38 protein-coding genes and 2 pseudogenes (2 of these 40 only partly in view) are annotated in these 57,671 nt (G+C 58.6%); 20 read left to right on the top strand and 20 right to left on the bottom strand.

The genetic code is table 11. The annotated features are described in order from the left end of the window. A protein-coding gene (locus ACXPVS_RS00955) for a multicopper oxidase family protein (protein WP_458508242.1) crosses the window boundary here: on the top strand, nucleotides 1-868 show its 3' portion. It extends 509 nt beyond the left edge of the window; 868 of the gene's 1,377 nt are visible here — the last part of the coding sequence; its start codon lies beyond the left edge, outside the window; it ends in the stop codon at nucleotides 866-868. Beyond that, complete coding sequence (gene tadA, locus ACXPVS_RS00950; protein ID WP_458508241.1) at nucleotides 868-1,362, top strand: tRNA adenosine(34) deaminase TadA; 495 nt, start codon at nucleotides 868-870, stop codon at nucleotides 1,360-1,362. Before ACXPVS_RS00955 ends, tadA begins: the two co-directional genes overlap by 1 nt. Before the next feature lie 38 nt (nucleotides 1,363-1,400). Here the strand turns inward: tadA and cmoB are convergent, their stop codons facing one another. The 6 genes from cmoB to lon form a co-directional block, all read right to left on the bottom strand. Then, entirely contained in the window at nucleotides 1,401-2,357 is a 957-nt protein-coding gene (gene cmoB / locus ACXPVS_RS00945) for a tRNA 5-methoxyuridine(34)/uridine 5-oxyacetic acid(34) synthase CmoB (protein WP_458508240.1), read from the bottom strand. Beyond that, nucleotides 2,354-3,133 (bottom strand): carboxy-S-adenosyl-L-methionine synthase CmoA, encoded by a 780-nt coding sequence (gene cmoA, locus ACXPVS_RS00940; protein ID WP_458508239.1) that lies wholly within the window; start codon nucleotides 3,131-3,133, stop codon nucleotides 2,354-2,356. The genes cmoB and cmoA overlap by 4 nt, the downstream gene beginning before the upstream one ends. A gap of 174 nt (nucleotides 3,134-3,307) precedes the next feature. Beyond that, the gene (locus ACXPVS_RS00935) at nucleotides 3,308-3,796 is read right to left on the bottom strand and encodes a hypothetical protein (RefSeq protein ID WP_458508238.1); all 489 of its coding nucleotides are present in this window, start codon (nucleotides 3,794-3,796) and stop codon (nucleotides 3,308-3,310) included. Nucleotides 3,797-3,951: 155 nt separating this feature from the next. Further along, complete coding sequence (locus ACXPVS_RS00930) at nucleotides 3,952-4,593, bottom strand: lysoplasmalogenase (protein ID WP_458508237.1); 642 nt, start codon at nucleotides 4,591-4,593, stop codon at nucleotides 3,952-3,954. A gap of 2 nt (nucleotides 4,594-4,595) precedes the next feature. Further along, nucleotides 4,596-4,988 (bottom strand): protease inhibitor I42 family protein, encoded by a 393-nt coding sequence (locus tag ACXPVS_RS00925; RefSeq protein WP_458508236.1) that lies wholly within the window; start codon nucleotides 4,986-4,988, stop codon nucleotides 4,596-4,598. Between the two features lie 116 nt (nucleotides 4,989-5,104). Then, nucleotides 5,105-7,522, bottom strand: a complete 2,418-nt coding sequence (gene lon / locus ACXPVS_RS00920) for an endopeptidase La (protein WP_458508235.1) — start codon at nucleotides 7,520-7,522, stop codon at nucleotides 5,105-5,107. 363 nt (nucleotides 7,523-7,885) lie between these two features. Between lon and ACXPVS_RS00915 the strand changes: the two genes are divergently transcribed. Genes ACXPVS_RS00915 through ACXPVS_RS00900 form a run of 4 tightly spaced genes read left to right on the top strand, consistent with a single transcriptional unit; the run spans nucleotide 7,886 to nucleotide 12,190 of the window. Next, on the top strand, nucleotides 7,886-8,563 hold the full coding sequence (locus ACXPVS_RS00915) for a methylamine utilization protein (RefSeq protein ID WP_458508234.1): 678 nt from the start codon (nucleotides 7,886-7,888) through the stop codon (nucleotides 8,561-8,563). Continuing rightward, complete coding sequence (locus ACXPVS_RS00910; protein WP_458508233.1) at nucleotides 8,547-10,904, top strand: putative bifunctional diguanylate cyclase/phosphodiesterase; 2,358 nt, start codon at nucleotides 8,547-8,549, stop codon at nucleotides 10,902-10,904. The genes ACXPVS_RS00915 and ACXPVS_RS00910 overlap by 17 nt, the downstream gene beginning before the upstream one ends. A gap of 3 nt (nucleotides 10,905-10,907) precedes the next feature. Continuing rightward, nucleotides 10,908-11,771: a DUF3034 family protein gene (locus ACXPVS_RS00905; RefSeq protein WP_458508232.1), complete on the top strand. Its 864-nt coding sequence runs from the start codon at nucleotides 10,908-10,910 to the stop codon at nucleotides 11,769-11,771. Beyond that, nucleotides 11,771-12,190: a group I truncated hemoglobin gene (locus ACXPVS_RS00900; RefSeq protein WP_458508231.1), complete on the top strand. Its 420-nt coding sequence runs from the start codon at nucleotides 11,771-11,773 to the stop codon at nucleotides 12,188-12,190. Before ACXPVS_RS00905 ends, ACXPVS_RS00900 begins: the two co-directional genes overlap by 1 nt. A gap of 87 nt (nucleotides 12,191-12,277) precedes the next feature. On the opposite strand, the gene ACXPVS_RS00895 is transcribed toward ACXPVS_RS00900, so the two are convergent. Further along, nucleotides 12,278-14,689, bottom strand: a complete 2,412-nt coding sequence (locus ACXPVS_RS00895) for a glucose/quinate/shikimate family membrane-bound PQQ-dependent dehydrogenase (protein WP_458508230.1) — start codon at nucleotides 14,687-14,689, stop codon at nucleotides 12,278-12,280. 90 nt (nucleotides 14,690-14,779) lie between these two features. Next, entirely contained in the window at nucleotides 14,780-16,162 is a 1,383-nt protein-coding gene (locus ACXPVS_RS00890; protein WP_458508229.1) for a carbohydrate porin, read from the bottom strand. Nucleotides 16,163-16,444: 282 nt separating this feature from the next. On the opposite strand from ACXPVS_RS00890, the gene ACXPVS_RS00885 reads away from it, so the two are divergent. Both ACXPVS_RS00885 and ACXPVS_RS00880 read left to right on the top strand, forming a co-directional pair. Then, nucleotides 16,445-16,675 (top strand): VF530 family protein, encoded by a 231-nt coding sequence (locus ACXPVS_RS00885; protein WP_282375289.1) that lies wholly within the window; start codon nucleotides 16,445-16,447, stop codon nucleotides 16,673-16,675. A gap of 2 nt (nucleotides 16,676-16,677) precedes the next feature. After that, the gene (locus ACXPVS_RS00880) at nucleotides 16,678-17,334 is read left to right on the top strand and encodes a Pr6Pr family membrane protein (RefSeq protein WP_458508228.1); all 657 of its coding nucleotides are present in this window, start codon (nucleotides 16,678-16,680) and stop codon (nucleotides 17,332-17,334) included. A gap of 15 nt (nucleotides 17,335-17,349) precedes the next feature. On the opposite strand, the gene ACXPVS_RS00875 is transcribed toward ACXPVS_RS00880, so the two are convergent. Next, complete coding sequence (locus tag ACXPVS_RS00875) at nucleotides 17,350-18,135, bottom strand: siderophore-interacting protein (RefSeq protein ID WP_458508227.1); 786 nt, start codon at nucleotides 18,133-18,135, stop codon at nucleotides 17,350-17,352. Next, nucleotides 18,132-18,713, bottom strand: a complete 582-nt coding sequence (locus ACXPVS_RS00870; RefSeq protein ID WP_458508226.1) for a PadR family transcriptional regulator — start codon at nucleotides 18,711-18,713, stop codon at nucleotides 18,132-18,134. Before ACXPVS_RS00870 ends, ACXPVS_RS00875 begins: the two co-directional genes overlap by 4 nt. Nucleotides 18,714-19,228: 515 nt before the next feature. Between ACXPVS_RS00870 and ACXPVS_RS00865 the strand changes: the two genes are divergently transcribed. The 5 genes from ACXPVS_RS00865 (at nucleotide 19,229) to ACXPVS_RS00845 (ending at nucleotide 24,875) form a co-directional block, all read left to right on the top strand. Then, nucleotides 19,229-19,723 carry a CS1 type fimbrial major subunit gene (locus ACXPVS_RS00865; RefSeq protein ID WP_458508225.1) on the top strand — a complete coding sequence of 165 codons (495 nt, stop codon included), beginning with the start codon at nucleotides 19,229-19,231 and terminating at the stop codon, nucleotides 19,721-19,723. 85 nt (nucleotides 19,724-19,808) lie between these two features. Further along, nucleotides 19,809-22,334, top strand: coding sequence for a CS1-pili formation C-terminal domain-containing protein (locus tag ACXPVS_RS00860; RefSeq protein ID WP_458508224.1), 2,526 nt, complete (start codon nucleotides 19,809-19,811; stop codon nucleotides 22,332-22,334). Nucleotides 22,335-22,338: 4 nt separating this feature from the next. Beyond that, entirely contained in the window at nucleotides 22,339-23,553 is a 1,215-nt protein-coding gene (locus ACXPVS_RS00855; RefSeq protein ID WP_458508223.1) for a hypothetical protein, read from the top strand. Between the two features lie 44 nt (nucleotides 23,554-23,597). Further along, nucleotides 23,598-24,341, top strand: coding sequence for a molecular chaperone (locus ACXPVS_RS00850; protein ID WP_458508222.1), 744 nt, complete (start codon nucleotides 23,598-23,600; stop codon nucleotides 24,339-24,341). 33 nt (nucleotides 24,342-24,374) lie between these two features. Next, nucleotides 24,375-24,875, top strand: a complete 501-nt coding sequence (locus ACXPVS_RS00845; RefSeq protein ID WP_458508221.1) for a CS1 type fimbrial major subunit — start codon at nucleotides 24,375-24,377, stop codon at nucleotides 24,873-24,875. 145 nt (nucleotides 24,876-25,020) lie between these two features. Here the strand turns inward: ACXPVS_RS00845 and ACXPVS_RS00840 are convergent, their stop codons facing one another. After that, complete coding sequence (locus ACXPVS_RS00840) at nucleotides 25,021-30,150, bottom strand: NEL-type E3 ubiquitin ligase domain-containing protein (protein WP_458508220.1); 5,130 nt, start codon at nucleotides 30,148-30,150, stop codon at nucleotides 25,021-25,023. A gap of 146 nt (nucleotides 30,151-30,296) precedes the next feature. Beyond that, nucleotides 30,297-33,413: a transglycosylase domain-containing protein gene (locus ACXPVS_RS00835; RefSeq protein ID WP_458508219.1), complete on the bottom strand. Its 3,117-nt coding sequence runs from the start codon at nucleotides 33,411-33,413 to the stop codon at nucleotides 30,297-30,299. Between the two features lie 502 nt (nucleotides 33,414-33,915). On the opposite strand from ACXPVS_RS00835, the gene ACXPVS_RS00830 reads away from it, so the two are divergent. Continuing rightward, the gene (locus ACXPVS_RS00830) at nucleotides 33,916-35,334 is read left to right on the top strand and encodes an amino acid permease (protein ID WP_458508218.1); all 1,419 of its coding nucleotides are present in this window, start codon (nucleotides 33,916-33,918) and stop codon (nucleotides 35,332-35,334) included. Nucleotides 35,335-35,390: 56 nt separating this feature from the next. Here ACXPVS_RS00830 and opgC read toward each other — a convergent pair. The 5 genes and pseudogenes from opgC to ACXPVS_RS00805 form a co-directional block, all read right to left on the bottom strand. Beyond that, nucleotides 35,391-35,836: pseudogene (gene opgC / locus ACXPVS_RS00825) on the bottom strand (OpgC domain-containing protein); the annotation flags it as partial. Between the two features lie 148 nt (nucleotides 35,837-35,984). Then, nucleotides 35,985-37,604 (bottom strand): FMN-binding glutamate synthase family protein, encoded by a 1,620-nt coding sequence (locus ACXPVS_RS00820; RefSeq protein ID WP_458508217.1) that lies wholly within the window; start codon nucleotides 37,602-37,604, stop codon nucleotides 35,985-35,987. Between the two features lie 90 nt (nucleotides 37,605-37,694). Next, nucleotides 37,695-39,989, bottom strand: coding sequence for a beta-glucosidase BglX (gene bglX, locus ACXPVS_RS00815; protein WP_458508216.1), 2,295 nt, complete (start codon nucleotides 39,987-39,989; stop codon nucleotides 37,695-37,697). 14 nt (nucleotides 39,990-40,003) lie between these two features. Continuing rightward, complete coding sequence (locus tag ACXPVS_RS00810) at nucleotides 40,004-41,647, bottom strand: glucan biosynthesis protein (protein ID WP_458508215.1); 1,644 nt, start codon at nucleotides 41,645-41,647, stop codon at nucleotides 40,004-40,006. Between the two features lie 302 nt (nucleotides 41,648-41,949). Beyond that, nucleotides 41,950-42,099: pseudogene (locus tag ACXPVS_RS00805) on the bottom strand (helix-turn-helix transcriptional regulator); the annotation flags it as partial. 336 nt (nucleotides 42,100-42,435) lie between these two features. Here ACXPVS_RS00805 and ACXPVS_RS00800 point away from each other — a divergent pair. The 3 genes from ACXPVS_RS00800 to ACXPVS_RS00790 are packed head-to-tail and all read left to right on the top strand — an operon-like array spanning nucleotide 42,436 to nucleotide 44,033. Further along, on the top strand, nucleotides 42,436-42,870 hold the full coding sequence (locus tag ACXPVS_RS00800) for an NUDIX hydrolase (protein WP_458508214.1): 435 nt from the start codon (nucleotides 42,436-42,438) through the stop codon (nucleotides 42,868-42,870). Between the two features lie 24 nt (nucleotides 42,871-42,894). After that, a complete protein-coding gene (locus ACXPVS_RS00795) occupies nucleotides 42,895-43,533 on the top strand; it encodes a LysE family translocator (protein ID WP_458508213.1) in 639 nt (212 codons plus the stop codon). A 2-nt stretch (nucleotides 43,534-43,535) separates the two neighbouring features. After that, nucleotides 43,536-44,033 carry an N-acetyltransferase family protein gene (locus ACXPVS_RS00790; protein WP_458508212.1) on the top strand — a complete coding sequence of 166 codons (498 nt, stop codon included), beginning with the start codon at nucleotides 43,536-43,538 and terminating at the stop codon, nucleotides 44,031-44,033. A gap of 32 nt (nucleotides 44,034-44,065) precedes the next feature. On the opposite strand, the gene metR is transcribed toward ACXPVS_RS00790, so the two are convergent. Continuing rightward, the gene (gene metR, locus ACXPVS_RS00785) at nucleotides 44,066-44,983 is read right to left on the bottom strand and encodes a transcriptional regulator MetR (protein WP_458508211.1); all 918 of its coding nucleotides are present in this window, start codon (nucleotides 44,981-44,983) and stop codon (nucleotides 44,066-44,068) included. Nucleotides 44,984-45,090: 107 nt separating this feature from the next. Here metR and metE point away from each other — a divergent pair, with 107 nt between their 5' ends. Next, complete coding sequence (gene metE / locus ACXPVS_RS00780) at nucleotides 45,091-47,403, top strand: 5-methyltetrahydropteroyltriglutamate--homocysteine S-methyltransferase (RefSeq protein ID WP_458508210.1); 2,313 nt, start codon at nucleotides 45,091-45,093, stop codon at nucleotides 47,401-47,403. Between the two features lie 38 nt (nucleotides 47,404-47,441). Here metE and ACXPVS_RS00775 read toward each other — a convergent pair whose 3' ends face one another. Next, the gene (locus ACXPVS_RS00775; RefSeq protein WP_458508209.1) at nucleotides 47,442-52,655 is read right to left on the bottom strand and encodes a dermonecrotic toxin domain-containing protein; all 5,214 of its coding nucleotides are present in this window, start codon (nucleotides 52,653-52,655) and stop codon (nucleotides 47,442-47,444) included. A gap of 180 nt (nucleotides 52,656-52,835) precedes the next feature. Beyond that, nucleotides 52,836-56,036: a hypothetical protein gene (locus ACXPVS_RS00770; RefSeq protein ID WP_458508208.1), complete on the bottom strand. Its 3,201-nt coding sequence runs from the start codon at nucleotides 56,034-56,036 to the stop codon at nucleotides 52,836-52,838. 257 nt (nucleotides 56,037-56,293) lie between these two features. Here ACXPVS_RS00770 and ACXPVS_RS00765 point away from each other — a divergent pair, with 257 nt between their 5' ends. After that, nucleotides 56,294-57,313 (top strand): alpha/beta fold hydrolase, encoded by a 1,020-nt coding sequence (locus tag ACXPVS_RS00765; protein ID WP_458508207.1) that lies wholly within the window; start codon nucleotides 56,294-56,296, stop codon nucleotides 57,311-57,313. A gap of 87 nt (nucleotides 57,314-57,400) precedes the next feature. Then, nucleotides 57,401-57,671: the start of a DsbA family oxidoreductase gene (locus tag ACXPVS_RS00760; RefSeq protein ID WP_458508206.1), read on the top strand. It continues 395 nt past the right edge of the window; only the first 271 of its 666 coding nucleotides appear in the window; the start codon lies at nucleotides 57,401-57,403; the stop codon falls past the right edge of the window.

The following is a 57,671-nucleotide window of genomic DNA, read 5'->3' as shown; positions in this document are numbered from 1 at the left end:
GTTGAGCCTCAAGAACTGGCACATCGATGAAGAGGGCGGTTTTGTCGCGTTCAGTATTCCTCGCGAAGCGGCCCGTGGTGGCACGGCGGGGCGTCTGTCGACCATCAACGGTGTCTCGCAAGCGGTGATCGAGTTGCCCGCCGGGCAGATCACCCGGGTGCGCCTGCTCAATCTCGATAACACCCTGACCTACCGACTCAACATTCCTGGCGTCGAAGCGCAGATCTATGCGCTGGACGGCAACCCCATCGAACCGCGCCCGTTGGGCAAGGAATACTGGCTCGGCCCGGGCATGCGTATTTGCCTGGCGATCAAGGCACCGCCGGCCGGTGAAGAGCTGTCCCTGCGCAACGGCCCGGTTCGCCTTGGCATGTTCCGTTCGGTGGCGAACGCCGATGCACCGACCGAGTGGCCACCCGCACTGCCCGCCAACCCGGTGGCCGAGCCGGACCTGGCCAATGCCGAGAAACTCAACTTCAATTTCGAATGGGTAGGTTCGGTGTCGGTGAACGTCGACAACGGCAAACCGCCGAGCCTGTGGCAGATCAACGGCAAGGCTTGGGACATCACCGACAAGACTTGCGCTGACCGCCCGATTGCCAAGCTCGAGAAGGGCAAGAGCTACATTTTCGAATTGAAGAACATGACTCAGTATCAACACCCGATTCACCTGCACGGGATGAGCTTCAAGGTCATCGCCTCGAACCGGCACAAGGTCATCCCATACTTCACTGACACCTACTTGCTGGGCAAAAACGAACGCGCGCAAGTCGCGCTGGTGGCGGATAACCCAGGGATCTGGATGTTCCACTGCCACGTGATTGATCACATGGAAACCGGCCTGATGGCCGCCATCGAGGTGGCGTAATGCGTCAGATACGTCCCGCAGTGATTATCGACCGCAGTCGTGATCGTGACTTCATGCGCGAAGCCCTGGCCTTGGCCGCTCAAGGCGCGGCCCTGGGTGAGGTGCCGGTGGGCGCGGTGGTAGTGCAGGACGGTGAAATCATCGGCCGGGGTTTCAATTGCCCGATCAGCGGCAATGACCCGAGCGCCCATGCCGAAATGGTCGCAATCCGCGCAGCGGCGTTGGCAGCCAGCAACTATCGTCTGCCGGGTAGCACGCTGTACGTGACACTTGAGCCATGCAGCATGTGCGCCGGGCTGATCGTGCATTCGCGGATTGCCCGGGTGGTGTACGGCGCGCTGGAACCTAAGGCCGGGATTGTGCAGAGTCAGGGGCAGTTTTTTACCCAGGGATTTTTGAATCACCGGGTGCTCTATGAAGGCGGGGTGTTGGCGGAGGAGTGCAGTGCGGTGTTGAGTGAGTTCTTCAAGGCCCGCAGAGCCAGTAGAGAGTGATCGTTCCCACGCTGTGGGAACGATCATGGGGCGGGTGTTTACTTGCGAGCGACGATCACGGCGCGCATCGGCGCTGGCAGCCCTTCAACTGTCTTGCTGTGATCTTGGGGGTCAAGGAAATCGCTCAGCGACTGAAACTTCATCCACTCCGTCCCGCGCTGTTCCTCGACCGTCGTCACGCTCACGTCCACACAGCGAACATCCGTGAACCCGGCCCGGCGCAGCCACAGCTCCAGCGCTGGTACTGACGGCAGGAACCACACGTTACGCATCTGCGCGTAACGGTCTTCCGGCACCAGTACTTGCTGCTGATCGCCCTCGATCACCAGCGTCTCCAGCACCAATTCGCCGCCCTTGACCAGGCAATCCTTCAGCGCCAGCAAATGCTCGATCGGTGAACGACGGTGATAAAACACGCCCATGGAAAACACGGTGTCGAAGCCTTCCATGTTCGGTGGCAGGTCTTCGAACGGGAACGGCAGGTGCCAGGCATTGGGCTCGGACAGATAACGCTGTACTGCCTGGAATTGACAGAAAAACAGCCAGTTTGGGTCAACGCCGATCACGCTGTCGGCCCCGGCACCGAGCATGCGCCACATGTAGTAGCCGTTGCCGCAGCCGACATCGAGGATGCGTTTACCCTTCAGATCCAAATGTGGTGCAACCCGTGACCACTTCCAGTCCGAACGCCATTCAGTATCGACGTGCACACCAAACAAATCGAACGGCCCTTTGCGCCACGGTGACAGTCCCATCAGCGCGGTGCGCATTTGCGCACGGGTTTCGTCATCGCAATCGGTGTCCAGCGTCAGGCCGTTAAGCAGATCGACTTCGCTCGGCTGAATCTTCGGCAAAGCGTCCAGCGCACTCTGCCAGCGCTTCAGGTCGCCATGACCTTTTTCCATTTTCTTGTCGAGTTGCGCTTGCAGGGTGTTGGCCCAGTCGGCCAGCGGGGAGCCAGCCAGGCGACGGGCGAGGGGAGAGAGATCAATCATGGCAAGGCAATCAACGAGGCAAAGTTAAGACACTGGAACCACGGCACGACTTTGGAGAACCCGGCGGCCAGCAGGCGCTCGCGGTGTTCTTCGAGGCTGTCGGGCTTCATGACGTTTTCGATGGCGCTGCGTTTTTGGGCGATTTCCAGTTCGCTGTAGCCATTGGCGCGCTTGAACGCGACATGCAAGTCAGTGAGCAGCGCATGTTCTTCGAGGTCGTTGAAGCGCAGCTTCTCCGACAGAATCAGCGCGCCACCGGGCAGCAGCGATTGGCGGATACGCGAGAGCAACGCCGTGCGCTGTTGCGGGGCGATGAATTGCAGGGTGAAGTTCAGCGCCACCACCGAGGCTGGCTGGAATTGGAGGGCCAGGATGTCGCCCTCGATCACGTCGACCGGCAGCAGCTCCTGGAACATCGAGTCCTGGCCATTGAGGTACTCGCGGCAGCGCTCAACCATCGCCGCCGAGTTATCCACAGCGATGACGCGGCAGCCGTCGGTGCGTACATGTCGGCGCAAGGCCTGGGTCACGGCACCGAGGGACGAACCCAGGTCATAGAGCACGCTGTTTGGCTGGGCGAACTGCGCGGCAAGTACGCCGAGGTTTTCAACGATGGTTGGATAGCCCGGCACCGAGCGCTTGATCATGTCCGGGAACACCCGCACCACGTCCTCGTTAAAGGCGAAGTCGGGCACCTGGGCCAAAGGTTGGGCGAAAAGGCGATCGGGTTCTTTGCTCACGGCGGTTCCGGCGGCAGAGGTGGAAAAGGCCGGCATTTTAGCCAAATTGACGAGGGGATGCGCGGGTTGTCTGATAAAGCGTGAGAGATGCCCGGCGGGGGATTCTGACCAGTGAAGGTCAGGGCGCAGTATGTAGAGAGGTAACGCTAAACAAAAAATGATTGGCCACGTCCCAAAACAGAGACGTGGCCATTCATTATTTTGATGTGATTACTTCGGTTTCATTATCACGATATAGGTAGATTTACCCGCGATGTTGAGCTCTTCATTCTGATAGGTTACCCCTTTGAAATCAAAGCTGATTTGATAATGCAGTTTCTCAGCACTGCTTTCGATCGTTTCTACCGTGAAAGAGCCGATCGTGGGGTGATATACAAAAGAGGTGGTAAAGCCGGGGATGGTGCCCGTTTCAAAGTAATAGGAACTTTCGAAGGGAAAGTTTTGATCGGTGACTGAATAGGCGCCGGATTTGATATTTTTATCGAATATCAGCACCAAACCTTTTTTGCTTCTATGCGAGTAGTCTTGTGTATTCGCGCGAGTGACCAGCGCAATTAGATTGCTATTGGTATCGGCTTCAAACTCCACAATTTGGCTGTCAAGCTTCACACGATTGGACACCGTGGCTAGCGTTTCCGCGCTAACGGTAATAATCGAATCTGCAGCAGCAATCGTGTTTTTACTTTTAAAAAAACTCATCATATTCTTCCTTGCGAACAGGTGTGGTTGGGTGACGCCACTGAAAGAATAAGTTTGCAGAAAGAACGGGGCTACTGTCAGACCTGACAGGCTTTTATCACGGTTTGCGATAGATGATCATTTTTTAGTTATTAGGAATGCCTGATGATTCGGGTTTATCTATTGTGCATTTTCTTGGGAAAGGCCGACGCCGCAATCCCCCATTGCCCCAACCAATAGCTGAGGATGATTACGTAAGGCGCGGCATGAAACGGCGCGACGAATCGATTGATGCCAATCACGCTGTCCGAAAATACAAACGCCACCGCGCCTGCGGCCGCTAGCAGCGCCGAGCGTTTGGGCACGTCAGTGCCGAGTCGAGCCAGCGCCCGCCAGAGCATGGCGCTGATGGCCAGGCCGTAGACGATCACCGGGATCAGCAGTGGACCCAGTCCATTGGAAATTAATATCCCCAACAACACCGCGCCGACGCCCAAAGCGATGATCAGCGGTAACAACGCCACCCGCCGGCAATCGCTCAAATAGGCCTTCAGATACGCCAAGTGGGCAACCAAAAACGCCGCCAGCCCAAACACAAACAAATCCCCCGGCCACGCCAGCAGCACATCGCCGAGCAGGGAAAAAATCAATCCAAGGCTGATCCAGCGCCGATATTCGCTGGGCGGTGCGTCATGCAACCAACCGAGCAGGGCCAATACCGGTAGCGGTTTGACCAGCAGACAGAGCAACGCCGCATGCACACTGACGCCGTAGAGGAACGTCACCGCGCCCATCAGCGCCAGAATCAGCCAGCCCATGGTCAGTTAACCGAGATCGCGCAGTCGAAGGTGTCCACCGGCAGCACTTCCGGCGCCCAAGGTTGTTGCGATGTCAGGCGCAGGCGCCCGGTGCCGGCGGCAAACGCCTGAAAGCGCCAGGTCGAGAGGCCGGCACTGCCGATGATCCCCGCGTCTTCCGGGTTGCTGTAGACCTCTGGGCTGAGCGCGCGCAATACGCCACCGGCTGAATCCTGGATGGCCCAGCGGTAACCCGTGGTCGGGTTGCTTGGCAAGGTCAGGATAAGGTTTTGCCCGCTTTGCAGTTTTACCGGGCATTCGCTTTGTTTTTCCACGGTCACGTTCTGTTTCGGTTGCGTGGCGCACGCGGCCAGCAAGGAGAGGGCGAGGGGGACAAACAGGCGGGTGGGGGACATAAGGTCAGCGGCTCCGGCATTCACGACGAACGGCGAGCATAACTGAAGATGAGACAAAGTGTGACGAGGAGGCTGATCGTTCCGACGCAGCGCTTGGGAACGATCAGCCTGTGGGGTTAGAACAGGATTTTCGCCACATCCGCAAACCGCTTGGCAAAGTGCACGGTAATCCCTTCCTTCAGATAATCCGGCAGTTCTTCAAAGCTACCGCGGTTAGGCTCCGGCAGAATCAATTCAAAGATTTTTTGCCGCCGCGCCGCAATCACCTTTTCGCGCACTCCGCCAATGGGCAGTACATGCCCGGTCAGCGTCAGTTCGCCGGTCATGGCGATGCCTTTTTTCGGCGCCTGGTTTCGGGCGAGCGAGAGCAGGGCGCTGGCCATGGTCACGCCGGCACTCGGGCCGTCTTTTGGGGTGGCGCCTTCCGGGACATGCACGTGAACGAAGGCTTCGTCGAAGAACTTCGGATCACCGCCGAACGACTTCAGATTGGAGCTGACGTAGCTGTAGGCGATTTCCGCCGACTCCTTCATCACATCGCCCAATTGTCCGGTGAGTTTGAAGCCACGGTTCAATGTGTGAATCCGTGTGGCTTCAATCGGTAATGTCGCGCCGCCCATGCTGGTCCAGGCCAGCCCGGTGATGACGCCGGTGCCGGACAGCACTTGCTCGTTGCGAAAGACGGGATGGCCGAGTGAGGCTTCGAGGTCTTTCGGGCCGAGCTTGATCACCGCTTTGGGCTCGTCGATCAGTTTCACAACGGCTTTGCGCACCAGTTTGCCCAGTTGTTTTTCCAACTGCCGCACGCCGGCTTCACGGGCGTATCCGTCGATCAACGCTTTGAGGGCGCTGTCGCTGATACTCAGGCTGCCTTTGGACACGCCGGCCTTTTTCAGTTGTTTCGGCCACAGGTGACGCTTGGCGATGGCGATTTTTTCTTCGGTGATGTAACCCGACAGGCGAATCACTTCCATCCGGTCCAGCAATGGACCAGGGATCGAATCCAGGGTGTTGGCGGTGCAGATGAACAGCACTTTCGACAGGTCCAGACGCAAGTCCAGGTAGTGGTCGAGGAATTCGACGTTTTGTTCCGGGTCGAGGGTTTCCAGCAGTGCCGAGGCCGGGTCGCCCTGGTAGCTCTGGCCCATCTTGTCGATTTCGTCGAGCATGATTACCGGGTTCATCACTTCGACGTCTTTCAACGCATGGACAAGTTTGCCCGGCTGCGCGCCGATGTAGGTGCGGCGGTGGCCCTTGATCTCGGCTTCGTCGCGCATGCCGCCGAGGCTGAAGCGGTAGAACGGCCGGCCGAGGGATTCGGCAATGGATTTGCCAACGCTGGTTTTACCCACGCCCGGCGGGCCGACCAGCAGCACAATCGAGCCGCTGATCTCACCTTTGTAGGCCCCGACCGCGAGGAACTCGAGGATGCGGTCCTTGATGTCGTCGAGGCCGGCATGGTGTTTGTCCAACACCTTGCGCGCGTGCTTGAGGTCGAGTTTGTCCTCGCCGTACACGCCCCACGGCACCGAGGTCGCCCAGTCGAGGTAGTTGCGGGTGACCGCGTACTCCGGCGAACCGGTCTCGAGGATCGACAGCTTGTTCATTTCCTCTTCGACGCGTTTTTGCGCCTGAGCGGGCAGAACCTTGCCTTTCAGGCGCTGCTCGAACTGCTCGATGTCGGCGCTGCGGTCGTCCTTGGTCAGGCCCAGCTCCTGCTGGATGACCTTGAGTTGTTCCTTGAGGAAGAACTCGCGCTGATGCTCGCCGATCTTGCGGTTAACTTCGGCGGAAATTTCTTTCTGTAACCGTGCGACTTCGACTTCCTTGCGCAGCATCGGCAGGACTTTTTCCATGCGTTTGAGCATGGGTACGCAGTCGAGTACTTCTTGCAGCTCGCTGCCGGTGGCCGACGTCAGTGCGGCGGCGAAGTCGGTCAGCGGCGACGGATCGTTGGGGCTGAAGCGGTTGAGGTAGTTTTTCAGCTCTTCGCTGTACAGCGGGTTGAGCGGCAGCAGTTCCTTGATCGCATTGATCAGCGCCATGCCGTAAGCCTTGACCTCGTCGGTGGGCTCAGAGGGCTGGTGAGGGTATTCGACTTCCACCAGGTACGGCGGGCGATGGTGCTTGAGCCAGGTTTTGATCCGGACGCGGGTCAGGCCCTGGGCGACGAACTGCAATTTGCCGTTTTCACGACTGGCGTGGTGCACCTTGACCAACGTGCCGTACTCCGGCAGTGCGGCGGTATCGAAATGGCGCGGATCTTCCTGGGGTGTGTCCATGTAGAACAGGGCCAGGGAGTGATGATCGGATTTGCTCACCAGGTCCAGTGTTTCAGCCCAGGGTTCTTCATTGACGATGACCGGCAGCACTTGGGCCGGGAAGAACGGGCGGTTGTGGATCGGGATGATGTAGACCTTGTCCGGCAGGTTCTGGCCTGGCAGGGCGAGGCCTTTGCTGGTGGAGTGGTGTTCGGCGTTCTCTGGGTCGGCGTATTCGCTCGGGTCTTCGGGGAATTCTTGCTGGTCGCTCATGGGGCACCTGCGCAATTGGGTATGGCTGTTAGATGGGGCAGGTGGGGGGTGGTTTCAATAGCAGAGGATATTTCTGGGTGTGTGTTCAGGGTTTTGACAGGTCATTGCCCGAATGAGCTTTGCTGCAGAAGGCGGTGTTTACAGGAGGTGCGTCCCGTCTTCAGTTTTTTCGTTCGCGGTCGCTAACCTATACAGAAGCTATCTTTTTGCATAAGTTTTTTTCCGGGCGAGCGGCCATCTGTCATGTGCTATTCAATGATGGCATTTGGCCTTGGTTTGGGCATAATCCGCTTCGTGTCGGGCTTCATACGATCCTATCGCCAAGGCAGGCCATTTCGACTCCCTGACTTTTTTGGAAGCCTCATGGCCCGTTTGATTTCTGCTTTATTCATAGCCGCAGCGCTCTGCCTCAGTGGTTTGGCCAATGCCGCGCCGCTGCAGATCCAGATGCACGATCAAAATGGCAAATCCCTGGCCGATGCGGTCGTCACCCTGCAAGGTCTGGTCGGTCTGCCGCTGGGCGCGCTCAAGGCTGACCTGGACCAGCGCAGCCAGCAATTCGCGCCCCACGTGCTGGCGGTGCACACCGGCACGCCGATCAGATTTCCCAACAGCGACAACATCCGCCATCAGGTCTATTCGTTTTCGCCGGCCAAGCGTTTTGAACTGCGCCTGTATGAAGGCACTCCATCCGCCCCGGTGCTGTTCGACAAACCTGGCGTGGTGGTGCTCGGCTGCAACATTCACGACTGGATGCTCGGCTACGTCTACGTCACCGATGACCCGCGTTTCGGCGTGACCGACGCCCAAGGGCAATTGACCCTCGACGCGCCGGCCGGGGTTTATCGCGTCACTCTCTGGCACCCGCAAGCCTCGGGGATGCAACCGGTGGACGGTGGCGAAGTAAAAATCTCTGCGGCCGGCCTCACGCAGGCCTTCACCCTGACCCTCGACGCCCAGGCCGAGCAGACCCCGACCACGCCGGCACCGAGTGCCTTTGGCGATGCCTTTAAGCGAGCCGCCCATGAATCTACGCAGTAGCTTTCAGGCGCGGGTCGCCTGTGTCTTGATTCTGCTTTTACTGGTGGTGGTCGGCGCGCTGTACTTCAGCGTGAAGGCGGCGACCAACTCGGCGGTGCGCGGCCAGGCCACTGCGCAATTGGAAGTTGGCACACGGGTATTCGAACGGTTACTGGACGTACGGGGCCGACGGCTGGCCGACGGCGCGCAGTTGCTCGCGGCGGATTTCGGTTTTCGCGAAGCGGTGGCCAGCGGCGACGCGGCGACCATGGCCTCGGTGCTGCTCAACCATGGCAAACGCATCAATGCCAGCGACATGATTTTGCTGGGCATGGACGGCAAGGTCCTGGCCAGCACCCTCGATGACGTCGTCGAAGGGACGCCGTTCCGCTACGACCAAGCCATGCAAGAAGCTCGCCGCGCGCAACAGACTATGGTGATCGTGCCGTTGCAGGGCAAACCGCATTTGTTGGTGGAAGCCACGGTGCTGGCGCCGCTGCCGATCGCTCGGGTGGTCATGGGGTTCAGCATGGACGCACATTGGGCGGCTGAATTGCAGTCGCTGACCAACCTTGAAGTGTCGTTCCTCACCGTCGATCGCCAGCACGTCGGCGAGTTGGTCAGCACCCAGCCCAGTACCATGAACGACAGCCTCATGCGTTTGATGCTCGGCAGTCGACAGGGCAGTCAGGTGCAGGTGAGTGAGCTTCACGATCAGAATTTTCTTGGCCAGTCGTTGATGCTGGCGAGTGCGGCGCAAGGCAGCGATAACCAGGTGATTGCGCTGTTGCAAAGTCCACTGGATGCAGCGATGCAAGCCTTCGCGCCGCTGGATGAGAAGATCCTCGGCATTGCCTTGGTGGCGTTGCTCGGCTCGCTGGCCGGCGCCTTGTTACTGGCCCGTGGGGTGTCGCAACCGGTGCGCGCGCTGGCCGAGGCCGCCGAACGGATTGGTCAGGGCGATTACCAGACGCCGGTCAACCTCAAGCGCAGCGATGAACTGGGCCTGCTCGCCACGGCGTTCAATTCCATGCAAAGCGGCATCGCCGAGCGTGAACTGCAACTGGCCCACAACGCTTTGCACGACCCACTCACCGGCCTGCCCAATCGCGCGCTGGCGATGGAACGCTTGGGCAGTGCGATCTCCGCGCAACGACCGATGGCGCTGGTGTACATGGGCATCGATAACCTGCGGGCGATCAACGAAACCGCTGGCCCTGAGTCGGTCGATCAATTACTGCGCCAAACCGGCGAACGCCTGCAAGCCGCGCTGCGCCCCGGCGATACCGTGGCGCATTTGATTGCCGATGAATTCCTGTTGTTACTCGACGGTATGGACAGTGACGCCGCTGTGGCGGTGGCCGATCAGCTTCAACAATTGTTGCTCAAGCCCCAACGCATCAACGGCCATGACCTGATGCTTGAGTGTCGTATGGGCATCGCGGCCTATCTCGTCGATGGCTTGAGCGCGCACACCTTGCTGGAGCGCGCCGCGATTGCGATGAAAGACGCGGCGCAATTGCCCGGTCGCCTGCAAATCTACGAACAGGGCCGTGACCTCGCACATCGCCGTCAGGTCACCCTGATACGTGATTTGCGCCACGCCGCAAGCAATGGCGAATTCCTGCTGCATTACCAGCCCAAACTCGACATCAGCAAAGGCCATGTACGCCAGGCCGAAGCCTTGCTGCGCTGGCAGCATCCGCAATTTGGCATGGTCTCGCCGGCAGAATTCATTCCCTTGGCCGAGCGCACCGGCAGCATTCAAACGTTGACTAACTGGGTGATCGGCGAAGGCATGCGCCAGCTCTCGGAGTGGAATCGCCGGGGCCTGCGTTTGCAGCTGTCGCTGAACATTTCTGCCGAGGACTTGCTCAGTGATGACCTGGCCGAGCGGGTCTCGGCATTGCTGCGGGTTTATCGCTTGCCGGCTGAACAATTGATTTTCGAAATCACCGAAAGCGCGGTCATGCGTGAACCGGAGCGAGCCCTGAAAGTGCTGCATCAGTTGCGTGATTGCGGCATCAGTTTGTCGGTGGATGACTTCGGCACCGGTTACTCATCGCTGGCTCACCTCAAGCGTTTGCCGGTGCAAGAGTTGAAGATCGATCAGTCTTTCGTTCGCGATCTGGATGAAACCAGCGAGGACGCGGTGATCGTTCGTTCGACCATTGAAATGAGCCATAACCTGGGACTCAAAGTGGTGGCCGAGGGCGTTGAATATGCCCACAGCCTGCGTTTGCTTGAACGTTGGCAGTGCGACACGGCGCAGGGTTATCTGATTAGTCGTCCGCTGAGCGCAGCGGCGTTCGAAGCTTGGGTGGCGTTGCCACTGAGTGCTCAATCTTTCATGGTTCATTGACTCATGACTTCACGTTTTCCCCTGTTGCTCGGCTGTCTCGTCGGCCTGACCCTGCAAGCCGCTGTGGCCGATAACGGGCGTCTGATCGCCACCGGCGGGGCCAGCAGCCTTGAAGGTGCGGCGGGCGGTGGCATCACCCCGTGGGCGGTGCTCGCCGGTTATGGCGAAAAGAATGAGTGGGGCGCCACGGCGTTCGCCACCACCGTCAACCTGCCGGACTATCGGCTGGAGGTGGCGGGTCTCGCGTTGGCTTATGACAACCGCGTTGAATTGTCCTTTGCCCGGCAACGCTTTGATCTCGGGTCGTTGGTGAACAAGCTGAACCTGCCGCAAGACAGCCTCGGTCAGGACGTGCTCGGGGTTAAGGTTCGGCTGTTTGGCGACGTGATCTACGACGACTTGCCGCAGGTTTCGTTGGGGCTGGAATACAAACATCAGCGTGATTTTTTGATCCCCAGCCTGGTTGGCGCCAAGCGTGACAGCGATACCGAAGGTTATCTGGCTGCCAGTCGTTTGTTCATGGGCGCAGCGTTTGGCTACAACCTGCTGGTCAATGGCAGCTTGCGTTACAGCCGTGCGAACGAGTTGGGGTTGCTGGGGTTTGGCGGTGATCGTCGCGACACGCGCAGCCTGTTGAAAGAAGGTTCGCTCGCGGTGCTGTTCAATCCGCGCTGGGCGGTGGGCGTTGAGTATCGAGAGAAACCAGACAACCTGTCGTTCTCCGGTGAAAGCGATTGGGCGGACCTGTTTGTCGGCTATTTCCCCAACAAGCATGTCTCGGTGGTGTTGGCCTACGCCCGGCTCGGCGAAATCGCCACGCTGGATAACCAGAACGGCACGTATCTGTCGATCCAGGGGAGTTTTTGATGCGGGTTTTCCCTCTGATTCTGGCGCTGCTGTTGAGTGCCTGCGTACAGCAACCGCCCAAGGACGACAGCCTCTACCGCGACCTCGGCGAGCGTCCGGGGATCACTCGGATTGTTGAAGGCATGTTGCTGAAAATCGCCAAGGATGAACGCATCGTCGAGCGTTTTCGCAAGATTGATATCCAGCGCCTGCGGGACAAACTGATCGAACAGTTCTGCGTCGAAGCGGGCGGCCCTTGTGTGTACACCGGCGACAGCATGGCCGAGAGTCACAAGGGTCAGAACGTCAGCCGCAGCGACTTCAATGCACTGGTCGAAGACCTTATCGCCGCGATGGATGAGCAGGGCGTCAGCGTCCCCGTACAAAACCGCTTGATCGCCCGACTGGCACCCATGCGCCCGGACGTGATTGAGAAATAACACCGTCCGATTGCGTTTATGCCCGCTGCGTACAAAAAAAGGCGACCCCCTCACAGGCGTCGCCTTTCCTTTAACCGCCGCTACAACTTACTCGGACAGTTTGTACGCGATCACATAGTCACCTTGCTTGGTGCCCAGCGACCCATGACCGCCGGCAACAACCAGCACATATTGCTCGCCGTCCTTGCCGGTGTAGGTCATTGGCGTGGTTTGCGCGCCGGCTGGCAGGCGGCCTTCCCACAGTTGCTTGCCGTTTTTCACGTCGTAGGCGCGCAGGTATTGGTCAAGGGTGCCGCTCAGGAAGGCGACGCCACCGGCGGTGGTGAATGTGCCGCCCAGGCTTGGAACGCCCATGCTCAATGGGATCGGAACCGGCGAGCTGTCGCGCACGGTGCCGTTTTTGTGTTTCCAGATGATTTTGCTGGTGGTCAGATCGACCGCTGCCACGTAACCCCAGGCCGGTGCCTGGCACGGCAAGCCCAGTGGCGAGAGCAGGGGTTCGAGGATGACGCCGTATGGCGCACCTTTGTTCGGCTGCACGCCTTCGGTTTCGCTTTTACGCGGGCCTTGGGCAGCGATTTCGGCGGCCGGGATCAGTTTCGATTTGAACGCCATGTAGTCCGGGTTCATGAAAGCAATCTGACGCACCGGGTCAACCGAAATGCCGCCCCAGTCGAACACACCGAAGTTGCCTGGATACACGATCGAACCTTGCAGCGATGGCGGCGTGAACGGGCCGTCGTAGCGCATGGATTTGAAGTCGATCCGGCAGATCAGTTGGTCGAACGGCGTCACGCCCCACATGTCGCGTTCTTTCAGCGGCGGTGGCATCAGGTTCAGGTCGGATTTCGGTTGGGTCGGCGAGGTGTGATCACCTTCGACAGCGCCTTGTGGCACCGGCACTTCGTTGATCGGCACGATCGCTTTGCCGGTGCTGCGGTCCAGCACGTAGATGCTGCCTTGCTTGGTGGACGCGAGTACTGCTGGCTTCACGCCGTCAGCGGTTTTCAGGTCCATCAGGGTGGGCTGGCCGCCGACGTCCATGTCCCACAGGTCATGGTGGGTGAACTGGAAGTGCCAGCGCACCTTACCGGTGGCGATGTCGAGGGCGGTCAGGCCGGCGGCGTGCAGTTCCGATTCAGGGGTGCGTGCGCCACCGAACTGGTCCGGGGTCTGGTTGCCCATCGGCAGGTAAAGCATGCCGAGTTTTTCGTCGACCGCGAACATGGACCACATGTTCGGCGAGTTGCGGGTGTAGACCTTGCCTTCGGCAATCGGCGTGGTGTCGTCTGGGTTGCCGCTGTCCCAGTTCCACACCAGTTTGCCGGTGTGCACGTCGAACGCGCGGATCACGCCGCTAGGCTCGTCGGTGGAGACGTTATCGGTGACGTGGCCGCCAATCACCACCAGGTCTTTAGTGACCGCTGGAGGTGAGGTGGAGTAGTAGCCGCCGGCGTTGAAGCCGCCGATGTTGGCCCGCAGATCAACCTGGCCCTTGTCGCCAAAGTCTTCGCACATTTTGCCGGTGTCGGCGTCGAGGGCGATCAAACGGGTGTCGGCCGTCGGCAGGAAGATCCGGCGTGGGCAGATGTTGCTGACCGGCGCAGGGGTGGCGGTGCCGGTAGGGCTTTGCTCGGACGCATAAACGGCGTCATCGTGATACGTCACACCACGGCAGGTCATGTGCGCCCAACCCTTGAAGTTCGCCGCGTTTTGCGTGGAGAGCTTCGGATCGAAACGCCAGATTTCCTTGCCGGTGTCCGGGTCCAGCGCGATCACCTGGCTGTGCGGCGTGCACACATAAAGCATGCCGTTGACTTTCAGCGGGGTGTTTTCGGCGGTGGTTTCGCCCGGGTCGTTCGGCCCTGGCAGGTCGCCAGTGCGGAAGGTCCAGGCCGGAACGAGTTTGTTCGCGTTCTGCGGCGTGATCTGCGTCAGTGGCGAGTAACGATCGCCGTAAGCGCTGCGGCCGTAGGAATTCCAGTCCCCGTCGGGCATGGACGGAGCGGTGTTGGTCATGCCTGGCACGCTGTCGCGGTCCAGTTGGCCTTTGATTTCACCGGGGTTGGTGAACTGGCTGGCCAGTGCAGCGACGCCAGCGATGACCACGGCCACGCTCAGGGCGCCGGTGCCCATCGGCGCCGCGCCGTTAAGCAACAGTGGACGGCGTAACCACGGCAGCAACATGACGATGCCCAGCGCAAACAGCATGGCCAGACGCGGCACCAGTTGCCACCAATCAAGGCCGACTTCCCACAAGGCCCAAACGGTGCTGGCGAACAGCACCAGCGCGTAGAGGCCCAGTGCCGCGCGACGAGCGGCAATCAGTAACACGCCGGTCAGCGCCAGGCCAATACCGGCCAGCAGGTAATACAGCGAGCCGCCGAGCGTGCTCAGCTTGATTCCCCCGGCCAGCATGGCCAGGCCCATTAGCAGAAGCAGGATACCGAGCAGGCTCGGCAGCAGACGGCTTCGACTCAAAGCACCATCAGTGCTCATAGTGTGGTTCTCCGTGATGTTTTAAGTAGTCCCGCGCAAGTTCACTGTAGATGACGATCCTGTGCGGGCAGGGTTCATTAAGAAACCGGGCTAGAAGGACGATTGCACTTTGATCCCGCCAATCAGCGCATCATCGACCTTGTCCACGCCACCGGGGTGGCGGATGTATTGCAGGTTCGGGCGCACGGTCAGCCAGTTCGTGACGTGTACGCCGTAATAGAGTTCGGCGCTGTATTCGGTGTCCTGCGGTGGCAGGAAGGACGGGTCGTTGTCGTCGAACACGGCGCGGGCCTGATTGGTCGCCTCGGCGTTCTTGCGGTAAGCCGGGTTGACGTGGACGCGAGCCAGGGCGAAACCGATATCGTCCTTGGCGCGTGCATCGAACAAGCCTTTGTAGACGAGGCCTGCCTGGACATAGTTGTCGATGGCGTTGGTCTTCTTGTCGTGCATCGTGCCGTTGGCGAACACGCTCAGGCCGCGGGAGTTGTCGCTGGCGCGGCGGGTGATCTGCTGCTGCACACCGAGCCACACACCGTGTTTGCTCGACGCGCTGCGGTAAGCCTCGCCACTCAGGGCGGCCGGCTGACCGTTGCGGTCCTTGTAAGCGTCGGTGGCGTTAGCATTGCTGTAGTAATACCCGGCGCGGTATTCACCCGGCAGGCCGTTGAGCTTCGGCGACCAGACCAGTTCCACCGGCAGGATCGCACCCTGGGTACCGCTGCCGCTGAGCTTGAAGCCATTGTCTCGATCAAGGTTCGACGGGTTTTGCTCGTAGGCGCCGACCTGCACGTACAGTTGCGGCGTCAGGTGATATTTGACCCGTATCGCCCATTGGCTGACCGGCCAGTTGTACCAGATGCCACCGACCCAGTTACCGACCTGCGAGCCGCAGAACGCCAGGTTCTGGAAGTCGCAGGGGAAGCTGTTGAAGTCTTCGCCTTCGCCGAAACGGCCGACCTTGATGTCGAGCTTTTGATCGAAGAATTTCTGCTGATACCACATCTGCGTCAGGCGCCAGGTTTGCCCGCGCCCCCAGACTTCCTGAGCCGAGGTGAACCCGCCCACGCGCGGATCATTGATGCGGTCGTTGCTGATGTTATTGCCGTTGCGCTCGGTGATGGTCAGTTGAAATTCGGCGTCGTCCCAGCCCAGAATCTTCTGCAGGTCCAGGTGCGTGCCGAGGCCAAACTGGTCGCTGTAGCGAGCGGTACGGTCATGGTTGTAACCGCCGTGCAGATTGCTGGACATTTCGCCGGTGTAATCGACGTTGAAGTCGTAGCCTTTTTTCGAAAGTTCGGTGCGCGTGCCGTTCCAGTCGCCGAGCATCCACGGCGACTCACTGTCGAAAGCCGGAGCGGCCTGGGTGCAAGTGGCGAGGCCCAATGCGGTGAATCCGCCAATCAGGTTCAGGGCTTTTCGGCGAGCAATAGCGGCGCAGACAGCGCTGTCTCGTTGCGTTTGAAGATAAGGCATAGGGGAAGTGATTCGGGGTCTTTTCTGAGAAGTGAACTGAGGCAGCGGTGTGTCGCGGGCAGCGGAAGCGTTTCAGCATGGCGGGCGCAAGGATAATGTCCTGTTACAAATAGAGAAAGCGCTTTTAACGACATGAGTTCTTTCGTATTCGGTAACAGTGCCGGGAGGCGATCTTTGAGGGTTCACCTACATTGAACAGATAGCGCACAGAGCGCTTCCACCTGGCCGCACCCTCGGCTAAGGTGCGCGGCTTCCCATTCTTTCACTGCTCGAAGGCCCGGCATGACCGAACAGAACAACAACCCGCTGCACGGCGTGACGCTGGAGCAAATCCTCAACGCGCTGGTTGAACACTACGAATGGTCGGGGCTGGCCGAGCGCATCGATATCCGCTGTTTCAAGAGTGATCCGAGCATCAAGTCGAGCCTGACTTTTCTGCGCAAAACCCCGTGGGCGCGGGAGAAGGTCGAGCACCTGTACGTGAAGTTGATGCGCACCAAACGCCCGGTCTGAGCATGGTCAACCCACCGATGCCAGGTTCTGCCGCGAGGCGTCGTTTTGTCGCGGTGGCGGCGCTGCTCGGTTGGGCGGGACTGGGCATTCAGCTGTACCTGATTTTCTACTCACGCTGGACGCTGGCGGCCAGTCTGCTCGGTGGGCTGGTCAGCTTCTTCAGCTATTTCACCGTGCTGAGCAATACGTGGGTGGCGACCGTACTGACGTGTGAGCTGACGTCCCGCGAGTCGGCGGCGCGACGCTGGTTTTTGCAACCGTGGGTCAGTAGCGGCATTGCCGTGAGCATCGCGGTGGTCGGCCTGGGGTACAACGTGTTGTTGCGCCATTTATGGCATCCGCAAGGCTGGCAATGGCTGGCCGATGAGCTGATGCATGACGTCATGCCGCTGCTGTTTCTGGCGTATTGGTGGTGGTGCGTGCCGAAAGGCACGTTACGACTGCGCCATATCGCGGCGTGGGTGATCTATCCCGTGACGTACTTCGCGTATGCATTGTGGCGCGGGCATCTGCTGGCGGTTTATCCCTATCCTTTCGTTGATGTCGGCAAGCTGGGTTATCCACAGGTGTTTTTGAATGCCGGGGGGTTACTGGTAGGTTTTGTGGTGATTGCTTTGCTATTGATGGCGATCGACCGCCAGCTTGGGCGGCGCCGATAGCGCCGCCAGCCTCCATCAATCTTCGTCGCTATCATCCCGTCGCCAGTAGCCCGCGGCTTTGACGGACGGCTCGTTCAGCCCGTGTTCATCCAGCAACACCCGGCGTATCTGCCGCGATGTTTTGCTCTCGGTCGCCACCCATGCGTACAGATTGCCGCTAGGCACTTGCAGTTGCTTCACCGTCGTCAGCAAGGTGTTCTGGCCACCCTCGCGCAATACCCAGATCACATTGACTTGCGCGGCGCTTTCCAGTCGTTGCTGTTCGGCACCGCTCTCCACTTCCACGATCACCAATGCCTGGCGATTGGCCGCCAGGCCTTCCAGCCGTCGAGCGATCGCGGGCAGGGCGGTTTCGTCACCGATCAGCAAGTAGCTGTCGAAGATGTCCGGCACGATCATCGAGTTCCGTGGACCGCCGGTGTGCAGGAATTGGCCGGGTTTGGCTTGCTCGGCCCAAGTCGCGGCAGGGCCGTCGCCGTGCAGCACGAAGTCGATGTCCAGTTCCAGCATGTCGAGGTTGTAGCGGCGTGGCGTGTAGTCGCGCATCGCCGGCATCGGCCCGTTGTCCTTGTCTGCACCGATCACCAGGGTTTCCAGGGCGGCCTGTTCCGCCGCGTTTTGAGGGAACAACAGTTTGATGTGGTCGTCCGTGCCGAGACTGACGAAGCCCGCCAACTCCGGTCCACCCAGCGTGATGCGGCGCATGCGCGGCGTCAGGTCGACCACCCGCAACACTTCCAGACGACGGCGTTTGATCTCGTGGCTGACACGGTGAATGGTTTGCACGATCACTTCAGTCATTCGGCTTGCTCCTGAGCAGGTTGAACAACGGAGCCATCGACGATGGCTTTGGCGGTGTTGTTAAGCAGGTCGCGCACCCGCAGGATTTCTTCCGGGCTCCAGCGGCCGTGATGCATCTGCAAGGCATGACGCAAGTTATGCACCGCTTCGTGGATCTCGGCCGGGCGGTCATGGCCGCGCAATGAGCGCTTGCTGACCTCGATGCGCATCCGTACGCCGTCCAGTGCGATCGCCTGATCGCTTAATGACAATCGTCCGGCATCGGTGATGGTGTAGCGTTTTTTTCCGCCCTCGGCGTCGCCCAGGATCATCTCGCTTTCTTCAAGGAAGGTCAGGGTCGGGTAGATCACACCGGGGCTGGGGCTGTAGGCGCCGTCGAACATGCTTTCGATCTGGCGGATCAGGTCATAACCGTGGCAAGGCTGCTCGGCGATCAGCGCCAGCAGCAGCAGTTTCAGATCGCCTGGGGCGAACACCCGCGGGCCTCGGCCACCCCGTTCTCGGCCGGGGCCTGGGCGCTTTTCAAAGCCGTCGCGCCCGTCGTTATGGTCGCGGTGTGGGGAATGATGGTCTCTCATTTTTTCGTTGCTCTCGTCGTATTTAGATACAACGTAAGATATATCTTAAGATAAAGGCAAGACGTTTTTTGCAGGGGCCGATCAGTGCCGACGGACGGTTGGCGCGGTCAATGACCCAATTCACCAGGAAATATCACCGCACATAAGCTGATTTTTCCGCCGATAGAGAGATTGTTTAATGGTTAAAGCTGTTGCTCTAATGCGGGTTGAGTTTATGCTCTAAAAATCCTGCAAGTCCATTGTTGTCTAGGCGAAGCCGCTGTATGGTTTTTTGGATAAAACTGTATGTAGGCGATAGCTTACAGTCGCTGTTTGGTATTTGAGTTATTTGCTTGTTTTTCCTTCTGGTCATGAGGTTGTTTAACTACGCGCTCATGGGAAGTTGCCTGCTTACTTTCCGGAACAAGAAGTTGAAGATGTTTCGGCGTTGGAGGTTCAAATAAAGCGACCCATTACGGGTCAGCGGTTTTTAACTTTCAATGAACCGACTCCATAAAGAAAACAGGGACTTAACAATGTTCAAGAAAATCGCAATCGCTGCCCCATTGGCTTTTTTGGCGCTGGGTTCCTCCGGGGCATTTGCCATAGGTGAAGCGGCTCACTCCATCAGCATCGTCGCCCACGTGCCGACCAACGGTTTCTACGTGGTGCCTACCAATCCTGACCTCGTCAACAAGGATCAGGACATGAGCTTCCAGCCTGCCAGCGGCAAAATGGGAGAAGTAAACGGGTTCTTCGATGTGCGTAACAACAGCGGTTCGGTTCACTCCAGCCTGGACAGCCTGCCAAAACTGATCTCTGGCTCCGATGCCATTGATTTGAAAGTGGAACTCAACAACAAACAACTCAACATGGACCCGCAACTGGTTGTGGGTGAAGCCGAGTCTGACGTGAACTTCCGTGCGCCGCTGAAAATCAGTGCGGTAGGTACGACCTTCCCGGCGGGTGACTACACCGGTGTCGTGGCAATGACCTTCGACGCGGTCCCACCCGTGGGCGGCACGCGCTAACTTTCAACGTCGCGCAAACCGACAGGGCAAACAGCATTGTTTGTCCCGTCGGACTTTAACTTGATCGTAATCAGAGTAAGAGTTCATGTTCCCGATGACCCTCATCGCGGCTGCGCTTGCGCTGTTGTTTTGCGCCAGTGCAGCGGCGGCTCCCGTTTCTTCGGCCGGTACGACACCGCGAAGTCTCTTGGCGCAGGCCAAAGGTCTTCCGGCGGATTTTGAGGAGCATTTCTTTGATGTGCCTCTGGCTGTGCGGGTAGAGCTCGATCAACAGCCTCTGGGAGAGGCCATGGTGGTGTTGTCTCGCGATGATCGCGTCACCCTGATCGAATTTACCGACACCAGCGAAAACCGTTTCAGCCCCGCTGAACGGGAAAAATGGGCCAGTTATCTCAAACCGGGTGTGCCGCTGGGCAATTGCACGGGATCCTGCCCGGATCAGGTGCTGGCCGTGTACTACAACCTGGAAAGCTCGTTGGTTTCGATCCTCACCGAAAACGCCGAGCGCGATCTGGAGGCCAAGCGTTATTACGAGCAGCCGGATGGCGGCAGTAGCGGCCTGATGGTGCGTAACCAGCTCAACCTCAATGGCGGCCAGGATCAGGACCTGGGGGGGCGCTATGGCCTTGAGGCCAGCGCGAGCCTGGGCAACTGGAGCCAGACGTTCAACATGCAATTGGCCCGCCTCGGCGGTCCCGACGATAAGCTTTATCACGCGGTTCACGAGCTCTACACCCAGCGCGAACTGCAGGGCAGCTTCCTGCGCCTGGGCTATTTCACCCCCAGTTCCGAAGGGCTGACCCGCCAACCTCGTACGTTTGGCACCAGCCCCGATACCGCTGTCGGCGTCATGCTCGGCAGCTCTGACAGCCTGGCGATCAACAGTCCGATGCCCAGCGTCTACCCGATTTATGTCACGGCCAATCGCCAAGGGTCGGTGGAGATCTATCGCGACGGTTTGTTGATCAACACACAGTCAGTGCCTGCGGGATTGCAAACCCTCGATACCCGGCCGCTGCCAGGCGGGATCTACGAAGTGGAAGTGCGTCTGGTTGAAGATGGCCAGATCACCTCCACTACTCAGGAGCTGGTCTACAAACCCAATAACTGGCGCAACCTCGATGAGCGCTGGCGTTACAACCTGTTTGCCGGCGAAGAAAACAAACTGCTCAGTAACTGGGAGCAGCAGTCCAGCGGCAGCCCGACGGCAGGGGCCTCGGCCAATTACCTGATGCACCCACGAGTGATTCTCGGGCTATCGGCGCGGCAGATTCGCGAAAAACTGCAATACGGCAGTTCCATCGACTGGACCCTGGCCAATCACATCAGCCTGTATGCCAACGTGTATCAGACCCAGGATCATGGCACCGGTCTCGACCTGCAAAGTCTTTACAGCTATAGCGCCGGTAGCCTGGTCATCAGCCACAACCGCAGCTGGCTGGACACCACCCACCTGTACGAAACCCTGCCGGACGGTACACGGGTGCGCCAACGCAACGTGTTCACTGGCGAAACCAGCCATTCATCCCTGGCGATCAACCATCGGTTCAGCAGTAAAAGTTCGTTCAACGCACGGGTGTCCCACAGCGAAGGCAACATCGATGGCATCGGTATGGATATGGGTTGGACCCAACGCGCTACGTTGTTCGGCAGCGATGCGAGTTGGCGTCTGTCGTTATTTGATCGCCCCGGCAGTTTCAGCAGTGGCGAGGCCCGCAACCGCGGGATCGACCTGAGCCTTAACCTGGCCTTGGGCGCGCCGGGCCAGCAGATCACCGGCAGCATCGGTTCGCGCACGGCCCGTGACGGCAGCCGCGACAACAATGCTTCCCTCGGCTGGCGCCAGGACTTCAAAGATCACGTGCTGCAAAACGTCTCGGTGACGGCACTCACTGACACCTACGGCGTGGGAGTGTCGAGCCTTGCCAACTTTCGTACCGACGCAGTCAATGGCGACGGCTTCATCCAGCGTTCGTCCTACAACGGCAACTTCACCGGCGGTCTTAACCTGGACAGCACCCTGGTCGTTGGCGGCGAGCAAATGCTCATGACCAGCCAGTACGAAATGCGAGGCGCGGGCATGATCGTCGACGTGGAATCAGACATCGACGACATCATCCTGCGCGCCGACGATTACAGCGGCGGCAGCGCGGCGTTAAAACCGGGGCGCAATTTCATCCCGATTACCGCGTACCAGGACAGTTCGGTGAGCTTCGACTTTGAAGGCAATCACGTGCCGGCAGCGACCATAGAACCGCCGCGCACGCGCTATCACCTGAACAAGGGCGGGGTGGAATACCGCAAGGTCCGCGTGATGAAGACCCTGACCGTGCTCGGCCGGCTGGTCGATGCACAGGGGCAACCGCTCAAGGGCCATCACGTGATCAACCATGCCAGCCGCGGGGTGACGGAAGTCGACGGGTTCTTCTCGATGGAAATGAACGCCGGCTCGCCGACGCTTGAAGTGCGCCAGGGCAATCAGCTGCTGTGCCAGTTCCGTCTCGATGCGAGTCGTCACCGCAGTGAAAACAATGTGTTGATGATCGGTGATCTGCGCTGCACGCCGGACACCCTGGCGGACGTCGCCTCCAACGAGCAAAAGGCGGGGTGAATATATGAAAAAATCTACCGGTTATCTGGGGTTATTAATGGCGCTGGCGGCGCCTTCGACTGAGGCGGCGAATCAGGAAATCAGAGCGCTGTTTCAGCCGGATCCTTCTCAGCCACACAAAAATGTATTTCTCAACAAAACACCGAACAGTGGTTACTGCGCGAACTATCCGGGTGAATGCGCTGACAACACTATGTTCAGTATTCAGCTGCCGATCCGGTTCAACGCCAGCCGTTTCATCAGGCCCGGCGAAGGTATCCCATTGAAGGTCCCGGCCAACTGGCGACAACTGACGGTGACCAATGCCGAGACCCATGAAATGGAGACTGTTGAAGTGCGCATCACCGGTGTTGGCTCCAACTTTATTTTGAGCGCATCAGCGGCCAGTCTGGTGGGGGTGACCGACTTACTCGAAGGTCATCAAAAGCTATGGACCACCAGCAGTTGGGTCAACACACCGCCACCCTGTCAATACAGCGGTGTTGGGGCTTACACCGCTACGGATTATCGGTTTTTCTGGAAAACGCCCGTGGAAGCCTCTTGTGTCAAGGTGGCGGCTTACTTCATTCCCTCGATGTACTTTGACACGCTCGATATCGCGTATGAACTGCGCACCCCCAATCCTTTAGGCATGTCGAGCGGGCTGTACACCGGCTCGATTTTCTACACCCTGGGCCCCGGCGCCGATTTCGATCTGGGGCCAGTGATGCAACCGGACGACGCCAACCTGGCCCTGGATTTCGTCCTCGACGTACAACACACCCTGAAGGTTGACCTGCCACCGGGCGGCAACAAAGTTTCGCTGGAGCCCGAGGGCGGGTGGCAACGCTGGATTGAAGGTGGTCGCAAACCGAGCAAGATCTACCGCGACCAGTTGTTTTATCTGTCGGCGTCGTCGCGCTTCAAAGTCATGATGCTATGCAGCTCGACCGGCGGCACCCGCTGCAAGCTGTACAGCCCCAAAGGCAATACCACCGAAGTGGAAACCTACCTCACCTTGCCCGACGGAATCATCGGACCGGGAGGGGGGCCGGTCAAGCTTCTCAAGCTGAGTTACAACACTTGGTCATCCGTCTTTCAACCAGGCAACTACGTGAATCGCAAGGCCGGCTCGCTACGTTTCGAGATGCCCAAGGACTCCATCGATTTTCTGTTGAAGCCCGGCTTGAGCGACACGCTCAGCGGCAACATCACCATTATCTGGGACTCGGAAGTTTGACCGTCCCGGCCTGGCCACTTTTTATTCTGATGGGATTGAAGATGATGAAGCGTGTGTTTTTTCTGTGGGTGCTCAGTGTGTTTTGCGTGACGGCACAGGCGGGACCGCAGATCAATGTCGGCACCGTGTATGACTATCTGGATGCGGATAAAAGTACCTACCTCAAACGGGTGTTCAACAGCGGCGATACCACTGCTTTCGTCAAGGTCAACGTACTGGAAATCGTCTATGAGGCCGACGGCACGCCGAAGGAAATACCGGTCGAAGCCGCCGCCGACGGCGCCTCGCGCAACGGCGTCATGGCCAGCCCGGCTCGACTGATCGTACCGGCCCAGGGCATGCAGGGTACACGCCTGTTGTACATGGGCGAGCGGGACCGAGAACGCTATTTTCGCGTGCGTTTTGTCCCGGTGGTGCCAGAAAAGGAAGATGAATTTCTGGTCAGCAGCGAAGAGCGCGAGGACTACAAACAAAACCTGTCGGCGGGGGTCAACGTGATGACCGGGTTTGGCACGGTCTTCTTCGTTCGCCCTAAAAATGCCCGTTTCGAGAGCACCATCAATGACACCGACGATCACTATGAGTTGCGCAATAACGGCAACACCGTGGTCATCGTCGACGAGTTCAAAAGCTGTGCAATAAGTAATGAAAACGAATGCGGAGCGACCACCAAACACCACGTAATGGCCGGCAAGGCATTTGGCTTCGACAAGGAAAAGGGGCGTGAATACCGTTTCATCCTGATCGAAGGCAACAGTAAAAAAGTCCTGAAGATTGCCAGCCGATAGGCCGGCTTTCCATTGACACAACGGGTATCGAACATGATCAAGCAATGCGCCGCCGTCGCGCTGACGGCAATGACCGTACTGATGGGCTCTTTGACATGGGCTGCCCGGGAAGAGCACACCTTCGAGGTGTCCGTGAGCATTCCGTCACGCTCGTTCTACCTGATCCCGGCCGAACCGGGCTGGATTCACCGGCCGCAGCGGTTGAACTGGAACCCCTCGACATCGACCCTGAGCACTGTGCGCAAGCACTTCGATGTACGGCATGACACCAGCGCCATTGAAGCGCGCCTGGAGGCCGCCCCCTACCTGTCGAACGGCAGGTCGGTTGACGACATTACGTTGCGGGTCAGTTTCAACGGGGTGACGTTGAGCCCGGACCTTTCTCCACGGCTGGTGGTGTCGGCGGCTGACGCGGCGGCAGGCAAGCGGGTGTTGCTGGAAATCGCACCGGTGATGCCGTCCGAGGGATACCGCCCGGGGGATTACAGCGGCAACGTACTGTTGTTGTTCAGCGCCAGGGCGCCGGGGGAGTGAGCTGAAACAGGCGCCTCGATGTTCAAGGCAATCACGTGTCATTCGCAAGTGGGTTGAGCCCTGTGTCGATCGAGAAGCAGCGCCGGGTGATAAGACTCGGCGCTGGCGCAGGGTCAATCAATAGACCCCCAGGCGTGTCACATTTTTAGATCCCGGCCCGTGCCATCGCTGCACGAGTCAGGTCTCTGGCCAATTCGTTACGTGCATAACCCATGTCTCGAACCCGTCCGTTGTAAAGCGAGGTGCTCATGTCTTCACCACTGAACACGTCTTTCTCTGGAACGTTCAGTTCTCGGGCTAACGTTTCCAGTTTTTTCTGAAGCGGTGTTGTCTGAGCCATATCCTGATTATTTGCCCACGTGTGTTGAGCCTCGCGCAGCTCTTCGAGCAGCCCTTGTTTCTCCTCGAAAAGTTGATCGTTCGACTCGAACTGTTCAGGGTAGGTTTTACGCAAATGTTGCTCCCAGAACGGGTTCTCGAATGAATCGACCATCCCATTGACCAGTCCGTCGCCTTTCTCCCGTTCGATGATCGTGTCATAGGCTGTTTCGATTTTTGCCCGATCTACGCCGGATCTCGGTTCAAACAGCATGCCCTCGGACTGCCACGGCAACTCCAGGCGCTTCGCCAGCCCTGTTTCAAATGCCAGGTGCACTTCCACATCATCTGGAGCGGTGTTGTGTGCCGGATTGATCAGAAACTTTTGCTGCTGGCTGCTGATTTCGGCTCTGGCGACATCACCGACTTTTTCCAGGCGAGCAGCGCTACGGGCCAGCCTCACCAGCCTGTCGTCAAGCACCGTGGCGGACGCCGACTCGGTGTACGCTTGCGACACCAGCACCTTGAGCCCCATGTTGTTGAACAGTTGCGACCCGGCATCCGCGCAGGTTTCGGGCTGACTGGCCTGTTTAAACAGTTCTTCGCGCAATTGGGAGTCCAGCGCCATGGCATCGATCATTTGCCAGACGCGCGTGGTCAACTGCTTGCGAGCTCCTAGGTCCCGATAGTCCTGGCTGTCTCTCTGCTTTCGGATGACCCTGAAAAAATCGGTGGCGCCGGGTTCGGCCATGACATCGTGCCAGGACTCCTCCCGGTGTACGTTGTAACCCTCGGACAAATCGAAAACCGAGGGTGCGGTCGAGGACGGCTTCCAATGGCTCAGTTCATCCTCCACCGCGCCTGAATAGGCCTGCTGACGGGCAAAGCCCACGGATTCGCGGTAGTCGCCAAAACGGATCCGGTCGGCATCGGAAAGCCGCAGGGTGCCGAATCGCGCACGTGCCAGGATAAACGCTTGATCTGACCCTGGTGCGACCTGCGGTACGGTCTTGATCGGGCATTGGCGCATGTCGAGAGCAAAGCCACGGGGGCGGTTTCTCTCGCCGGCCGCGTCGCTGAAAAGACCTTGCGGCCAGTCTTCGATACCGGTATTTGCCAGACCTAATACTTTCAAGTCGCGCATGCCACCGACATTCGGGGGCTGGCGCAGCGGATTGCCGTCCAGCCTCAGCGTTTCCAGGTGGGTGAGGTTACTCAACTGCTCGAGCGAATGGGCATTCAGGCTGATTCGATTGTCAGCCAGATCCAGGGTTGTTAGCTGACCCAACTTGCCGATATCGGATGGCACCGTGGTCAATCCTGTGTTGCGGGCGCTCAGTTGATGAAGGTTCGGGAAGTCGTTCAATAGGCCGTTCCTGTCGACCGAAAAACGCGCTTTGTCCAGGTTCAGCACGGAGATCTGGTCAAGGTATTTTTTGATGTCGGTCAGCTGGCGTACTTGCTTCCACCAACTCTCGAGATCCGGCCCCCTGATTTCGGAGGAAAGGTCCAGTGTATAGCCCCCGTGCGCAAGAATGCTGCGCTCGCCAAACGCTTCGCTCTTGCGTTCGAAGCACTCAAGCAGCCGTTCCTCGATATGCCGCCCACCGTTTTGCAGGAAGAGCCTGTTAATCCCGGCGATGGGATCCCCGGCACTGTCGAATTGAGTCGGTTGGTTGTCCCGCCACGCCTGTAAAGTGCTGCGCAATTGCTTGAGGTCATCCCTGATGCGGTCGATGGCCTGGTTGGGATCACCCTTGGCACGCAATGCCTGCAGAAACCTGGTGACTTGCTGATCGCTCAATTGCGGATAGAGCTCCTTGAGCCTCTGCTCCGGTTTTTTTTCGCCAAAGAACCAGAATGGACTACGCACCAGATTGACGGTTTCAGTCGTGGCAACGGCGCGAATGGGCGGCTCCGCCAGCAATGTTCGGCGTTCGCCCGTTGGCGCGGATACGTCCATGATCCATTGTTTGAGCAGGCGACCGCGACTGCGCGCGTAACCCAATGCCGTGCGCTTGTCGTCGGGCAGGGCATTGAGTATCGCTTCGTAGAAGTCGTCGGCTTTGTGCAGCTGCCGGTTGTCCCGGTTGAGCACTTCGTAGCGGCCCTGTTGATCGCGGATCAGTAGGCGCACCATCGAGGCATCATCGGGGCCGACGCTACAGCGTAGCGGGCCGTCAAATACGCCATCTCGCACCTCAATGCGCAAATCGTTCAGGCTCTCGGTATGAAGTGCCAGGGTTCTTAACGCTAGCCTCTCGGTGTTCGGCACCCTCATCTCGTCGTGATAAAAACCGTCGTAGGCGCGGGCGGTGGACGCTTCGAAATTCACTTCGCGCGCCAGGGTTTTGATCCTTAGAGGCAGGCGCCTTTCATCGGCTATTCGCTGCAGTTCAGCTGGCTTTGCTTGAGTCAGGACTTTTTCCGCAAGCGTGAGCGGCATGTCCGGGAACGTCCGTTTCAGCACGCGGGTTTTCGCCCTGTTCGATCGTTCACCCGCCTGGTACACACGTTTTGAAATTTCCCTCTGTTGCTGATCGACGGCCTCCGCCAGTCGGTCACGCACTGCTTGGACGCGTTTGTCGCGTGGTACTTTACGACCCAGCAGGGCGGTGATTTCGCTGTCGTTCAAAAAGACAGAAACGCGTTCGGACAGCCGGCCGGACAGGAGTTCTGGCAGGCCGATGCTCAGGGTATTGGCGTCAGTCGCGTGGAGGGTGCCGTAGGTGCGTGACTGACCACTCAAGTCAGACCGTTCATAAACCTTCAGCGCCCGTTCGGCGGGCCAGCCCTGGAGCCTTGTCAGCAGTGGTTCGAACCACACGTACGATGGGTCGAGCGGTCGTCCGGCACGGATGTTCGCACTGGCGATCTGCACATCGTCAAACGCGCCGAAGCGCTTGATCGCGTCGACCAGCAGTGGCGGCGGTGGTGCATGCTCGGCATGCATGCGCCGCAGTTCCCCTTCGTCGGTTCCGCTGCTGATGCGGATCTGTTCGCGCTCGGTTGGCGTAAAGCGCTCGACGCTATGGCCGAGGCGGCGCATCAGGGTTTCACCTTTCCAGTCGAGCGGATTTTCGCCCTCATGCCCCCAGGCGCCGTTGCCGTTGTGTTCAAGTTTCGGAGGGTAGGCATTCGGTCGGGAGGGGTGTTTGATGCGGTGCGTGGCGCTCGGACCGTGCGAAGTGGTTTCAACGGCGTAGAGCTTGCCTTCAAGCGGCAGGATGTCCTGATTGAGGTGTCGATGCAGGCCGAGGGCGTCGGGTTTCGAATCAATGGGCAGGTTCAGGCTGGTTTGTTCATAAGGCTTGAGATCGAAATGCCACAGCGACTGTTTGCCGTTGGGCAGCGTGACCGGGTTCATGCCCTCGACCAGCGCCGACAATTTGAGTCCAAGCGTGCTGCCAATCGCTGCACCCGCCCCAAACGCCGCCAGTTGAATGACGTCGGTCACCACACTGATCACATGTTCGGCTGCTTCAACTGCCAGACCTTCGGCCAGATCGACAATGCCTTCAATGACGTCATTCGTCAGTTGATAGGCGGTGTAGGCCATCATCAGTTCGCCCAGCCCCGGCACGAATGGCGTGGCGATCAACAGGGCGACATTGAAAAGGTCTGATACGACTTTCTTGAAATTGTCCCACCAGGCCCAGCGCGCCCTGGTGTCTGTGTCGGCAGTGGACACGGCGATTTCACGTGAGTCATTGAGCACCTTGTTGAGTTTCTGCTGGTAGGCATATGTCCAGTAATTCCGAGGAATCGGCAGGGACTGGAGCTGCAAGCGAAGGTGAGGTACAGGTTCTTCGCGCCATGCTGGACGCTGATCTGTCCGATCTTCTTTGTCATGCCATTTGATGGTAGTGAGGCCTTGATCCAGATAGGCAAAAAAATACCCGCGCTGCTGTTGATCGACAAACTGGCTGAAAAATTGTCGGTAATTGTGCCTTGATGATGCGCCGACGTTGTTTTCGCGCAATTGGCGCGCCAGTTCAGTCATGAAGGCGTCTGTTGATTTGTATTCCTTGAGTGGGTGATCCGGGTCATGGGGAACATAAGCAATGAGCCTTTGAATACCTCGGCTGTCTCGAATGACAGGAAGCAAAAGAACAATGCCGGTCATGCGCGTCCCCATCATGGAGAAATCGCAACACAGCATTTGTTTCCCATTGAGGCGCGGTAGGGGTTCGTCCTTTGCCAGCGCCAACATCAGTTTGTAGGCGTCGTATTGGATATCCCCGGTCATCAGCGCCAGTTGCGCGGCGACGGCGAGCGCGTCTTTCTGGCTTTCAGTCACCGTCTGTTGAAGGAAGGCTTTGGCCACGGGGTCGCCGGGGAGCAGGTAGCTTTCAAGGTATGTTTTATATCGGGCGCCAATGTCCAGTTCCCGGCACAGCGCCTGGAACTGGCTGATGGTCACTTTCTGCTTGATCGACAGGACATCGAAGTGCCCGCGATGGTCGGGTTCGGTAATGAAGTCCGAGCCGGTATCAACCTGTTCATGCGTTGCAAAGTTGTGCAGCGCCGCATCCAGCATGGACACGGTTCGGGCTGTGACACCGTCCCACAGGTCAATCACATACCAGGGCAAATCCTTGGGAAGGTACAGGCGCAAGTAGGTGGTCTTGACGTCATGCTCGACTCCGTAACGCTTTTTGAGCGCTGCCTGGAGCAGGGGTGTGGCGAACGAATGGAGGTCCAGTTTTTCGAACAGTTTGTCGACCGTGTTCTGCGAACGCCATGCCTTGAGGTTGGCCGCTTTGAGCTTGTCATGATGGGTGGTGGGCGATGTGGTGTACCACGGTTCAATCTTCAGTCCAGTCGCCGCCAGTGCCCGACCTCTGCCGACAGTGGCGTCTTTGAAGTTGTCGCTGATGGTGTTTTTGATGAACGCGTAGTGCCGGCCCTTGTTCATGTTTTGGCCGAGCGTGTGAGCGTCAGACATGGCAATCATCCTTGATCGTTTTAAGAATGATCAGCCTATCGGTCGGGGCTAAAAACAACAGTCTAAAGATCTGTGCTTATCCGGCACTTTCAGCCGGTAAACAGGTAAGTATTCAGATCTGAAAAATAATTAAATACCACCGGCTGCGCAAAAGCTCACAGTCGCGATGTCGGAACCGGCTGACACGCAACATTGCTACCCGGTTGCAGGTACGACGTCAGAATCGGCGCCATCCCCTTGAGCACTTGCACTGGCAAGGCCGAGGTGAACTTGAACGCTTCGGCCGATTGCCCGGGCACAAACGCTGTCATCGTGCCGAAGTGACGATCGCCGATGTAGAACACGAAGGTCGCGGTGCGGTTAATGGATTTTGAACTCAGAATTCGCCCACCCGAACCGACGGCTTCGATGCGGTTATCGCCCGTACCGGTTTTGCCACCCATGGCCAACGGTTTGCCATCAGGCGTTATGAAACTGCCGGAGATGCGTTTGGCTGTGCCGGCATCCACCACCTGCGACAACGCTTCGCGCATGGCTGCCGCTACCTCGGAAGGCATCACCCGTTTACCGGCACCCGGGTCATTGATCAGTTTGGTTTCGTACGGCGTGTTCGCTGCAAAATGCAGGCTGTCGATGCGCAGTGTCGGCATGCGCACGCCGTCGTTGAGGAGGGTGCCGATCAGCTCGGCCAATGCTGCCGGACGGTCGCCGGAACTGCCGATGGCGGTGGCGAGCGACGGCACCAGGTGATCGAATGGATAGCCGACTTTCTGCCAGCGCTGGTGAATGCCGAGGAACGCCTCGATCTCCAGCATGGTGCGAATGCGGCTGTCGCGGGCCCCCTTGTGACGGCTTTTGAACAGCCAGCTGTAGACTTCCTGGCGTTCGAACTGGCTGGCTTTGACGATCTGGCTGAACTTGGCGTCGGGGTTGTTCAACAAGTAGCCGATCAGCCATAGATCCAGCGGGTGAACCTTGGCGATGAAGCCCTGGTCGGGTAGGTCGTAGGCGCCAGGGCCGTAGCTTTCGTAGAGGCGTTGGAGGCGTTCGTCGGTCAGTTTTTCGGTGAGTTTGGTGCCGCTCAGGTGCGAGCGCACGAACATGTTGAAGCTTTCCTGACTGGCCTGTGGCAACAGGTAACGATGCACCGCGGCCATGCGGATCGGGGTCGGGCGCATGCTGTCGAGGAAGGTCTCGAGCCGCGCCTGGGTGTTCTTGTTCTTGTATTTCTTCCAGAACCTCAGCAGGAACGACGTGCCTTCGCGGTCGGCGAACGAGGCCAGGTATTCCTGGCGGCGAGGGTCGCGGTCGTCCTTGAGCAATTCGGCGCTGTTGTTGGGGCCTGAATACGTGGTGTAACGCACCAGGTCACGCATCAGCCGAATGAATGGCAGGTTGATCGACTCGCGCAGGGCATCACGCAGGGTCGGGAGGCGGCCGTTGTCTTCTTTGCGAAAGTTAACGAATGTGTGCCGCCCGCCACCGGTGAAAAAAGCTTCGCCGGGGCTGGCCGAGTATTTGCGATCCAGCGCAGCGCCGAGCATGCCTGGCAAATTGCGGTCTTTGTTCTGGATCAGGTAATCGACGGCCCAGCGACTCAGGCGGTCCTGATCAGGGACGTCGACCTTCTTCAGTTCCGGGACGGTCATCGTTGCGTACTTATCGTGCAGCTCGGCGATGATTTGCAAATAGGTGGTCAGCACACGCATCTTGGCGGTGGAGCCCAGTTCCAGCTTGCTGCCTTCATTAATATCGAACGGCTGGTCGGTGCTGTCGGTCTGCACCCGCACCCGCGAGCCGTCCGGGGTCAGTTCGAACAGCGTGAAGCTGTAGCGCACTTGGGCGGTGCTGGTGGGGGTCAGCAGGCGTTCGCCCATCAAACCGATCTGCGCCGCAAACACCGGGTCGGCCAGATGCTTCAGGTACTCGGTAGTCTGGGTTTGCAACTCGCCGTGCAGGGTGCTGGTGGCGGAAAGATCAAGGCGGTCGAGGTCGTACAGCGGACGGTTGAGCAACCCGCCCAGACGACTGCGCGCCACGCTGATGCCCTTGTTGGTTTCGATCAACTGAATGGTTGGCTGTGTCTGCCAGTCGCGATAAGTCACTTTGCTGGCCAATGCCGCTGCCGCGAGAGGCGCATCGATCACGGTATTCAGTGCCAGCAGACGAATGTGGCTGTCGGTGAGGTCGGCCAGTTCATCGTGGCCCTTGGTCAGGTAGTAGGAAGGGCGGCGCTGGGCAATCATTAAGGACAACATCTCACGCAGGGCCAGACCTTTTTCCGACATGCTTTTCGGATCTGTCTCCTTGCTGGCCAGCCGCTCGTTAGCCTGGTTGAAATCGGCGCCGTACCAGACGCGCAAACCTTCGGCCATGCCATGCACTTCACCGTGGCCCGGTACTGCCGACAGGGGCACGCTGTTGAGGTAATCGCGAATCACGTTCTGCCGGGCTTCGAGGGTCTGCGGTCCGGCCTGATAGGCGCGCACACTGGCAGAGATCATCTGACGAATTTTTTCCGCGCCCGACACGGTCAGGCCTGCGGGCGAATGCCGGTACTTCTCAAGTTGCGTTGCCAGGGTACTGCCCCCCGCCGACTGGCCCGGCAAGTGCAATAACTTGGCGACCTGGGACCACGCCGCCAGGCCGAACCGAGGCCAATCCACGGCAGGGTTGGCCCGGGGCTGAGCGGGATCGAGCAGAAAGCGGTTTTCGATGAACAGCAAACTGTTGACCACCGCGGGGGGGATTGCCGCAAAGCTTGAATACAGTTGTTGTGGGTATTTGTACTGGTAAAGGGGGGCCGCACGGCAATCGGTGATCGACAATCCCGCCTGGATTTTCTCCGCGTAGGGCACGAAAAAGCCATTGTCGGTGTAGTCCATCAACTTTTGGGAAAACCGGGTCTGGGACGTCACGACGTAGTTACGCTTGATCAGGCGCGGCAGGAACTCATCCAGGGCGCTATAGCCCAGACGCAGGTCGAAAGGACCGGCGCCGGGATAGTGAATGGCATCGCTGGGGCCGGGTTTTAGCTCGTAGCTCAGGGTGGCGGCTAATTGGCTGAGTTCCCGGGATTGAAACTTCGACGTGCGCATTTCCTTGGCCGTGGCCAGCCCCAGGACAATCAGTAGTATCAGCAACAATAACCAGAACGCTCCCCAACCGTGCTTTGTACGGCGGCGAGCGGGTTTTTCAGGTACAGGCGCTTCATCCACACGTTCAGTCGGAACCCCATTTTTTCTCGAATCGGTTTGCCACAAAGCGCCCATAGTCGACTGATCCATTCACGCAGATTGAGAGGACTTGTCTGAAGCTTAGACGGTGGTTGGCCTTGGTGAAAAAATTGTGAACACGCAAATCTTGAATTCTCATCGTTAAGTCGCTGTGGAAAGGCGCTTTTGTGGCGAGTCGTCTTAAAGGTTTGCGCTAGAGCCCTCGCCGTGCGAATGCTGGCTCGATAGGGGCATGACGATGCACCAATACCGTGCAATACTCCGCGCCGTTTCATTGGCGAATAATCCGGCTTTAGGCAGGTAATGCCCCTCCGTAAAGCCGGCTTTTGCCGAGAGTTCTCGCTAAATGTTGTGGTTTATAGAGTGAAAAACCCTGCAAGAAGCTTTTTATACTGCACGCCCCGCTGATCTTGCAGGTTTTGTCCTACAAGACGGGTCTGCCCACGAAGCAGGTCCGGTTTCAGAAAAGCATTGGCTTACCGGTCAGCGCTTCGACACTCGGTGGTCATCTCCAATAACAAGACGAGGTTGTACCCCTATGCCAGGCAATCACCTGCCCAATGGCGAGACCGCTCAAGGCGGCCCGCTCAAACGCGAACTCGGCGAACGGCATATTCGCTTGATGGCGCTCGGTGCCTGTATCGGCGTTGGCCTGTTCCTCGGTTCGGCCAAGGCCATCGAGATGGCTGGCCCGGCAATCATGCTTTCTTACATCATCGGCGGTCTGGCGATCCTGGTGATCATGCGCGCCCTCGGCGAAATGGCAGTTCACAACCCGGTCGCCGGCTCCTTCAGTCGCTATGCTCAAGACTATCTCGGCCCATTGGCGGGCTTCCTGACCGGTTGGAATTACTGGTTCCTGTGGCTGGTGACCTGCGTTGCGGAAATCACCGCGGTGGCGGTGTACATGGGCGTCTGGTTCCCCGATGTGCCGCGCTGGATCTGGGCACTCGCCGCGTTGCTCAGCATGGGCTCGATCAACCTGATCGCGGTGAAAGCCTTTGGTGAGTTCGAGTTCTGGTTCGCCCTGATCAAGATCGTCACCATCATTGCGATGGTGATCGGCGGTATCGGTGTGATCGCGTTCGGCTTCGGCAACGACGGCGTGGCGCTGGGGATTTCTAATCTCTGGGTGCACGGCGGCTTCCTGCCCAACGGCGTGCAGGGCGTGTTGATGTCCCTGCAAATGGTGATGTTCGCCTACCTCGGCGTCGAGATGATCGGCCTGACCGCCGGTGAAGCGAAGAACCCACAGAAGACCATTCCCAATGCGATCGGCTCGGTGTTCTGGCGGATTCTGCTGTTCTACGTCGGCGCGCTGTTCGTGATCCTGTCGATCTACCCGTGGAACGAAATCGGCACGCAGGGCAGCCCGTTCGTGATGACTTTCGAGCGCCTGGGCATCAAGACCGCTGCCGGCATCATCAACTTCGTGGTGATCACCGCGGCACTGTCGTCCTGCAACGGCGGCATCTTCAGCACCGGGCGCATGCTCTACAGCCTGGCGCAGAACGGTCAGGCCCCGGCCGGCTTCGCCACGACGTCGAACAACGGCGTACCGCGTCGCGCCTTGCTGCTGTCGATCGGTGTCTTGTTGATGGGCGTGCTGCTCAACTACCTGGTGCCTGAGAAAGTGTTCGTCTGGGTGACGGCGATTGCCACCTTCGGCGCGATCTGGACCTGGGTGATGATCTTGCTGGCCCAACTCAAGTTCCGCAAAGGCTTGAGCGCCAGCGAACGTGCCGGCCTGAAATACAAGATGTGGTTGTACCCGGTCAGCTCGTATCTGGCGCTGGCATTTTTGGTGCTGGTGGTCGGCCTGATGGCGTACTTCCCGGACACTCGCGTCGCACTCTATGTGGGCCCGGCATTCCTGATCCTGCTGACGGTATTGTTCTACGTGTTCAAGCTGCAACCGACCAATGTGTCGCAGGGTGCGGTGCGTTCGGCTTCGTAAGGTGTAACGCCTGAAATGAAAAAGCCCCGGCCTTTTAGACCGGGGCTTTTTGCATTTCAGGCTGTCGCGGTTTGCACTGATCGATTCAGGCGTTTATTGAAGTCCAGCCACGCCCCCAGCAACGCCATCACCCCGGCACCCACCTCAGGGCGTTGAGCATGTCCGCCAACGGCGCCAACAGCACGCTGAGGCCGAACACTTCCAGTGAATAGCGCCCCATGCGGCAGCATTGCTGCGCCAGCCAGTTTTGCGTCCAGCCGTTGCCGGGCAAGAGCCTGGCGGTGACATACGCCAGTGCCAGGAAGTGCAGCAGACGGACCGGCGACAGATCGGTCTTGCTGATCGGGTACAGCAGGTTGCTCAGGCTGGCGGGCATCACGGCATCGTGTATTTGCGGCCAGCGCCAGCAGACAGTAATCACGCCGGTAACCACCACGTATACCGCTGCGCTGACAAACAAGGGCTGGCGCAACAGCGGGCGAGTGTCGGGCAGCCGTGGCCGTCACACCTGTGATTTCTGACATATGCCACCGGCGATGCGGTGATTGCCATGGATGTGGATTTGCAGGACCCGATCAGCGTCATCCCTCATGCATTGTTCATTGGCTGGGCGCTTCACTGGTGAAGCGCGATGACAGGGCCCGACGGGTTCATGCCGCTACGACCTCATTGGGCTCAAAACTGTCCGCCCGCGCCATCTGCCACATCCGCGAGTAAAACTCTCCGTTCACTTCACCGGTCAGTAACTCCCCCGGTTTCAAGAACACATGCAGTTGCGAGAACAGTTTGATCTCGGTTGCCGACATGCGCCGCACCAAATGCTTGGCCGACAATTGCGCAGGATGTTCCAACCCGGCAGCGGCGAGCATTTCGGCCAGGGCCTTGAGGGTGTTGCGGTGGAAGTTGAAGACGCGTTGGGCCTTGTCCGGAACCACTAACGCGCGTTGGCGCAGGGTGTCCTGGGTGGCGACGCCGGTCGGGCACTTGTTGGTGTGGCAGCTTTGCGACTGGATGCAGCCGATGGCGAACATGAAGCCGCGAGCGGAGTTGGCCCAGTCGGCGCCGATGGCCAGGACGCTGGCGATGTCGAAGGCGCTGACGATCTTGCCGCTGGCGCCGAGTTTGATTTTTTCCCGCAGGTTCAGGCCGACGAGTGTGTTGTGTACGAACAGCAGGCCTTCGCGCATCGGCACGCCGATGTGGTCGGTGAATTCCACAGGCGCGGCACCGGTGCCGCCTTCCTTGCCATCAACCACGATGAAGTCCGGGAGGATGCCGGTTTCCAGCATGGCCTTGGCGATGCCCATGAATTCCCACGGGTGGCCGAGACAGAACTTGAAGCCCACCGGTTTGCCACCGGACAGTTCACGCAGTTGAGCGATGAAGTGCATCAGTTCGATCGGCGTGGAAAACGCGCTGTGCCGCGACGGCGAGATGCAGTCTTCGCCCATCAGAATGCCGCGTGTTTCGGCGATTTCTTGGGTGACCTTGTGCTTGGGCAAAATTCCGCCATGACCGGGCTTGGCGCCTTGGCTCATCTTGATTTCGATCATCCGCACTTGGGGCGTCTGCGCTTGTGCCGCGAAGCGTTCAGGGTCAAAGCGTCCGTCAGCGGTGCGGCAGCCGAAGTAGCCGCTGCCGAGTTCCCAGGTCAGGTCGCCGCCGTTTTCCCGGTGATAGGCGCTGATGCTGCCTTCGCCGGTGTCGTGGGCGAAGTTGCCGAGTTTCGCCCCTTGGTTCAACGCGCGAATGGCGTTGGCGCTGAGGGAGCCGAAGCTCATGGCCGAGATGTTGAACACCGACGCCGAGTACGGCTGCGAGCACTGCGGGCCGCCGACCGTTACCCGGAAACTGCTCGGGTCACTCAACGGCGCCGGGCGCATGGAGTGGCCGATGAATTCGAAACCCGACTGATACACATCGATCAACGTGCCGAAGGGTTTGTCGGCGCTTTGATTCTTGGCACGTGAATAGACCAGCGAACGCTGGGCCCGGGAGAAGGGCAGGGCGTCGCTGTCGGATTCGAGCAGGTACTGGCGGATTTCCGGGCGAATACCCTCCACCAGATAACGGATGTTGCCGAGGATCGGGTAATTACGACGCACCGCGTGAGGGCTTTGCAGCAGATCGAACAGACCCACGAGGCTGAGAATGCCGGTGACGACGGTGATCGGCCAGAGCCAGTCGTGCTCCAGGAAGGGCAGGCTGGCGAGGGTAAACATCACACAGACGGCAAAGAAGGCGTAGCGGCTCAGGAGTGACAGGCTCATACGGTTTCCTTGGGGGCGGACTTGGTGGGGCAGTCCGGCATTCTGCGCCTGTAGAGAACCTGTGAAAAGAGAGTGTCACCGCCCCGGCATTCACATTACTGAAGCCTCGCGCAGCATCCGCGGTATGGCTGAACCGAGCCCAGGCACTCGTTTACCGGTGGTTACCTCGAAGCTCACCTGATTGTCCGTGGCGGAACTGCCGCCGACAAACACCGTGAACGTCCCGGGTTCAACCACTCTCAGGAAGTATTTATCCAGCAGCGCAAAGTCCTCCTGATCCAGCAGGAAGCTCACTGTTCGTGATTCTCCCGGAGCGAGCCTGACCCGCATAAATCCACGCAAACTGCGCACCGGACGAGTCACGCTCGCGACATCGTCGCGCAAGTACAACTGGATGACTTCCTCTCCCTCTCGCCTGCCGGTATTACGGACTGTCACCTGCACCGACAGTTTTTCATTGGCTGTCAGTGTCGTTGTACTGAGGCTAGGGGTGTCATATGTAAAGGTCGTGTAACTCAGGCCATGGCCGAAGGGATAGAGTGGCGTCCAGGGCTGGTCAACGTACTTCGAGGTGTAAACCGCCGCTTTGCTCGGCGGGCGGCCGGTATTTTTGTGCTCAAAGTAAATGGGCACCTGCCCGACCGAACGCGCAAAAGTGATGGGGAGCTTGCCACTTGGATTCACGTCACCGAACAACACATCGGCCACGCCGTGACCCATCTCAGAACCGAGAAACCAGGATTCGAGAATAGCGGGCACCTTCTCGGCCATTCTCGGAATGGCCAAGGGACGACCGTTCATGAGAATGACCACCAAGGGTTTGCCGGATTCGATCAACCGTGACAACAGTGCATCTTGAGCACCGGGCAAGCCCAGGGATGCACGGCTGCGCGCTTCGCCACTCATGTCCGCACTTTCGCCAAGAACGGCAATCACCACATCGGCATCCGCGGCTGCGCGTTGTGCCTCGTCGACTCCTGAGAGTTCAGCGCTGTCGGGCGAGGCTCCGGCCTTGTAGATGACCTGTGTCGCGGGCGATACCGCGCGTTTGATACCCTCAAGAACCGTAATCGATTCCTCGGGGCGGCCGTCCCCTGGCCAAGAGCCCAATGTGGCGTGGGCGTCAGTAGCGAGCGCGCCTACCACCACGAGTTTGTGCATATCCTTGGGCAGCGGCAACAGTTGGTTGTCGTTCTTCAGCAACACAATGGATTTTTGCGCCGCCTCCCGTGCCAGCGCGCGCGTGTGCGGCGTGAGGGTCAGCAGACGTTCGCGGGCCGGGTCGCTGTAGCGATAAGGATCGTTGAACAAACCCAATCGTTGTTTGGCCTGGAGTACACGCCGCACCGCGTCGTCCAGCAAACGCTGCGGAATTTTCCCACTGCGCACCAGTGCCGGTAATTCCTTTGCGTAGAGACCGCTGGCCATGTCGATATCCATCGTGGCCTCGACTGCGAGATTGCCCGCTGTCGGGGGGATCGCAGCCACGCCGTGCTTCATCAATTCGGGTATGCCGCAGTAGTCGCTGACAATGATCCCGTCGAAGCCCCATTGATCGCGTAGTCTTTCTTTCAGCAGCGAGTGATTGGCGTGCATCGGTGTGCCCGCGATCTCGTTGAACCCAGGCATGATCGAATCTGTCCCAGCCTCCACCGCGGCACGAAACGGTGGCAGATAGACCTCTCGCAAGGTGCGTTCCGAGATATCAGCAGTGTTGTAGTCGCGCCCGCCCTCGGCTGCCCCGTACGCCACAAAGTGCTTGGCGGTGGACAGCATCATGGAAGTGTTTTTCTCGTCGGCACCACGAAAACCTCTTACACGTGCAACCGCCAGCGAGGAACCGAGAAACGGGTCTTCACCTGCACCCTCGACCACCCGGCCCCAACGTGGGTCACGCGTGATATCGACCATGGGCGCGAAGGTCCAGTGCAATCCGCTGGCGGTTGCTTCGACGGCGGCGGCACGGGCAGTGCGTTGCGACAGTTCAGGTTCCCAGGCCGCGGCCTCGGCAAGAGGAACCGGAAAAATGGTGCGAAAACCATGAACCACGTCAAATGAGAACAGCAACGGGATATGCAGGCGTGATCCTTCGACCGCTCTGCGTTGCAGTTGACGTGTGGTTTCGGCGCCAAAGACCCCAATCAGAGAACCGGCGTCTTCTACGCGAAGAATGTTCTCGCCTTTGTTATCCACAATGGGCCCGGTGGGCGTCGTTTGCATGCCCAGTTGCGTGAGCTGGCCGGCCTTTTCTTCGAGCGTCATCTGCGCGAGCAGTGTTTTAATCACATCGTCGTTACCGGGCGGCGAATCCGCATAGGCGTGAACCCAAGTCCCCGCAACAAGCGTAGTTAGGATGGCGTTTCTGATGACGCGTCGGACATCCATGACCGGTAATCCTCTCAGGAGACGTTAAAAATTCCGGAGCGGTGTTGCAATGCAATCGCCCCGGATTGTGAGTCGAATGGGTGATATTGATAGAGCCATGTTTCCGACAACGTCTTGTCATCCAGGCGCAAGAACAGGCGCAATTCCACTGGCGCTTTCCCATCGACGCTTAAATCGAACTGAGCACGCCAGTGGCCGGGCACGCCATCTGGCACAGCCTCTGTAAATACATTCGAGAAAGTCCCTCGGGATGAGGTGAGTACGGCTTGCGGTTTAATGCCGAAGGCGAGTTTCTCCAGCGGTGTGCCTTTGAACTCCACGACGAACTTGCGCACGCCTTTGGGCCGCGGTTGGCCGGGTTGGCCGCCATTGCCCAAGCGAGTTGCCACGCAACGAGCCAATTCAGAAGGGTAGGGTTCATCCGCCAACCAATGAAGGAGATAACGTAGCCGATAGGAATTGCCTGCCTCGGCAGGTTCGGCAGGGACCCACATGGCGACGATATTGTCGTGAATTTCATCGTCAGTGGGGATCTCCACCAACTGAACGCTGCCTGCCCCCCAATCGCCAAGAGGTTCTACCCACAGGCTGGGGCGACGTTCGTAATGCACGCCGTCCTCAAAATTGTTGAAGTCCCGATCCCGCTGCAATAAACCAAAACCCCGTGGATGGTTGTCGCTGAAAGCCGATGCCATGGTGCGTGCAGGGTTGTTCAAGGGTCGCCAGATGCGCTCGCCGTTTCCGGTCCAAAGCGCCAGGCCATCAGAATCGTGTACCTCGGGGCGCCAGTCGGCGGCGGTGCGCTTGGCTGTTTCGCTGAACCAATGCATGGACGTCAGCGGGGCGATGCCGAAACGTCCAACATCCTGGCGCAGGAACAGCGCACACTCGATGTCCATGACCACGCCTTTGGTCCGGTGAATGGTGAAGCGATAGGCGCCACAGATGCTGGGGCCGTCAAGCAATGCGTATAGCGTTACGCTCTCATTACGATCGTCTTTGGGGGTTTCAAACCAGATGTGCGTGAAATTCGGGAACTCTTCAGCCGTATCGGGTTGTGCTACGTCCAGCGCGATGCCGCGCGCTGAAAGCCCATATTGGTACAACTCGCCAATGGCACGAAAATATGAGGCCCCGAGAAAGGCCACCCAGTCATTGTGCTTCCAGTCGCGTTCTTTCTGGTCACCCCGGCGACTTTCCTGAAGACGAAAGCCAGAAAAACCACTGTCCGGGGGGAGTGCACGAGCCGGACTGTCGGCCGGCATAGTGAAGTAGTTCGGGTCGTAAAGTATCTCTTGAGCACTGCCTTCTTTAATCAAATGCAAGCGGACCGGTATACGAAAGTAGGTGCCCAAGTGAAAAAAAGTGACAGGGTATTGTCCGGGGCCTTTTGAAAAAAGCGCCTGTTGCGGATCGAACTTTATTTTTCCATGGGCTTCGTAGTCGATCTTTGACAGGCGTTGTGCAGAAGCTGTTGCTGGAGCGATATAGGGCTTCAACATTAAGGCTTGCGCACGTTCAATCAAGCTGTCGAAGGAAAACACCGCCGACGTACCCAGCTTCAGATGTTCATCTGCGATGGCTGCTGACTTGATGTTCAGGGCGCACAAAGCCGTTGAGAGAGAGGCGAATGTCAAAAAGGAGCGGCGTGTAAACATAAGGAGGCCTGTCCATGGCGGATGAGTGAAAACGGTTAACTGCCTAAAGCGCCCAATTGCATCGTATTGGTTACGCAAGAGCATGCTTAGGTCAACGAAGTGAGTTTGTTAGTCAGTTGAATCCAAGGCAGGCGCGCGGGCATAACCGCATGGATTGAATATCAACGTCAGAGGGATTGTTTAACGGAAAAGTGGGCCAAGTCTACTGTCAGAAATAACAGGTATTTACTGTTTCTGATAAGTGGTAGCAATCAATGAAGGGACGGGTACTCAGGCATTTTGCGCCATGTGTTTCTTATGGCGGGAGTGCCGTCCGTGCCCGGGCATTCGGCGAACACTTGCGGGTGCTGATCGGCGCTGAAAAGCAGCGCCACCCAGCTGTAGAAGGTCACGTACTGATCCAGCAACCGCACCAGTTGCGTCCAGAAATTGGGCTTGTCGAGGACGTCGATCCGTTGCCCGAACGGGCAATCTTTCTGCCCGCCTGGTTAAGAACGAGGAATACCATGAACGTCGAACTCGCCCAGTTGGTGGGCCGTGACAACGACACGGCTTACAACCTCGAACGCACTCTGTCATTGGGTTCGGTGGTGCTGTTTGGCATCGCCTTCGAGGCCATGGAAGGCGCGAAATACAGCATTTTCGTGAAGGTGCCGGAAAAAGAGGCGGCCGCGCTACTGGAACGCGCCACTGCATAGACGCGGGTGCAGGGTGTGGTTTTTGGGGGGGTGACGAAGCGGCAGCGATCATGTGATTCTTGCGCCTTTTGCCAAGGACGATCCTGATCCATGACGCTGTCATCCGCTTCTGCCCCCCGCCTTATCCGCATCGCCGCGGCCCTGTTGCTCGGCCCGGACGGTCGCACGCTGTTGGTCCGCAAGCGCGGCACCGAGGCGTTCATGCAGCCGGGGGGCAAGATCGAAGCCCATGAGCAACCGGTCCACGCGCTGGCCCGTGAACTGGAAGAAGAATTGGGCCTGGTCATTGATCCGGCACACGCCATTTATCTCGGGCAATTCTCGGCACCGGCCGCCAATGAGCCGGGTTTTACCGTCCAGGCCGAACTCTTTCAACTGACCATCGAGTCAGACGTATCGCCTGCGGCGGAGATCGAAGAGGTGTGCTGGATCGACCCGGCCACTGACGGCAATGTCACGCTGGCGCCATTGACACGGGACTTGATCCTGCCGTTTTATCGTGCATTGTTATCCGAAACTGCCTGATTATTACCGGACAAAGGACTGCCCATGATCCCGCTTCAAGACTTGCTGATCTTCGCCGCTGCCGCGTTGCTGATGGTGCTGACGCCGGGGCCGAACATGATTTACCTGATCTCCCGTTCGATCTGCCAGGGGCGCAAGGCCGGTGTGACCTCGTTGCTCGGTGTAGTCGCGGGGTTTTTCGTGCACCTGTTCGCGGCCGCGGCCGGTTTGACCGCGGTGTTTCTGGCGGTGCCGATGGCCTACGAAGTGCTGAAGTGGGCCGGCGCGCTGTACCTGATGTGGTTGGCCTGGCAAGCCGTGAAACCGGGGGCGCGTTCGGCGTTCGAGGCACAGCAGTTGCCGCCGGACTCGTCGCGCAAACTGATCACCATGGGTTTTCTGACCAGCGCTCTGAACCCGAAGATCGCCGTGTTTTATTTGTCGGTGTTTCCGCAGTTCATCACGCCTGAGCATGGCTCGGTGTTCACCCAAAGCATCACGCTGGGTCTGACTCAGATCAGCGTCAGTTTCAGCGTCAATCTGTTGATCGCGCTGTTCGCCGGGGGCATCGCCTCCTGGTTCGTCAACAACCCGTCCTGGCTGGCGGTGCAACGCTATTTCATGGGGTTCGTGCTGTCGGCGCTGGCGGTGCGACTGATGCTGGAACAACGACGGATGGCTTGACTATGCGGATTGAACGGCTTGATGCCAGTCATGCGCTGGATTATCGGGCGCTGATGCTCGAAGCCTATGACCTGCATCCCCAGGCGTTTACCTCCAGCGTGCGCGAACGCGCCGTGATGCCGTTGAGTTGGTGGGCGTCACGCCTGAGCAGCACGCTGGACGTGGTGTTCGGCGCGTTCGAAAACGCTGAGTTGGCGGGCATCGTCGGCCTGGCCTTCGAGCCTCGGGAGAAGGCCCGGCACAAGGTGACATTGTTTGGCATGTACGTGTCGGGCAAGGTCCGGCAACGTGGGTTCGGTTATCACCTGGTACAGGCTGCCCTGGCTGAAGCGCAGAACCATAACGGTCTGAGGCTGATCCAGCTGACCGTCACCGCCGGCAATGACGCCGCGTTCAACCTGTACCAGCGTTGCGGCTTCATCCCGTTCGGTCTCGAACCTTTGGCGGTACGGGTGGGCGAAGACTACTTCGACAAAATCCACATGTGGCGCGAGCTCTAAATCCACCGCAGTCCCGCAGGAGAGGTCTGTTCCTAGCGAACTGCGCTGACGCCGTCGAGTGTCGAGAACGACGTGTCCTTGGCCGTCAGCAAGAAGTCGCGCATGTACGGCGCGTCCAGCATGTCGGCGCGAATCCCGGCGTACAGCGTCGCAAACAATCCCTTCTCGCCCAGCCGCTTGGCCTTCACGTAACCCCGTGAGCTGTATTCATGCAGCGCCCAATGGGGTACGCCGCACACGCCGCGTCCGCTGGCCACCAATTGCATCATCATCACCGTCAGTTCCGACGTGCGGACCTGCGCCGGCTCGATATCGGCCGGCTCCAGGAAACGGGTGAAGATGTCCAGACGATCACGCTCCACCGGGTAGGTAATCAGCGTTTCCGTGAGTAAATCTTCCGGGACGATGTAGGCCTTGCTCGCCAAACGGTGCTGGTTGGCCACCGCGAGCATCGCTTCGTAGGTGAACAACGGCACGTAAGTGATCCCGGCCAGTTCCAGCGGATCGGAAGTCACTACCAAATCCAGATCGCCACGGGCCAGCGCCGGCAGCGGGGCGAAGGAGAACCCTGAGGCCAGGTCCAGTTCGACTTCCGGCCAGGCATCGCGGAACTGGTCGATGGTCGGCATCAACCACTGAAAGCAACTGTGGCACTCGATCGCCATGTGCAAACGCCCGGCAGTGCCACCGGCCAGCCGCGCGATATCGCGCTCGGCACCCCGCAACAACGGCAGAGTGGCGTCGGCCAGTTGCAGCAGACGCAAACCGGCGCTGGTGAAGCGCACCGGTTTGGTCTTGCGCACGAACAGCGGCATCCCCAGCCGTTCCTCAAGCTCCTTGAACTGATGGGACAGGGCCGACTGCGTCAGGTGCAAGCGGTCGGCCGCATCCACCAGGCTTTCGGCTTCGCGCAAGGCGTGCAGGGTCTTCAGGTGACGGATTTCAAGCACCGGGGGCTCCATGAGTAAAACTTGTGATCAACACGAAAAGGTTGAGTTTGTCTCATGTTGGGTTGGGTGTCGACAATAGCGCCATCTTTTACAGGGAGAAATTCACCATGGCTCTGGCCCATACACTTGGTTTTCCGCGTATCGGCGCTGACCGCGAACTGAAAAAAGCCCTCGAATCCTACTGGAAAGGCGGCCTCGATCAGGACGCGCTGAAAAGCGTCGGCCGCCAATTGCGCGCCACCCATTGGCAGTTGCAGAAAGACGCCGGCATCGACCTGCTGCCCGTGGGCGACTTCGCCTGGTACGACCAGGTCCTGACCCATTCCCTGACCTTCGGTGTGATCCCCGAGCGTTTTGACAGCGCCAAGGACTCGCGCGGCCTGCCGACCCTTGACACCTTGTTCGCCATGGCCCGTGGCGCCACGGCCGCCTGCTGCGGCGGCGAACACAGCAAAGGGCAATACGCCCAGGAACTGACCAAGTGGTTCGACACCAACTACCACTACCTGGTCCCGGAATTCACCGCTGACCAGCAATTCAAACTGAGCTGGGAACAGCTGTTCGACGAAGTTGATGAGGCGAAGGCGCTGGGCCACAACGTCAAACCCGTCATCATCGGTCCGCTGACTTACCTGTGGCTGGGCAAAGCCAAGGGCAACGACTTCGACAAGCTCGAACTGCTGGAACGCCTGCTGCCGATCTACGGCGAGATACTCAGCCGCCTCGCCGCTCAAGGCGTGGAGTGGGTGCAGATCGACGAACCGATCCTGACCCTTGACCTGCCACAGGCCTGGAAAAACGCCTTCGAGCGCGCCTATCACATCCTTCAATACTCTCCGCTGAAAAAACTCGTGGCGACCTACTTCAGCGGTCTGGAAGACAACCTTGGCCTGGCCGTCAACCTGCCCGTGCAAGGCTTGCACATTGATGCCGTGCGTGCCCCGGATCAACTCGGCCAAGTGCTGGACCGTCTGCCGCCCTACAAGATTCTCTCGGTGGGCCTGGTCAACGGTCGTAACGTCTGGCGCTGCGAGCTGGAGCAAGTCCTCGCGCAACTGCAGCCGGCCCAGGAACGCTTTGGCGACAACCTGTGGGTCAGCAGTTCCTGCTCGTTGCTGCATAGCCCGGTGGATCTGGATCGCGAAGACAAACTCGACCCGGAACTGAAAAGCTGGCTGGCGTTTGCCGTGCAGAAGTGCGGCGAAATCGCCGTGCTGCGCGATGCCCTGAACGACCCGCAATCACCCAAGGTGCAAGCCGCACTCGCCCAAAGCCGTGCCATTCAAGCCAGCCGTGCCGAGTCGCCGCGTATCCATAAAGCCCTGGTGCAGGCGCGCCTCAACGCCATCGGTGCGGCGGACAGCCAACGTCACTCGCCGTTCGCCAAACGCATTGAGCAGCAACGTGCGCGGTTGAAACTGCCGACATTCCCGACCACCACCATCGGTTCGTTCCCGCAGACCGGTTCGATTCGTCTGGCACGCCAGGCGTTCAAGCAAGGCAAGCTGTCGGCCAACGATTACACCGACGCCATGCACAGCGAAATCCGCCAGGCCGTGCAAGTTCAGGAACGCCTGGGTCTGGACGTGCTGGTTCACGGGGAAGCCGAACGCAACGACATGGTCGAGTACTTCGCCGAGCAACTGGACGGCTATGTGTTCACCCGTTTTGGCTGGGTGCAAAGCTACGGTTCGCGCTGCGTGAAACCGGCGATCATCTACGGCGACCTGAGCCGTCCGAAGGCCATGACCGTCGATTGGATCACCTATGCTCAGGGCCTGACCGACAAGGTCATGAAAGGCATGCTCACCGGACCCGTCACCATGCTGATGTGGTCGTTCCCGCGTGAAGACGTCTCGCGCAAAATCCAGGCACAGCAACTGGCGCTGGCTTTGCGTGACGAAGTGGTGGACCTGGAAAGCGCCGGCATCAAGATCGTGCAGATCGACGAAGCCGCCTTTCGTGAAGGCTTGCCGCTGCGTCGGGCGCAATGGCAGGAATACCTCGATTGGGCGGTGCAAGCGTTCCGCTTGAGCGCCTCCGGTGTGCGTGACGAAACCCAGATCCACACCCACATGTGCTACAGCGAATTCAACGACGTGATTCAGTCCATCGCGGCGATGGACGCCGATGTGATCACTATCGAAACCTCGCGTTCGGGCATGGAGTTGCTGGAGGCTTTCGAAGCGTTTGATTACCCGAACGACATTGGCCCGGGCGTCTATGACATCCACTCACCACGGGTGCCGGACACCGCCGAGATAGTGAAATTGATGAGCAAAGCGGTGAAGCGGATTCCGGCCGAGCGGTTGTGGGTGAACCCGGATTGCGGATTGAAAACCCGGGCGTGGCCTGAGACTGAGGCGGCGTTGGTGAACATGGTGGCTGCGGCGCGGCAGTTGCGGAGTCAATTGGCTTAGCCAAAACGGGAGCGGACAAACCGCTCCCGCTTTACGTTCTAAACCTGATCGAAATGTTTGAGTGCCGCTGATTTTTTGCCGATATCGGCGTAGGGAAGCGCGGCGTTATCGGCGTGGGTCAGAAAGCGGTGTTCCGGCAGTTTTAGATGAGCCTTCTCGAATTCGCCGAAGGCCGGTGCGGCCTTGGTGTAGTGAAAGTGGGCATACCACAGCACCTTGGGCGGCATTGCAGTCAAATCCCACACTTCGTATTCCTGCAGGTAATCGATTCGACCGTCAGGCTGTTTGCCCAGGTTTTTCAGTGGGCTCGTTTTGCGTATTTCCAATGCCTTGTGGCGGACCAGGTCGTCGAGCATTCCATCGGTAGGTTTTTTTGTACTCAACGATTGTCGCGTGCGCATCTCACGCCCGCTGGTGGTGAGTTCTGCGGCGTTGTCGCGCAGTTGCTGGATGATGGCGTTCTGCGGAGCGATGTCTTCGATGTTAAGGGCGCGTCGGGTCAGTTCGCCCGCTTCGCTGACCATCATGTGCTCCAGATCAACCGGGAGCATGTCTTGAACCGCATAGGATTGAACCTTGGCCTTATAAGACGGCTGTGATTGCAGACGGCGCTGAGCATCCTCGACCAAAGACCCAAGGTCCCTTTGCACAGGGCCAATGGCCTGTTCCGGCGGGTTCAGCAGGCGAAACTTACCATTTGAACCTTGTTCCCAAACCTCCTCAAATCCGCCCTGGGCTGTCAGGGAGTATTGCCGCCTTTGGGTCGTCGGCTCCCAGCGTTCCACTCCAATCAGCAATTGATCGTCTTCGGTCGTGAACACCTTTTTGCTGTGTTGCCCGGCAGGGCGCGCGGGAGCCGACTGATTGATGGCCTTGCGTGCTCGTTCGGCCATTTTCTCGATACCCTCCAGCAACGGCGCCACGGCGTCCAGATGGAAATGCTGCGGATAGCTGGCGGTCCAGGCGTTCATGTTGCGGCGAAACTCGCTGTAAAGATCGAGGCACTCCTGCAATATCTGGTTGCGCTGGGCTCTGGTGGCGGTGACTTCCGGCAGGCTGTAATGGGTGAACAAGGCTCGATCGACTTTGGTCCGCAGACTCTCTGCCTGACCTTGCAGATAGAACCAGGAGATATCCCAGGTGGTGTCAACGCGTTTGACGATTTCCAGCAGGTGGCCGGTTCTCAGGTAGAGCAGATTGGCCTCACTGAGCCTCCCGTTCAGCATCATGACTTCGGAGGTCAGTCGCGTCTTGTGGCTGCTGACTGTTACGCGTTCGTACCACAGGTTGAGGTCGCGCATCGCGGCATCGATTTGCTCCAGTTCGTGCATGAAGGCTACACGCACCTTTCTGACGTCTTGCAGCATACGGACGCGTTCGCCGAGCGCAGTGTCCGGCAGTGCATCCAGGCGGTCGATGAGATCGTCGATCCTGTAGATCAGCGGATCTGCCCGATGATTGGCAAAGAATACCCGATGCTTGTACCGATCCGCGATCAGCAGGGCGTCATGGCTCTGCATGTCCCTGAGTACGCGCCTTTTGTTGCCATGGGTCAGGGGCAACAGATCAACCAGTGTCTGGTAGTGTCTGCTGGCCAGTTCAATGTCGCCTGTACACGCAGCTTCGGTAGCCGGCATCAGCGTCGGACGGTGCTCTAGGGTGCTGGCGTTGTACTGTTCGATGGCGGCGTTGGTACGCGCAACCCGGGTATCGAGTTGCGGGGCAACGTCGTCGGCCGCTTCGGTCAATGCGTTCTGCCGGCGCAAAGCCTGATCGACCCACCATCGCGGCAGACGTTGGCGAATGACGGCCGGCCAGAGCGGATCAAGAGCATCCGCCAGGTGCCCTTGCACACCGCCACCGCCAAGCCCGCCGCCCTCGAAGGTCACCCCGTAGACGCCGAAGTAAGTGTCCCAACGCCCTGCTTCATCAAGGCCGATGGGTTGTTTATAGGTTTTTTGACGAGTGCCGCTCAGTCGCCAGTTTCGTGAGTCGGTGCTGCGCTCAACCTGAAAGATGCGTCCCTGGCGAACGATAAAGTCGCCGTCTGCGTGCCTGTAGATGTTGCGGTACATTCCTTGGGTCGCCGGTTGCAGGCCGGTGAGAGACATCGGTTTTTCGTAATCGTACCCGGCGAAGCGATTGAAACTATGCCGCGCTTGACGCCTTGAACTCTCTTGCAACGCGCCCGCGCTTTTGCCCAATGCGTCAGTTTGACGAAGACGCGTCAGTGATCGAGCGCCCCTGGCTGACCTGGCCCCCACCGCAGTGCCGGGAAGAATGTCCATGGCGGCATCGATCAGTGACAGCAGCACCGATTCAATTTCCGTCAGACCATCGCCAATGTCGCCGCGCAACAGGGTCGCAACGGCTCGGTTGGCACTGGTCCAGGCATCGTAGAGGGCAATGGCCGAACCGACAAAGGGCACCACGCCCAACGCCATCTTCATGTAATTGAACGCCCTCGGACCACTGAGCGCGTAACGTTCCAGGTACAAGGCCTCGTTGGAACGTGAGGTTCCGCGATGCGCTTCGATCAGGCGCCCCATATGGGCATTGAGCAGGTGCTCCGCCAGTGACGTTGTTTTGGGCCACGGTACCCCCACCCCGATCATGGCGTCGAAATGTTTGAGCACGGCCTGATCGATACGACTGACATGGGCCTGCACATTACCCTGCAAGGCCCGGCCTGCCAGGTAACTGACCATTTCGCTACGCAGACACAGGTTGAACAACGCCTTGCGCGCCGATTCCAGGGTGGCGTAGCGCCGCAGGAACTGGCCGTCGGGACTGTCGGGCAGATAGAGCAACGTCATTCCGCTGATTTGCTCTTCAATGAAGGTCACCCCGGACAACGTGGTGGGGCCTTGATTGTGGGTGTCTTTTCCACCTGCACTCAGGTAGGCCGGCAGAATCGCGATGCGCTTGCGATCAGCGCGCCAGGCTTCCTGGGTGTTGGCGTCGATGGCGATGATCAACACCTGCAAATCGTCGTGTCTGATTTGTTTTTGCAGTCGCGCGGATTCCCCTTGCAACTTGAGCATCAAGCGCCAGGGCTCGATCAGGCGTTCGCGCAGGTGTTCCCTGGCGAAGGCCGATTCGGTTGCCGAGCCGGTGAAGGCGTCGCGGATCAACTGTTCATAGGCTTTGGGCAGGTCAAGCTCGGGCAGGGTCTTGCGCAAGTAGCGCTTTGTGATGCCATTGGCAAGCGCCTGACGCTCGGCAGTGTTTGCGGCGCTGACTTCGACGCGCATGGCGCCCAGTCGCAGTGACAGGGGCTCAAGCTGCATCGACGGAGTGTTGTCGATATTGGTTTGGGCCAGTTCTTCGAGTGACATCTTGCTGCGCGCCTTGCTGGGTACCGCGACGAGTTTCTGCGGGGTTCCCGGGGCGGCACCGTCGGTCAGTTGCTTTTGCAGAGTGACGGAGTCCGGCAGGTCAAGTTGCACGTCAAAATGCCCCTGGATCGAAAAGTCCTTTCGCAGGCGGGCCTGTAAGTGTTGCCGGGTGAAGTCATCGCGAGGTGTCAGGGCGAGTTCCAGCTGTGTGTGGCTGCGATGCATCGCCACAATGTACGACTCGAACAGGGCCTTGAGTTCAACGCGGTCGGCCACAGGCAATTGGGTGAGCCATTCGGGCCGGCGGGTGTACAGCGCGGCACTGCGGTGTTGGTCCAACAGGTGCGAGAACGCCAGGCTTCGGGCCGCATGCACCGGGACCTGTAGGCCGGCGAGGGCGTGCTTGCGCAGTGCTTCCAGTTGATGGGTTGTGTCGGTTTGGCGCTGACGTATTTTTCCTGCGTTCTCTTCAAAGTCGCGGGTCTGTTTGTGGAGACTATAAAGCAGGGGGTCGGTCCTTATTTTGTTTAGCCGCAAGGCCAGCACATTGTCCCGGTCCTGGATCTTGAACACCTGCCGCTCCAGCGCTGTGCGGTTGGCGAACCGTTGCAAGCCGCCGCCAGCGCCGGGCCAGTACAGCAAAAGGCTGTGTGGCGATGCAGCGTCGAGCGAGCCCCGGGTGATGACGAGAGGACCGTTGAGCGCATGGGTGGTGACGTTGCCGGTCTGCTCGGTCATTGACAGCATCAGGCTGGCAGCGGTGATAGAGGCATCACGATCGGCTGCCTCCGGTGTGTCCAACACTGCTTTGAGCAAGCTGAATTCGTCGCTGCTGATCTGTTTGAGGGCCAATTGGAGCTGGGCCTCGGCGCGCAGACCATCCTTGTGCGCCAGATAGAGCGCGCTGAACTCACGGTTGATCGTCGTAAAGTCGAAGGTGCGCGACCTGTAAAGCAGGGCGGTTGCGGCCTTGTCGGCGACTTGCTCTGCCGCCTCCAGCGCCTGCATTGCCGCTTTGAATGGCTGTTGACGGTCGCTTTCGAACTCATCCCCCAATAGCGTTTCGAGCGCATCGCGCTGCCTGTTCAGCGAGACCTGCCGCAGCGACCACGGAATATCGGCATACAGGCTGCCGAACGGTGGTGGTTCGTCTTCATCGACAATGCTTTCGATTGATATCGGGTTATCAAGACCGGGTGGCACGGCGAAAAAGCGTGCGCTCGTGTGCGGTGGGTTTGAAAGCAGATCGCTGATGCCCGTCTTCAGCGGTTGAGTGTTGGCCGTGTATTCAACGCGGATTTTATCGTCGGACAGGCCTTGGGGGATGAGCGATTGTCGCGACAGCCAATCTGCCATGTCGCTGCGTTGAGTGAAGACCTGAATGGGAACAGGTCGGCAAGGTAGATACAGCAACTGCGTGGTGGGTTGCCGATCACCCACACTGATAACCCAGGCGGCGTGGAGTTTCAGGGTGCCGCTGTCGCTCAACACCAGGGTCAACTGCTCGGTCTGGATAGGCTGATTGTCCAGGAACAGGCCTGAGGCGGGAGGGTCCAGGATCAACATCAGCGGCTTCAACTGCTCGGCGCTGAGGGTTCTGCGAGCGAACGCTACGTGAGCGGCGGCCTCAAAATGACTGCGGTACAACTGGCCCGCCCGCTCGCGCCGTGACACCGGCGTGCCGGGTGCTCGGGCGCCCCAATAGGCATTCCAGCGCTCGTTGAGCGATGGTTCAGTGCGGTGGCTTCTCAACGGTGCGGCGGCGAACAAGGCTTGCAGATCCTGGCTGCAGTCGCGCCAGCGCGCCGAAGCGCTTAACAACAGGCTTTCATCGGGGTTTTCTTTCAGGGGCGGATGGGCCGGTATCACGGTCGGCGGGGAGGCAGGGAGTACAGGAAAAGGTCTATCGGTCATGGCTAACGGGCTCTGTGTCCTGGAGCGGTGAATCCACTCCTTGCAAAGCAGCCATTAGAAAAGAACGGTCAGCGATCCAGGCACTACATAGTTATCGCCTCGATCACTGAGCGTTGCATCATCAAGATGTTACGTCACGGTGGCAGCTAGGCGGGTAAACCCGCCTCCTGGTGACAGGTTTCAAAGGTGAACGATCTGGAAGTTCTCTCCTTCCCAGTCGTTACCGTTACCGGTGGCCAAATGACTGTAAAGTTGCACCGTCATTGTTGAAGACGTGGCGTAGAAGTTACCCCAGACCGAGGTCCAGCTATGGCTCGTGATACTAATCGGGGAGGTTATCGCGACTCCATCCACCATCAACGACAGAATCGGATAGGCATAACGACCGTCGAAGCGAGCCAGGAATGTTGAGAAGCGATAGAGACCGTTCACTTCAAGATTGGTGAACGTTTTGTGCATGATGACCCCGGCAGAATGGTGGGAATACGTGTAGTTGTTGAGTCGCCAGTTACCCTGTTCCAGACGCAGGGTCAGGTCATGAGGGACCCCGGCCGGCCCTTTGACCCAACCATTCCAGTGGTCGAATGTGGTGAGATCATTGACGAGCCATTGCAGCAAACTGAAGCGCCATGGCACGGCGTCTTGTCCACCATAAACCGGTCTGGCAGTAACACTGTGTAGGCCGACGTTGAGCCCTGTCAGCGTGGTGTTCCAGGTGCCATTGGCGGCAACGTCAACGGTGCGTATCACCAGGGCATTGACGAGTATCTGAACCTGCTGGTCGGCCGTGGCGCTGCCGCTCACTATGGCGGTTCTACTATAGGTGTCGGCACCGCGCCCGATCGGGCGACCTTTGATGTCCACGACGGACAAGATGACGGGCGTCAGTGCGTCTACGACACGGACTGTCCGGGTGGGAGAAATCAATCCGGTTCCGTAAAGCGCTTTGGCGGTGAAATGATGGATGGCCAGGCCCAGGCCGCTGACAACCAGCGTCCAGATACCGTTGGCGTCGACCCGCACCGGACCTTTGGAAACATTGCCCTGCCAGATTTCTACCTGCTGATCTTCGTTGGCGCTGCCGGTCAACGTCAGCGTGTTGGCGATAGTGCTTTGGTTGTGGGCGATCTCAACGCCTTCAGGGGTGATGACTGAAGTGATCAGCGGCATCTGAGCCACCAGAACAGAGAACTCCCGGGCATCGGATCTGGGATTATTTGCGTAATCACCTTCCACGGCCACGGTATGCAAACCCGCACTGAGGTTTTCCAGAACATAGGTGCAGATGCCCTCGTTGTTGGCCTTGGCTGGCCCTTGCAAACGGCCCTGGTGATAAACATTGACGAACCGATTGGGTCTGGCGCTTGCGGTCAGTGTTACGGTTTCGTCGAATGTTTCGTTCAGGAATTCGCCCTTGCTGTCGTTCAGTCGTTCTATTTTTGGAATGATCTCGCCAATTCGGAACACCAGCGCTTGGGATGCTCTTGGCCATCCGTCCGGACTTTCCAGCCAATAAAATAAACGTGCATATCGGTCGAGTTGATTTTTAAACAGTTCTTCTTCCAACAAAAACAGGAAGTCTCTGTTTATGTTGGCAGGGACGATATCCAGTGTTTCTTCGTAAACCAGGTCGCCCTCACCATTTTCCCAGCGGAAGAATAGCGTTTCGCGAAGCTTCAGATCTTTCAATGCCTGGATATAACCATCGATGAACCCGGTGATTTTTTCGATCAATAGGATGCCATCTTCCAATACCGGTCCATGGCTTGGGTGAAATTCGGGCGGCGGGTAATATGCCCGGACGTCACCGATATACAATCGCTCGTTGTGTGAGTGGCGCTCTGTAACGCCATCCGGTTCAATCACCCTGTACCTGACTTCCAGCTTGGCCGTGTTGAAACGATTGATATGCTCCGGTCCATTAATGTTGAACGGCACGGGGCGGTTGACCAGCCCTTTGGTAATCTGCCGATAGGTTTCGTAGAGATGGGTCCCACCGTTGGTCTGCGTGACAAACCAATAGATCGTTACTATTTGATTGAGGCGCATGTCCAGATAAGGCTTCACTTCTACGACGGCCCTTGGAAGTGTGTGCGACACGTGCCCACGCCTGGCTTCAATGACCAGGGGTTTCGCCAGTAAAATGGCCTTGGCAACCAATATGAACAAGTACTGGTTGGACGGTATCAATGTCTGGTCCGGTTTCTTCAGTTCATATCTGACCTTTACCGGGCCGGGTGGAACATTCAGCAAGGTTTCGAAAGGGACTTCAAACTCCATGATCGAAAACACGTCAAAGGGCTGCTCTTTTACGAACAACACCCGGTCACCTTCTAGTGTCGGCACACTCAGCGTAACAATGACCGCGTCATTGCGATTGAATGGGGGATCCAATGCCACTACCTGGATGATCCCGGGTTTGGAATCGAGTGTGTCCAGAAACAACCTGTCCTGGCTGTCCACCCCCTTTACCGACGGTGCGCGTAGACGGGTTTCACCCGCGTTGACAGGGAACTCTTTGAATTCCGAAAAATCGCTGGAATCGTTTTGCAGTATGTCCTGTATCCAGTACCTGATTTTTGCCAGGTAGGTGTCTCCCGTCTCGCGGATCTTTTCACCTGGGACCAGAATCTCAATGAATTCTCCGGGTTGCACTACCGTGTGGACGGTATAGCGCACAATGGCCGTCCCCCATAAAAGCTGAATCACGTCGCCTTCGCTCATGAATAAGTAATAGGGAACAAAAACCGGAACACCTGATTTGATCCAGGCTTGCGTAACCGCCCCCTCTTTTTCCAGTTGTTCTGGAAGTTTGGGTGCCAACAAGGCTTGATGGCCGGGCTTGTCAAGGTCTGGATCCTTACCGCCCGGAAGATCAATTTTGATCCGTGCGGTCAGGATTAAAGACTCTTCGGACGCGTTATCGCTTTTGCGTTTTACACAATACTTGATCTGTATGTTGTCATTCGGCGAAAACTGAAGTGCTTGTTTGAAGTAAAGAGCTGGAAGGTAAGTCTCTACATCGTCGTCGTCACTGAGGCCTTCTGGGACTTCAAGCGTTTGCACTTCATCGATACCGCTGAAATGTATGCTGATGACATCCCCGGCCGTCCGGTTTGGATAATAGAGAATTTTCGTCAGTGCGCCCTTGGGATCGCCGTAAACCATCTTGTAGTTAATGCCAATGTCGGCTGAGTTATTAGAAGGGACTGAAAAGGGGAACCTTATTGCCCACAATGCCAGGATGCCCATTACACCCCCGGAGTTTGATCGAGAAGGGCGCGCATCCATCTGGCCCTCGAATGTCAGCGGATCGTCGTAGTCCCAATGATCAAAAGACGAGTCGATCAGGAATGTGGTATTTGCAGTGCTGTTGGTCATGGGAAGGCTCCGGGTGTTCGGGTCATCGTTGCCACCGATGACATGGGGCAAACGGACTTTTGATTGAATTCTTCAGCACCGGAAATTGATACTGTCAGAACTGACAGGTAACTGCCGTTTTCCGACCGGCGGTTGGTGCGGCCAGAGACACGACCGTTCAGCACTCTTCATCAAACTGTCACGTAACTGTGGCAGCGCGCTTGAACAAACTTCATCAGACTCGCGCTCTACTGGGGTTCTGCGTTTCGGTGTTTTTCATGCGTGTTTTCTTTTTCCTGGCCGCGCTGTTGTTCGGCCTGCCGTCCTTGGCGGCGTCTCGTTGCGATATCAATGTTCCGACCGAGCGGGTCGATCTGGTACAGGTGAGCCTGGCGTACCAGAGCATCGGCCGTGCGTCGGACCCGGTGCTATTGCTGGTGATGGGCCTTGGCGGACAGTTGATTCACTGGCCCGACGAGGTGGTGGTCGCGTTGTGTCAGCAGGGTTTTCGGGTCATCCGCTATGACAATCGCGACGTCGGTCTCTCGACCTGGCGCCAAGCACCCGCCGACGCCAACCTGACGTTCGAAGTGCTGCGCTACAAACTGGGTTTGCCGGTGTCGGCGCCGTACACTTTGACCGACATGGCTGACGATGCTTTTGGCTTGATGGATGCGTTGCACGTCGAGCAGTTCCACGTGTTGGGCGCGAGCATGGGCGGGATGATCGCCCAGCACATGGCCGCGATGGCGCCGCAGCGTGTCGAGAGCCTGACGTTGCTGATGACCAGTTCGGGCGCCGAGGGTTTGCCGGCGCCGAGTGCGGCGCTGGTGCAGTTACTCGCGCGACGCGGCGCACCGAATCGCGAAGCGGCGCTGGAGCAACAAGCCGATTTGCTGGCCGCGCTGGGCAGCCCGAAAGTGAGCGATGATCGGCAGGCATTGCTGCATCAGGCGGCACTGTCTTATGACCGGGCGTTCAATCCCGAGGGCGTGAAGCGCCAGATCATGGCGATCCTCGCCGAGCGCAGTCGTGTGGCACTGCTCAATCAACTGCGCGTGCCGACGCTGGTGGTTCACGGCACTGCCGATCCGCTGTTGCCGGTGATGCACGGTGTGCACCTGGCGGCGCATATCCGCGGCAGTCAGCTGAAGTTGATTCCGGGGTTGGCGCATCGGTTCCAGGAAGCGTTCAAGGTGCCGTTGCTGGCGGCGGTGTTGCCGTATTTGCGGGCCCACCGCGAAGACTCCTCGCATTGGGCGCAGATTGATCCGGTGTCCGAACACAACCTCCTGTAACCCACCGATTAAGTGTGGGAGCGCGCTCCGGTCTTTCGGGTGATATCGTTCGAACTTTCCTGTGCGTTCCAGTCTGCGAGGTGTGTGATGAGTACCCCCTTGAAAATCGATTTCGTCAGCGACGTGTCCTGCCCCTGGTGCGTCGTCGGCCTCTACGGCCTGACCCAAGCCCTGGATTTGCTGGGCGACGAGGTGCAGGCCGAGATCCGTTTTCAGCCATTCGAACTGAACCCGAAGATGGGCCCGGAAGGACAGAACATCACCGAACACATCACCGAGAAATACGGCTCGACGCCCGAGCAATCCCAGAAGAATCGCGAGATGATTCGCGCGCGCGGCGCCGAGGTCGGGTTTGCGT

The sequence above is a fragment of the Pseudomonas sp. Ma2-10 genome (assembly GCF_054330215.1).
This window is presented reverse-complemented; position numbering and strand designations above follow the sequence as displayed.

Coding starts and splice junctions, on each gene's coding strand:
- tadA (WP_458508241.1), top strand. CDS start 868: ATGCGTCAGATACGTCCCGCAGTGATTATCGACCGCAGTCGTGATCGT.
- cmoB (WP_458508240.1), bottom strand. CDS start 2,357: ATGATTGATCTCTCTCCCCTCGCCCGTCGCCTGGCTGGCTCCCCGCTG.
- cmoA (WP_458508239.1), bottom strand. CDS start 3,133: ATGCCGGCCTTTTCCACCTCTGCCGCCGGAACCGCCGTGAGCAAAGAA.
- ACXPVS_RS00935 (WP_458508238.1), bottom strand. CDS start 3,796: ATGAGTTTTTTTAAAAGTAAAAACACGATTGCTGCTGCAGATTCGATT.
- ACXPVS_RS00930 (WP_458508237.1), bottom strand. CDS start 4,593: ATGGGCTGGCTGATTCTGGCGCTGATGGGCGCGGTGACGTTCCTCTAC.
- ACXPVS_RS00925 (WP_458508236.1), bottom strand. CDS start 4,988: ATGTCCCCCACCCGCCTGTTTGTCCCCCTCGCCCTCTCCTTGCTGGCC.
- lon (WP_458508235.1), bottom strand. CDS start 7,522: ATGAGCGACCAGCAAGAATTCCCCGAAGACCCGAGCGAATACGCCGAC.
- ACXPVS_RS00915 (WP_458508234.1), top strand. CDS start 7,886: ATGGCCCGTTTGATTTCTGCTTTATTCATAGCCGCAGCGCTCTGCCTC.
- ACXPVS_RS00910 (WP_458508233.1), top strand. CDS start 8,547: ATGAATCTACGCAGTAGCTTTCAGGCGCGGGTCGCCTGTGTCTTGATT.
- ACXPVS_RS00905 (WP_458508232.1), top strand. CDS start 10,908: ATGACTTCACGTTTTCCCCTGTTGCTCGGCTGTCTCGTCGGCCTGACC.
- ACXPVS_RS00900 (WP_458508231.1), top strand. CDS start 11,771: ATGCGGGTTTTCCCTCTGATTCTGGCGCTGCTGTTGAGTGCCTGCGTA.
- ACXPVS_RS00895 (WP_458508230.1), bottom strand. CDS start 14,689: ATGAGCACTGATGGTGCTTTGAGTCGAAGCCGTCTGCTGCCGAGCCTG.
- ACXPVS_RS00890 (WP_458508229.1), bottom strand. CDS start 16,162: ATGCCTTATCTTCAAACGCAACGAGACAGCGCTGTCTGCGCCGCTATT.
- ACXPVS_RS00885 (WP_282375289.1), top strand. CDS start 16,445: ATGACCGAACAGAACAACAACCCGCTGCACGGCGTGACGCTGGAGCAA.
- ACXPVS_RS00880 (WP_458508228.1), top strand. CDS start 16,678: ATGGTCAACCCACCGATGCCAGGTTCTGCCGCGAGGCGTCGTTTTGTC.
- ACXPVS_RS00875 (WP_458508227.1), bottom strand. CDS start 18,135: ATGACTGAAGTGATCGTGCAAACCATTCACCGTGTCAGCCACGAGATC.
- ACXPVS_RS00870 (WP_458508226.1), bottom strand. CDS start 18,713: ATGAGAGACCATCATTCCCCACACCGCGACCATAACGACGGGCGCGAC.
- ACXPVS_RS00865 (WP_458508225.1), top strand. CDS start 19,229: ATGTTCAAGAAAATCGCAATCGCTGCCCCATTGGCTTTTTTGGCGCTG.
- ACXPVS_RS00860 (WP_458508224.1), top strand. CDS start 19,809: ATGTTCCCGATGACCCTCATCGCGGCTGCGCTTGCGCTGTTGTTTTGC.
- ACXPVS_RS00855 (WP_458508223.1), top strand. CDS start 22,339: ATGAAAAAATCTACCGGTTATCTGGGGTTATTAATGGCGCTGGCGGCG.
- ACXPVS_RS00850 (WP_458508222.1), top strand. CDS start 23,598: ATGAAGCGTGTGTTTTTTCTGTGGGTGCTCAGTGTGTTTTGCGTGACG.
- ACXPVS_RS00845 (WP_458508221.1), top strand. CDS start 24,375: ATGATCAAGCAATGCGCCGCCGTCGCGCTGACGGCAATGACCGTACTG.
- ACXPVS_RS00840 (WP_458508220.1), bottom strand. CDS start 30,150: ATGATTGCCATGTCTGACGCTCACACGCTCGGCCAAAACATGAACAAG.
- ACXPVS_RS00835 (WP_458508219.1), bottom strand. CDS start 33,413: ATGGGCGCTTTGTGGCAAACCGATTCGAGAAAAAATGGGGTTCCGACT.
- ACXPVS_RS00830 (WP_458508218.1), top strand. CDS start 33,916: ATGCCAGGCAATCACCTGCCCAATGGCGAGACCGCTCAAGGCGGCCCG.
- ACXPVS_RS00820 (WP_458508217.1), bottom strand. CDS start 37,604: ATGAGCCTGTCACTCCTGAGCCGCTACGCCTTCTTTGCCGTCTGTGTG.
- bglX (WP_458508216.1), bottom strand. CDS start 39,989: ATGGATGTCCGACGCGTCATCAGAAACGCCATCCTAACTACGCTTGTT.
- ACXPVS_RS00810 (WP_458508215.1), bottom strand. CDS start 41,647: ATGTTTACACGCCGCTCCTTTTTGACATTCGCCTCTCTCTCAACGGCT.
- ACXPVS_RS00800 (WP_458508214.1), top strand. CDS start 42,436: ATGACGCTGTCATCCGCTTCTGCCCCCCGCCTTATCCGCATCGCCGCG.
- ACXPVS_RS00795 (WP_458508213.1), top strand. CDS start 42,895: ATGATCCCGCTTCAAGACTTGCTGATCTTCGCCGCTGCCGCGTTGCTG.
- ACXPVS_RS00790 (WP_458508212.1), top strand. CDS start 43,536: ATGCGGATTGAACGGCTTGATGCCAGTCATGCGCTGGATTATCGGGCG.
- metE (WP_458508210.1), top strand. CDS start 45,091: ATGGCTCTGGCCCATACACTTGGTTTTCCGCGTATCGGCGCTGACCGC.
- ACXPVS_RS00775 (WP_458508209.1), bottom strand. CDS start 52,655: ATGACCGATAGACCTTTTCCTGTACTCCCTGCCTCCCCGCCGACCGTG.
- ACXPVS_RS00770 (WP_458508208.1), bottom strand. CDS start 56,036: ATGACCAACAGCACTGCAAATACCACATTCCTGATCGACTCGTCTTTT.
- ACXPVS_RS00765 (WP_458508207.1), top strand. CDS start 56,294: ATGCGTGTTTTCTTTTTCCTGGCCGCGCTGTTGTTCGGCCTGCCGTCC.